Below are 54,208 nucleotides of genomic sequence, written 5' to 3' on the forward strand. Positions count from 1 at the left end.
TATTCTATTAATCTTTACTGGAGTTATGACGTGTTCAATTCCGACAGGCCCGTTACCCCGGCCGGGGTAACGGGCCCCACGTCGTTCGTTCACACCCTCGCGGGGGTTCCTGGCCCCGGCGGCGCGGGGCTCACGGCGGTCAGTCGATGGTGGGCTTCTCGAGGCGGTCGCTGCCGTTGCCCGCCGGCTTGGGCACGGAGCCGGGAGGATTGCCGTTCTGCGGGGCGAAGTTGCCGAAGGCGCCGCCGAGGCCCTTGAGGGCGTCGCCGATCTCGCTGGGGACGATCCAGAGCTTGTTGGCGTCGCCCTGGGCGATCTCCGGGAGCATCTTCAGGTACTGGTAGGCGAGGAGCTTCTGGTCCGCGTCTCCGGCGTGGATGGACTCGAAGACCGTGCGGATCGCCTGGGCCTCGCCCTCCGCGCGCAGGGCGGCGGCCTTGGCCTCACCTTCGGCGCGCAGGATCTGCGACTGCTTCTCGCCTTCCGCTCGCAGGATCTCGGACTGCCGGACACCCTCGGCCTGGAGGATCGCGGCGCGCTTGTCGCGGTCGGCGCGCATCTGCTTCTCCATCGAGTCCTGGATGGAGGTGGGCGGTTCGATCGCCTTGAGCTCGACGCGGTTGACGCGGATGCCCCACTTGCCGGTTGCCTCGTCGAGGACGCCTCGCAGGGCGGCGTTGATCTCCTCGCGGGAGGTGAGGGTGCGCTCGAGGTCCATGCCGCCGATGATGTTGCGCAGCGTGGTGACGGTGAGCTGCTCGATGGCCTGGATGTAGCTGGCCACCTCGTAGGTCGCGGCGCGGGCGTCGGTGACCTGGTAGTAGATCACCGTGTCGATGTTCACGACCAGGTTGTCCTGGGTGATGACCGGCTGCGGCGGGAAGGGCACGACCTGTTCGCGCAGGTCGATGCGGTTGCGGATGGTGTCGATGAACGGCACCACGATGTTGAGGCCCGCGTTGAGGGTGCGGGTGTAGCGGCCGAAGCGCTCGACGATCGCGGCGCTTGCCTGCGGAATGACCTGGATGGTCTTGATCAGGGCGATGAAGACCAACACCACCAGAATGACCAGGACGATGATGACCGGTTCCATCGTGGCTCCCCGAACCCCTCTCGGCCGCGTCGTGCGCGGCGGATGCCGTGACTGTCGATGATCTTCTGGCTCGAGTCTCCCAGACCCCGGTGACCTTCGGGGCGGGTTCCGGCCACTTGTCCGGACCTGCTGGGACGGACGGCCGGTGCGGCCCGCGAACTCCCGCGCTGTTCAGGGCGGTTGCGGGCCGCGGGTCGGGTCGTCACATGACGACGGCGGTGGCTCCGTCGATGTCGACGACGTCCACCTCCTCCCCCGTCTCGAAGGTGCGGCCGGGTTCCAGGGCGCGCGCCGACCAGACCTCGCCGGCGAGTTTGACGCGTCCGCCCCGGGAGTCGACCCGTTCGAGCACGACGGCCTGGCGGCCGCGCAAGGCGTCGATCCCGGTGGAGAGTTGGGGTCGTTCCTTGTTCCGGGCGGCGATGGGGCGCACCACCGCGATCAGGGCGACGGAGACGACCACGAAGGCGCCCACCTGAAGCACGATGCCGCCGCCGAGGCTCCAGGCGACCGCCGCGGCGACCGCGCCGAGGGCGAGCATCCCGAGTTCGGGCATCGCTGTGATCACCAGGGCGATGCCGAGCACCGCCGCCGCCACCAGCCACCAGACCCACGCGTCGATGTCCACAGGTGCATGGTAGGACCGCGCCCCCGTCGCGGACAGGGCGCGAACGGGGGCGTGGGAAAGGGCCTGTTGGGCGGGGCCGGCCGGAGCCCGGGCCGAGCGGCCCGGGCGGGGGTGCTAGGCGAGGGGCAGGCCGTGGGCGGTCCAGCGGTCGCCGACCTGCTCGACGACCAGGGGGAGGCCGAAGCAGTGGGAGAGGTTGCGGGAGGTGAGCTCGAGCTCGATGGGGCCGGCGGTCAGGACCTCGCCCTGGCGGATCATCAGGACGTGGGTGAAGCCGGGGGCGATCTCCTCGACGTGGTGGGTCACCATGATCATGGAGGGCGCGATCGGGTCGCGGGCCAGGCGGCCGAGGCGGCGCACCAGGTCCTCGCGGCCGCCGAGGTCGAGGCCGGCGGCGGGCTCGTCGAGGAGGAGCAGCTCGGGGTCGGTCATCAGGGCGCGGGCGATCAGGGTGCGCTTGCGCTCGCCCTCGGAGAGGGTGCCGAACTTGCGGTCGGCGTAGTCGCTCATGCCGAGGCGGTCGAGGAAGGCGACGGCGCGCTCCTTGTCGACGTCCTCGTACTCCTCCTGCCAGGCGGCGGTCATGCCGTAGGCGGCGGTGAGGACGGTCTGCAGGACCGTCTGGCGCTTGGGGAGCTTCTCCGCCATGCCGATGCCGGCCACGCCGATGCGGGGGCGCAGCTCGAAGACGTCCGTGCCGGGCCGGCCGAGGGTCTCGCCGAGGATCGTGGCGGTTCCCTTGCTCGGGTAGAGGTAGCTGGACGCGATGTTGAGCAGGGTGGTCTTGCCCGCGCCGTTGGGGCCGAGGATGACCCAGCGCTCGCCCTCCTTCACCGACCAGGAGACCCGGTCCACCAGAGCCCGGCCCTCGCGGACCACGGATACGTCCTCCAGCTCCAGAACATCGCTCATCAGCGCGCTGTCTCCCATTGCGTTCTCGGCCCGCCCCGTGGTGGCGGCGTCGGCCGGTGTGGCTGTCGTGTGCGCCGGCGGGCGCAGCCCTTTCGGAAAAATCTACGCCACCCGGTGTCCTGGGGAATCCAGTGGGACGGTCCTTAGGCTGGGCGCATGCTCACGGAACCACGTGCCGGGCGCCTGGCCGCCTGGGGAAACGCCCTTCTTGCCCATCTTGTCCCGCCTGATGACGCGGTGGCCGCGATTGTCGGGGACGACGCGCTGCACCGGGTGCGCGGGCTGCCCGGGGAGGACGGGGCGGTAGGTCTGTCGCTCGCCCTCGGGCGGCTGCGCGCGCTGGGGGCCACCGGTCTGCGGGTGGCGTTGCCCGCGCCGGGGCATCCGCTGGGGCTGAGCGGGCCGGCGGAGTTCAACGCGGCGGCGCTGGAGGCGGAGGAGGCGGTCGTCTGCCACGGGGTGGCGCTGGGGCTGGTGCCGGAGGTGCACGAGGCCGGGCCTGCGGGCGGTGCGGGGGGCGCCGAGGACGTGCACGTGGAGGTGGTCTGGCACTGCCTGCCGGTGCGGGAGGCGCCGCCGGCCGACGTTCCCTCGCTCGGCGAGGCGGAGCGGGAGCTGGCGGAGGCGCTGCGGGAGGCGACGGAGGTGCTGACGCGGCTGGACGTGGCGGCGTCGGGGCCGGTGGCCGAGGCGGCGCTGGACGCGTACCGGGCGCGGGCGGAGCGGTCGCAGGGGCAGGACGCGCTGGCGCCGGGCTATCCGCCGCGGGCGGCGCGGGTGCTGCGGCTGGCCGAGCGGGTGGGGCTGCTGGTCTCACTGGCGTACGAGAGGGGGCACGGGGGTGCGGTGAGCGCCGGAGAGATGGCGGCGCGGCGGGAGGCGCTGCGGCCGGTGGAGCGGACGGCCCGGCGGGCGATGGTCGCCGCGTACAACGCGGCGGTGGAGGAACGCCACCGGGGGTGACGTCTCGCGCCGCGGTGCGCCCGGCGGCGGGGGCGTGAGGGACACCCGCGGGCCGGGGCGCGGGCAGGACCCCCGGGTGCGTGGAGCGCCGACCCCTCACGGAACCGAGGGCAGGCGCGGCCCCGATGCCTCGTGCACCCCGTGCACCGGTCACGTCACCGCGTCCCGGCAAGCGGGCGGCCCTCTGACACGTCACATCACGAGCTCCGCCGAGGCCCATGGCCCCGTGTGGGTGGGGTGGCCGTGCGCCGCGGCGTGGGCTCGTCTCGGGAGGGCGTCGGCGCCTCTCCCCCGGTCGGCCGGTGGAGGCCGGGGTCGGCATGGCCGTGGGGTGGGCGGCTCGGAGCCGTTCCCGCCCCACGTCCGTCGCGGTGCCCGTGCCGCGGGTCGCCCGAAGGTCCGGCGGCGTCGGCGGGTGCCGGGTCAGGTGGTGTCGTGGCGGACGGCCCAGAGGGCGGCCTGGGTGCGGTCGGAGACGTCGAGTTTCATCAGGATGTTGGAGACGTGGGTCTTCACCGTCTTCTCGCTCAGATAGAGGGAGCGGGCGATCTCCCGGTTGGAGCGGCCGTCGGCGATCAGGCCGAGGACGTCCCGCTCGCGGTCGGTGAGGGTGCCGCCGCGGCCCTCACCGGAGCCGTTCTCCTGGGAGAGGAGCACCTCGGCGACCTCCGGCTGGAGGACGGTGTGGCCGGCGTGGACGGAGCGGATGGCCGCGGCGAGGGCGTCGGGGTCCACGTCCTTGTAGAGGTATCCGGTCGCGCCCGCCCGCAGCGCGGGGACCACGGTGCGGCGCTCGGTGAAGCTGGTGACCACCAGGACGCGGGCCGGGTTGCCCAGCGAGCGCAGGCGGCGCAGGGCCTCGATGCCGTCGGAGCCGGGCATCCGGATGTCCATCAGGACGACGTCGGGCCGCAGCTCCTCCGCGCGGGCGACGCCCTCCTCGCCGTCGCCGGCCTCGCCGACGACCTCGATGTCGTCCTGCACCTCGAGGAAGGTGCGCAGCCCCCGGCGGACCACCTGGTGGTCGTCGACGAGCAGGACCTTGACCGGCTCAGCCACCGGGAACCTCCATCTCGACGACGGCGCCCTTCCCGGGCGCCGAGCTGACCGTGAGCGTGCCGCCCACGCCGGTGGCGCGGTCGCGCATGGACACCAGGCCCAGGTGGCGGCCGGCCCTCAGGACGCCTTCCGGCTCGAAGCCGCGGCCGTCGTCGCTGATCCGGAGTACGGCGCGGGGGCCCTCGCGTTCCAGGACGACGTCGACGTGGCGCGGGTCGCCGTGGCGCAGCGCGTTGTGCAGGGCCTCCTGGGCGACGCGCAGCAGTGCGGCCTCCTGCGGGGCGGGGAGGGCACGCACGTCGTGGCTGGTGAAGGTGACGCGGGCGCTGTGGGCGCGGTCGAGGACCTGGACCTGGCTGCGCAGGGTGGCGACGAGTCCGTCCTCGTCGAGGGCGGCGGGGCGGAGCTCGATCACGGCGGCGCGCAGTTCCTCGGCGGCCTCGGCGGCCAGCGCCGCGACCTCCCCCATGGCGTCCCTGGCGCGGGAGGGGGCCCGGTCGACCAGGGTGGCGGCGGCCTGGGCGGTGAGGCGGAGGGAGAAGAGCTTCTGGCTGACGGCGTCGTGCAGCTCGTGGGCGAGCCGGGAGCGTTCCTCGGCGATGGTCAGCTCGCGGCTGCGTTCGTAGAGGCGTGCGTTGGTGAGGGCGATGGCCGCGTGCTGGGCGAAGAGGGAGAGGAGTTCCTCGTCCTCCTCGGTGAAGCCGCACCGGGAGGCCGGGGCGGGCGGGCCGCCGCTCTGCTGCCCCGCGCTCTCCTTGTTCGCGAGGTAGAGGGCGCCGAGGATCTCGTCGCCGTCGCGGATCGGCATGCCGAGGAAGTCGGTCATCTCCGGGTGGGCGTCGGGCCAGCCCTCGAAGCGGGGGTCGGCGCGGACGTCGTCGAGGCGCTGCGGGCCCTCGTGGAGCATGGCGGCGAGGATGCCGTGCTGGCGCGGGAGCGGGCCGATGGCCTTCCAGGTCTGCTCGTCGACGCCGTCGACCACGAAGCGGGCGAAGCCTCCGCAGTGGTCGGGCACGCCGAGGGCCGCGTAGCGGGCGCCGAGCAGTTCCCTGGCGCGGGACACGATCGTCTTGAGGACGTCCCCCACCTCCAGGCGCCGGCTCATGGCCAGCAGTGCGTCGCTGACGGCGGCCAGGCCGGCGGGTGAGCGGGGGGCGGTCCCTTGGTCCATGGCGGTCACGCTACCGGCGGGCGGGAGGGGCGGGGATCGGTCCCGGGGACCGGTTCCGGGTCGGTCGCGGGTCCCGGGCCGCCCCGCTTTTCGCTGACACAACGCATTGCGCGAGCAACTCTGCGTGAGTCGGCACGGGGTGCCGTGTGAGGCCGTCCACGAGACCCCCGTCACTTACGAAGGACGATAGGAGACAAGTGGGACATTCCTCTGCCCACTGAGCAGGCCTTACATCACCGTCTGTACCGTTTTGCCGGATACGTTCTCCTATCCGGGATCGTAGATCACATGATTGCCAGGCCATTTTGCGATCGCTAAGAATTGCTCATGTCGCTCACCGCGGCGGATTCGTCCGCAGCGAAGAGACGCCCCTCGGGTGCACTTCCGTCCGGCCAGTCCGGACAGTCCGAACCCCCGGACGCCGAGCGACCTCCGCGCAACGAATGAGGTTCCATGCCGAAGTTCAACCTTTCCGCTTATCGCACCGCCGTCACCAAGAAGCAGATGCAGAAGATCGGCATCGCCGGTGCCGGCGCCCTGAGCGCCGCGGCTCTCGCCTTCACCGTCGTTCCGGCCGACGCCGAGACGACCACCAACGAGGCCGGCCAGGCCACCTCCGTGGTCTACAGCGCCGACCAGATCAAGAACGTGAAGGCCAACGTCGCCGACCAGGCCGCGGGTGCGAGCGTGAAGGCCGAGGCCGTCGCCGCCAAGCAGGCGGAGCAGAAGGCCGAGGAGAAGAAGGCCGCCGACGAGGCCGCTGCCAAGAAGGCCGCTGCCGACCAGGCTGCCAAGGAGCGCGAGGCCAAGGAGGCCGCCAGCCGTTCCGCCGCCCGTCCGGTCGCCAAGCCGGTCGAGGCGAAGAAGGTCTACGCGAACAACCTGGACGGTTGGATCCGTGAGGCCCTCGACATCATGGACAAGAACGACATCCCGGGTTCGTACCACGGGCTGTACAAGAACATCATCCGTGAGTCCTCGGGCAACCCGAAGGCGATCAACCTCTGGGACATCAACGCCCAGAACGGCATCCCGTCCAAGGGCCTGCTGCAGGTCATCCCGCCGACCTTCGAGACGTACCACGTCAAGGGCACGCCCGACGACATCTACCACCCGGTGGCCAACATCGTGGCCGCGGCCAACTACGCCGCCGACCGCTACGGCACCATCGACAACGTCAACAGCGCGTACTGAGGCAGGCGCGGACCTCTGAGCGAGCATCGCTGACACGTTGAAAGGGCGGCACCCCCACGGGGGTGCCGCCCTTGCGTCATGTCCGGGCCCGCCTCCGCGGCGGCTCCGGCCGGGTCACTTGCGCATGACCTCCGGCTCGTGGCGGCGCAGGAAGCGCGCCACGAAGAAGCCGCAGATCACGCCGAGACCGATCAGCGCGATCATGTCCAGCGACCAGGTGCCGAGGGTGTTCTCCCACAGCGGGTCGTTGTCCGCGCCGGCCTCCGGCGGGGCGATCCGGTTGAAGTCCAGCGTGGCGCCCGCGGCCGCGACCGCCCAGCGGGACGGCATCAGGTACGAGAACTCGTTGACGCCGAGCGTGCCGTGCAGGGCGAAGAGGCAGCCCGTGAACACGACCTGGATGATCGCGAACATCACCAGCAGCGGCATGGTCTTCTCGGCGGTCTTCACCAGCGCCGAGATGATCAGGCCGAACATCATCGAGGTGAAGCCCAGACCCATGATCGGCAGCGAGAGCTCGATCAGCGTCGAGTCGCCGAGCAGCAGGCCCTCGGCGGGGATGTCGCGGCTCGCGAAGCCGATCACGCCGACCAGCAGGCCCTGGAACACGGTGATCATGCCGAGCACGAAGACCTTGGACATCAGGTACGCCGACCGGGACAGGCCGGTGGCCCGTTCCCGCTCGTAGATCACCCGCTCCTTGATCAGCTCGCGCACCGAGTTGGCGGCGCCCGCGAAGCAGGCGCCGACCGCCAGGATCAGCAGGACCGTGGTGGCGGTGCCGTTGGGCACGATCCGCCCGGTCTGCGGGTGCAGCGGGTTGGGCAGCAGGCCGCGGTCCGGGTTGATGAGCAGGCTCACCGCGCCGATGACGGCCGGCAGCAGCACCATCAGCGCCAGGAAGCCGCGGTCCGAGACGATCACCGAGGTGTAGCGGCGCACCAGGGTCACGAACTGGGAGAACCAGCTCTGCGGCTTGGGCGGCCGGATCGCCTGCGGCGGCGGCATGTGCACCGGCTGCGGGGCGACGGCGTCGATGTCCGCGGCGTACGTCTGGTAGTGCTGCGAGCCCTTCCAGCGGCCCGCCCAGTCGTAGTCGCGGTAGTTCTCGAACGCGGAGAAGACGTCGGCCCAGGTCGTGTAGCCGAAGAAGTTGAGCGCCTCGTCCGGCGGCCCGAAGTAGGCCACCGCGCCGCCGGGCGCCATCACCAGGAGCTTGTCGCAGATGGCCAGCTCGGCCACCGAGTGGGTGACCACCAGCACGGTGCGGCCGTCGTCGGCGAGGCCGCGCAGCAGCTGCATCACGTCGCGGTCCATGCCCGGGTCGAGGCCGGAGGTCGGCTCGTCCAGGAAGATCAGCGACGGCTTGGTCAGCAGCTCCAGCGCCACCGACACGCGCTTGCGCTGGCCGCCGGAGAGCGAGGTGACCTTCTTGTCCTTGTGGATGTCGAGCTTCAGCTCGCGCAGCACCTCGTCGATCCGGGCGGCGCGCTCGGCGGACGTGGTGTCCGCGGGGAAGCGCAGCTTGGCCGCGTAGCCGAGGGCCTTCTTGACGGTGAGCTCCTTGTGCAGGATGTCGTCCTGCGGCACCAGACCGATGCGCTGGCGGAGCTCGGCGAACTGCTTGTACAGGTTCCGGTTGTCGTAGAGCACGTCGCCCTGGTCGGCGGGCCGGTAGCCGGTCAGCGCCTTGAGCAGGGTGGACTTTCCGGAGCCGGAGGGGCCGATCACGGCGATCAGCGACTTCTCCGGGACGGCGAACGAGACGTCCTTGAGGATCTGCTTGCCGCCGTCGACGGTGACGGTCAGGTGGCGGGCCGAGAAGCTGACCTCGCCGGTGTCGACGAACTCCTCCAGCCGGTCGCCGACCAGGCGGAACGTCGAGTGGCCGACGCCGACGACGTCCATCGGGCCGAGCAGCCGGTTGCCGCCCTTGGGTATGGGCTGGCCGTTGACGTAGGTGCCGTTGTGCGAGCCGAGGTCGCGGATCTCGAAGCGGCCGTCGGGGGTGGCGTGGAACTCGGCGTGGTGCCGGGAGACCTGAAGGTCGGAGACGACCAGTTCGTTCTCCAGGGCGCGGCCGATGCGCATCACCCGGCCGAGGGAGAACTCGTGGAACGTGGTCGGGCTGCGCTCCGCGTAGATCGGCTGGGCGCCGCCGGGGCCGGCCTGGGGCACGGCCTGCGGGGGCACGGCGGGGCCCCCGCCCTGCTGGGGGAACGGCGCGGGCGCCTGGTGGGGCACGGGGGGCTGCTGGGGACCCCAGCCTCCGCCCTGCGCGGGCTGGGCCTGCGGGGCCTGGCCCGGGAAGAGCTGGGCGTGCGGCGCGGCCTGCGGTGCGTGGGCCTGCGGGGCCTGTGCGTGCGGCGCGTGCGCCTGGGCCTGATGGGCCGCGGGGGCGGGCGCGGCGGACGGGGTCAGCCGCGGGCCGTCGGTCGCGTTGCCGAGGTGCACCGGGGCGCCGGGTTCCAGACGTGTCTGCTGGACGCGCTGCCCCTGCACCCAGGTGCCGTTGGTGGACCCGTGGTCCTCCAGCACCCAGCCGCCGTCGGCGTGACGGACCGTCGCGTGGCGCCAGGAGACCCTGGCGTCCTCGAGCACCACGTCCCCCTGCGGGTCCCGGCCGATCGTGTAGGACCTGGACGAATCGAGCGTCCAGGTCCGTCCGTTGATTTCGAGTACGAGTTCTGGCACTCCATGCCCCACTGAGTTGTCCCCCGATTTGGCCCCCGACGCAGGGAGTCCAGGGATGTCTGACGTCCGGGGGCACTATCCCAGGCCGTGCGGGGCTATCGGAAGCCGGACCCCTGGACAGGTACGGAATCGGCACGGTTCCGGGGCGGGCCGACGGTGCGAAACCGGGTCCAACCACGCGCACGGGACGCTTCGCCCCCTCCCGCCCCCGCGGGCGGCCGGGGCTTCCCGTCCTCTCCCGGGGCGTCCGGGTGGCGGACCGGTGGGGCGGCGGGGGCGGAGGGGCGGATACGGTGGGAGGACCATGAGCGCTGCGCAGAACTCCGACGCCCCCACTCTCCTCGTCAAGATCTTCGGCAAGGACCGCCCCGGGACCACCGCCGGTCTGTTCGAGACCCTCACCGCCTACCGGGTCGACGTCGTCGACATCGAGCAGGTCGTCATCCGCGGCCGGATGGTGCTCTGCGCCCTGGTCACCCAGCCGCCCGCCGGGCAGGAGGGCGACCTGCGGGCCGCCGTCCACAGCTGGGCGGGGGCGGTGAAGATGGAGGCCGAGATCCTCTCCGGCACCGGCGACAACCGCCCCCGCGGCAGCGGCCGCTCCATCGTCACCGTGCTGGGCAACCCGCTGACCGCCGAGCAGACCGCCGCCATCGCCTCCCGGACCACCGCCGCGGGCGGCAACATCGACCGCATCTTCCGCCTGGCCAAGTACCCGGTCACCGCTGTCGAGTTCGCGGTCTCCGGCGTCGCGACGGAATTCCTGCGCACCGCGCTGGCGACCGAGGCCGCCGCGCTCGGCGTGGACATCGCCGTGGTCTCCGCGGGCCTGCACCGCCGCGCGCAGCGGCTGGTGGTGATGGACGTGGACTCCACGCTCATCCAGGACGAGGTGATCGAGCTGTTCGCGGCCCACGCCGGCTGCGAGGAGAAGGTCGCCGAGGTGACGGCGGCCGCGATGCGCGGCGAGCTGGACTTCGAGCAGTCGCTGCACGCCCGGGTCGCCCTGCTGGAGGGCCTGGACGCCTCGGTGGTGGACAAGGTACGCAGCGAGGTGCGGCTGACGCCGGGCGCGCGCACCCTGGTGCGCACCCTGAAGCGGCTGGGCTACCAGGTGGGCGTGGTGTCGGGCGGCTTCACCCAGGTCACCGACGACCTGAAGGAGCGCCTGGGCCTGGACTTCGCGCAGGCCAACACGCTGGAGATCGTTGACGGGCGGCTGACCGGCCGGGTGATCGGCGAGGTCGTCGACCGGGCGGGCAAGGCGCGGCTGCTGCGCCGGTTCGCGGCCGAGGCGGGCGTGCCGTTGGCCCAGACGGTCGCGATCGGCGACGGGGCGAACGACCTGGACATGCTGAACACGGCGGGTCTGGGCGTCGCCTTCAACGCCAAGCCGGTGGTCCGCGAGGCCGCCCACACGGCGGTGAACGTGCCCTTCCTCGACACGGTGCTGTACCTGCTGGGGATCAGCCGCGAGGAGGTCGAGGCGGCCGACGGCGGCGGCCTCGTCGAGCACTGAGGGCCGCGGCCCTCGGGAGACGTAGCGGCGCGCCGCGCCGGGCAGGTGCCCCGCGCGGCGCGCCGTCGCTCACTCGGAGGGCGCCCAGTAGTCGCTGAGCGTGCACACGCCGGGCTCCAGGGTCTTCCAGGAGCCGTTGAAGGTGAGGACCGCGTAGGCGGCCGTGGGGAAGCCGCGCCGGACCATGCGCTCCCGGGCGTCGCCCTCGGCGGAGCCGGCGAGCACCTCGGCGAGCCCGTGCATGCCCGGGTTGTGGCCGATCATGAGGACGTTGCGCACGTCGTCGGGCGTCTCGTTCAGCACCGCGACGAGCTGGCCGGGCGTCGCCTCGTAGATCCGCTCCTCGTAGACCGTGCGGGGCCGCCGGGGGAACTCGTGGACGGCGAGCTTCCACGTCTCACGGGTGCGGGCGGCGGTGGAGCACAGGGCCAGGTCGAGGGGGACGCCGGAGTCGGCGAGCTTGCGCCCGGCGACCGGGGCGTCCATGCGCCCCCGCTCGGCGAGCGGCCGTTCGTGGTCGGCGACCTCGGGCCAGTCGGCCTTGGCATGCCGGAAGAGGACGATCGTGCGGGGTTCTGCGACGCTCATGGATCCCAGCTTGGCATGAAAAAGGCGGCACGTCGCAGGGAGTTGGCAGGCGTCACCGCACCGGGTCGGAGGAGGGCCTCAGCGGCCCGCGAATTGCGCCAGCCGGGTGAACAGCTCGGCGGGGCCCGGACCCGCGGCCGGGTCGGAGACCAGCAGGAGCAGCGACACGAAGGCGAGGACCGGCAGGACCACACCCCACCAGGGCAGCCTCGTGGCCGCGCCGTCGCCCGGCGCCGGAGCGGGGCAGGAGGTCGTCGTTCGGACCGGCATGATGCCTCCGGATGCTGTAGGGCGCGTCCCGGCCCTCGTCGGGCCGTTGGCCTTCCCAGGGCCACGTCCTCGACGCTACGCACCGGGGGCCCCGCGTCACATCCGGTGATCCACCCATTCGACCCTGAGGACCGTCCCCTAGGGGAGGGTGGGGACAGCCCCACCCCCGGCCGCGCGAGGGCGACGGCGGGACCGGTCGGGGCAGGTCACGGCCACACGGGCGGCCCGGAGGCCGTGGTCGCCCGGGCAGCCCGGTCGGGGCAGCTCGGTCAGGGCGGTCCGGTCAGGGGGCGGCGATCGTGGCGATGACGCCGATGATCACCATGATGAGCAGGAACGAGCCGAGGACGAGCAGCAGCTTCTTCTGGCCGTTCTGGGGGTTCGGGTCGAGCACCATGGCCCCAGTCTCCCATCTGGGCGGAGCCCGCCTCCGACCGGGGCGTCAGCGGCTCGCGGCGGGCGCGGCGGGCGAGGGCTCCTCGCGGGGGGCGAGTTCGTCCTCGATCGTGCTGTTCCGGCCGGCCAGGACGCCGAAGAGCATCTGCGGGATCATCAGCGCGGCCATCAGCGAGAGCGGCAGGCCCCAGCCGCCGCTGTGCTGGTAGAGGACGCCGACCAGCACCGGGCCGGGGATGGAGATCAGGTAGCCCGTGCTCTGCGCGAACGCGGAGAGGCGGCCCACGCCCTCGCCGGTCCGGGCGCGCATGCCGACCATGGTGAGGGCGAGTGGGAAAGCGCAGTTGGCGATGCCCAGCAGGAGCGCCCAGAGCCAGGCTCCGGCCGCCGGGGCGATGATCAGACCGGCGTAGCCGGCGAGCCCGCTGATGCCCAGGGCGACGACCATCGGGCCCTGGTGGGGCAGCCGGGCGGCCAGCCGGGGGATGACGAAGGACAACGGGACGCCCATCACCATGCTGACGGCGAGCAGCACCCCGGCCGTCCCGGCGGAGACGCCGGCGTCGCGGAAGATCTGGGCGAGCCAGCCCATCGTGACGTAGGCGCAGGTGCCCTGGAGGCCGAAGAAGACGGCGAGGGCCCAGGCGGTGCGGCTGCGGGTGATGCTGCGCATCGGCGGGCGGGCCGCGGCGGGCGTCGCCGCACCGGCGTGGCCCCGCGCCGCGGGAACACCGCGGGTTCCGCCCGAACGACCGCGGAGGCCGGGACGGCCGGTGCCGGGACGGCCGGTGCCGGGACGGCCGGTGCCGGGACGGCCGGTGCCGGCGGCCCGGTCGCGCACCAGCGGGAGCCAGGCGAGGACGGCGGCCACGGCGAGCAGCGACCAGGCGGCCAGGCCCAGGCGCCAGTCGCCGCCGAGGGCGCCGGTCAGCGGCACGGTGAACGCGGCGGCCGAGGAGGTGCCGAGGGCCAGTGCCATCGAGTAGAGGCCGGTCATGGGCCCGACGCGGTCGGGGAACCGTTCCTTGACGATGACCGGCATCAGGATGTTGCCGACCGCGATGCCCATCAACGCCAGCGCGGTGGCGGCGAGCAGCCCGGCGGTGGAGCCCGCCCAGGGGCGGATCAGCAGTCCGGCCGCGACGGCGGCCATGCCGGCGCAGACCACCGCGGCGGCGCCGAAACGGCGGGCCAGGCGGGGCGCGGCGACACCGAAGACGGCGAAGCAGAGGGAGGGCACGGAGGTGAGCAGTCCGGCCACCGAGCCGCTCATGCCGAAGCCGTCGCGGACCTCCTCGAGCAGGGCGCCGAGGCTGGTGACGGCGGGCCGCAGGTTGAGCGCCGCCAGCACGACGGCGGCCACCAGCAGCTGGGTGCGCCAGGCCGGGACCGCGGCGGGAGCGTCGCCGCTCGGGGTGACCGGCCGCCGGGCCGGGATCTCGGTCGCCTCGCGTGAGGCAGTGCGCCCATCAGACATACGACCATCATAGAATCATGGGATGATTGGCTGTCCAGTCCGTCCGGCTCCCGGCCGGCCCGCCTCGTGCGAAGGTGTGCCATGCCTTTGACCCATCCCCGTCGCTCGGCGCTGTCCGAACAGGTCATCGCGGCCCTGCGGACGCAGATCACCTCCGGCGAGTGGCCCGTCGGCTCACGGATCCCCACCGAGCCCGAGCTGGTCGAGCAGCTGGGCGTGGCCCGCAACACCGTCCGCGAGGCGGTGCGGGCGCTCGCGCACAACGGTCTGCTGGACATCCGGCAGGGGTCGGGCACCTACGTGGTGGCCACCAGCGAGCTGGCGGGCGTGATGCACCGCCGTTTCGCTGACGCCGATCCACGGCACGTCGCCGAGCTGCGTTCCTCCCTGGAGGCGAGCGCCGCGTCGCTGGCCGCCGAGCGCCGCACCGAGCGGGACCTGCGCCAGCTGGAGGCGCTGCTGGCGCGCCGGGAGGAGGCGTGGCGGTCCGGGGAGATCGAGGCGTTCGTGACGGCCGACACGGGCTTCCACATGGCGGTGGTGGCGGCCTCCCACAACGACGTGATGACCGCGCTGTACGCGGACCTCGGCGAGGTGCTGCGGGAGTGGCTGCGCGGGGACGTCGGGGCCGCCCTCACGCCGGAGACGTACATGGACCACGCCCCGCTGGTGGAGGCGATCCGGGACGGCGACGCGCAGACGGCGGCGCGGGAGGCGGCGAGCTATCCGCTGTCCTGCCGTCCGGGGCGCGCGGACTGACCGACCGACCTGGCTGCGGAAGCGGCCGAGCGCCGAGCGGCAGGGGCGGCGGGGGCGGCCGGCGGGTTCTACGGTCGAGGCATGGCACTTTCCAAGGACGAACGTGAGGCGTTCCTGTCGGAGCCGTTGACGGCGACGCTGGGTGTGGCGGCGGGACCGGGGAGGGGGCCGCTGCTGGTGCCGCTCTGGTACGGGTACGAGCCGGGCGGACTGCCGTGGATCCTGACCGGGCGCGACTCGCGCAAGGCGGCGCTGATCGCCGAGACGGGGCGGTTCTCGCTGCTGGTGCAGCGGCTGACGCCGACGGTGCGGTACGTGTCGGTGGAGGGCCCGGTCGTCGAGTCGCTCACCGCGACGGCGGAGCACGTGCGGGAGATCGCGGGGCGGTATCTGTCCGGGGCGGCGCTAGAGGGGTACCTGGCGTCGCCGGCGGCGGTGGAGGAGTCGGTGGTGCTGCGGATCCGCCCGCAGCGGTGGACGTCGTCGGACCTCGGCTCCTGGTAGCGAGCGGTACAGTCCTGCCGGCAGGGCCGGGTCGACGTTCGACGTTCGCCGTCAGAGCGCGCGGTGGCTCACCCAGGCCGAGGTGACCTCCTTCCAGCAGCGGCCCGTGAGGTCGGCGGAGCGGGCCGGAGTGACGTCGGCGGGGGCGCCGTCGGTGTCGACGTCCCACCAGCGGGCGCACTCGACGTGGAGGCGGACGCGGTCCGTGCGGGAGTTGGGGTTGTGGCAGTGGGCGGCCACCGTCGAGCCGGTGACCTTCACGGTGCAGTCGGCGCCCGCCTCCGCGGAGGCGGGGGTCGGGGCGGCGGGGGCGAGCACGGCGAGGGCGGCGGCGGTCAGGGCCGCGGGGGTGGTGCGGCGGGGGGTCATCGCGCCTCCCGGGGGTGGAGTACGTCCCCAGGCTGCCGCGTGCGGGAGTGCGCGGCCCTTCCGGTTCCGCCGCACGGGTGACGGTTCGCCCGGGGGCCGGGGCCGGACCTTGCGGGACGCACCGTGCCGGGCGTGCGGGCGGCCTGGACCTCTCCCCGGTTCGGCGGCACGCAGGTGCGTGCGGCCCGTGGATGCCCTGCCGACCCCCTGCGGAGCGAGCCGCCCCGTCCGTACGCACCGCCCTGCGCCCGCCCTCCCCCAAGCTCTCGGCTTCGCTCGAGCAGGGGGCGCCCCCATCGCCCCCTGGGCGGCCCAGCCGCCCGCAGGGGGAACAGGCACGGCCGCCCGCCGGGGCGGGAAGCCCGGGCACCCGCGGTAGGGGCCGGCACGGCCGCCCCCCGGGTAAGGCAGACCCGGGCACCCCCGGGAGGGCGCAACCCCGGGAACGCCGCTGCCCCGCGTGGGAGGCGCGGGGCAGCGGCGGTCAGGGCACGGGGCGGTTACGCGCCGATGGCGTGGAGGCCGCCGTCGACGTGGACGATCTCGCCCGTCGTCTTCGGGAACCAGTCGCTCAGCAGCGCGACGACGCCCTTCGCGGCCGGCTCCGGGTCCGTCAGGTCCCACTCCAGCGGCGCGCGCGTGTCCCACACGGCCGCGAGGTCGCTGAAGCCGGGGATGGACTTCGCGGCCATGGAGCCGAGCGGGCCCGCGGAGACCAGGTTGGACCGCACGTTCTGCTTGCCCAGGTCACGCGCCAGGTACCGGCTCGTGGCCTCCAGCGCGGCCTTCGCCGGGCCCATCCAGTCGTACTGCGGCCAGGCGTACTGGGCGTCGAAGGTGAGGCCGACCACCGAGCCGCCGTTCTGCATCAGCGGCAGGCAGGCCATGGTCAGCGACTTCAGCGAGAACGCCGAGACGTGCATGGCCGTGGCCACCGACTCGAACGGCGTGTTGAGGAAGTTGCCGCCCAGCGCGTCCTGCGGGGCGAAGCCGATGGAGTGGACCACGCCGTCCAGCGTGCCGAGCTCCTCGGCGACCACGTCGGCCAGGCGGCCGAGGTGCTCGTCGTTGGTGACGTCCAGCTCGAGCACCTTGGTCGGCTTCGGCAGCTTCTTGGCGATCCGCTCGGTGAGCGTCGGCCGGGGGAAGGCGGTGAGGATGATCTCCGCGCCCTGCTCCTGGGCCAGCTTCGCCACGTGGAAGGCGATGGAGGACTCCAGCAGCACGCCGGTGATCAGGATCCGCTTGCCCTCGAGAATTCCGCTCATGTCGATCAGTGACCCATGCCCAATCCGCCGTCAACGGGGATGACGGCTCCAGTGATGTACGACGCCTCGTCCGAGGAGAGGAAGCGCACGACGCCGGCGATCTCCTCGACCTCCGCGTACCTCCCCAGCGGGACCCGGGTGAGGAACTCCTTGCGCGTCTCCTCGGGGAGTTCGCGCGTCATGTCGGTGTCCACGAAGCCGGGGGCGACGACGTTGAAGGTGATGTTGCGCGAGCCCAGCTCGCGGGCGAGGGAGCGCGCGAAGCCGACCAGCGCGGCCTTGGAGGCCGCGTAGTTGGCCTGGCCCGCCTGGCCCATCAGCCCGACCACGGAGGAGATCAGGACGACGCGGCCCTTGCGGGCCCGCAGCATGCCCTTGTTGGCGCGCTTGACCACGCGGAAGGTGCCGGTGAGGTTGGTGTCGATGACGGAGGTGAAGTCCTCCTCCGACATGCGCATCAGCAGCCGGTCCTTGGTGACGCCGGCGTTGGCCACCAGCACCTCGACCGGACCGTGCCGCTCCTCGACCTCCTTGTAGGCCTGCTCGACCTGCTCGGAGTCGGTGATGTCGCAGCGGACGGCGAGGCAGCCGAGGTCGGCGAGCTCGGCCGGCGGCTCGCCGGAGCGGTAGGTGTACGCGACCTTGTCGCCGGCCTGGGCGAACGCGCGGGCGATGGCGAGGCCGATGCCCCTGTTGCCTCCGGTGACGAGAACCGAGCGGCTCATCCGTCCCCCTTCGTGCTTCCTTAGGTCTCCCCGCCCGGCCGCGCTCGCGCGCCGACCGGCGGCTTCCCCGAAAACCTATCGGTCCGCCCGCCGTCCGGGGCCTTCGGGCACGAACAGCAGCGCACCCCCGCCCGCTGTGGGATCCCTACAGTCGGCCGCCACGGCCCACCGCCGTCCCGGGCCCGGAACGTGCGCCGGGGCCGACGCCGCGCGGACCCCCGTTGTGGCGGCCCGCCAGCCACGGCCCCGTCGCCTCAGTGCCCCGGCGCGGGCAGGCAGCCGCCGTCGAGGATCATGCCGGTGACCTCCGACGTCACCTCGCCGGCCTGATCCACCGTGGCCTTGGTGCAGACCGGCCCCCGGGCCACGGACACCACGGTGTTCCGCAGGGGGCGAAGGCGCCCCACCCGCATGTCGACCGCACCGGCTTCGACGTCGAGCTCCTCGGCCACGGCCTCCCGGAGGGCGGCCTCGTCGGTCGCGGGCCCGTCGCCCGCGATCCGGGCCAGCAGCCGGGCGAGGGCCTGGGCCCCCGGCTCCCCTGCGGCCCGTTGCTCGGCGGTGATCTCCCTCTCCTCGCGGTAGCGGTGGTTCTCGGCGAGCCGCCGGTTCCATTCCTCCCCCATGTCACCGGGTTCCGGCGCGTCCTGCGCCACGCAGCCGGCCAGCGGCGGCACCGAGGCGCCCGTCGGGTCGTCGACGGCGGGCGAGCAGGTGCTCGCGGCGTCGGCAGCCCTCTCCCTCGGATCGGTGAGCACCGAACCGCAGGCGGCCAGAAGGGGGATGAGCACCAGCAGCGGAAGCCTGTTCCTCAACATGCCCCGGATGATGTCCCCTTGGCGGGTGACCGGGCGAACCGGCCCGTGTTCGCCCCGGACAAACACGCGCGCACGGGCCCTCCCGCCGTGGTTCACTGCCCTGTTGTCAGCGCAGTGACCGCCTGAAGGGATGCCCTCCGTGCCCCATGAAATCGATCCGTCGTTCCTGGCACTGCCGTTGAGGGCCCTGGCCGACGCCGCGCTGGCGCGGGCCAGGGCGCTGGGTTCGGAGCACGCCGACTTCCGGTTCGAGCGCGTGCGCAGCGCGTCCTGGCGGCTGCGGGACGCCCGGCCGGCCGGGTCCTCGGACACCACCGACCTGGGGTACGCGGTCCGCGTGGTGCACGGCGGCGCGTGGGGCTTCGCCTCCGGCGTGGACCTCACCATGGACGCCGCCGCCAAGGTCGCCTCGCAGGCGGTGGCGATGGCGAAGCTCACCGCGAAGGTGATCGCGGCGGCCGGGTCGGACGAGCGGGTGGAGCTGGCGGACGAGCCGGTGCACGCCGAGCGGACCTGGGTCTCCGCGTACGAGATCGACCCGTTCGAGGTTCCGGACGAGGAGAAGTCGGGGCTGCTGGCCGACTGGAGCGCGCGGTTGCTCGCCGCGGACGGCGTCGACCATGTGGACGCCTCGCTGCGCACCGTCCACGAGAACAAGTTCTACGCCGACACCGCCGGCACGGTCACCACCCAGCAGCGCGTCCGCCTCCAGTCGCAGTTCAACGCGGTCTCGGTGGACGAGTCGACCGGGGAGTTCGACTCGATGCGCACCCTCGCCCCGCCGGTGGGGCGCGGCTGGGAGTACCTGACCGGCACCGGCTGGGACTGGGACCGGGAGCTCGACGAGATCCCGGAGCTGCTGCGGGAGAAGATGCGCGCCCCCAGCGTGAAGGCCGGGGTGTACGACCTGGTGGTCGACCCGTCGAACCTGTGGCTGACCATCCACGAGTCGGTCGGCCACGCCACCGAGCTGGACCGCGCGCTGGGCTACGAGGCCGCGTACGCGGGCACCTCCTTCGCCACCTTCGACCAGCTCGGCAAGCTGCGGTACGGCTCCGAGAAGATGAACGTGACCGGCGACCGCACCGCCGAGCACGGCCTGGCGACCATCGGCTACGACGACGAGGGCGTGGCCGGCCAGTCCTGGGACCTGGTGAAGGACGGCGTGCTCACCGGCTACCAGCTGGACCGCCGGATGGCGCGGCTGACCGGGTTCCAGCGGTCCAACGGCTGCGCGTTCGCCGACTCCCCGTCGCGGGTGCCGGTCCAGCGGATGGCCAACGTGTCGCTGCTGCCCGACCCGGCGGGGATGTCCACCGAGGACCTGATCGGCAGCGTCGACAACGGCGTCTACGTGGTGGGCGACCGGTCGTGGTCCATCGACATGCAGCGCTACAACTTCCAGTTCACCGGGCAGCGCGCCTACCGGATCAAGGACGGGCGGCTCGACGGGCAGGTGCGGGACTTCGCCTACCAGGGCATCACCCCGCAGTTCTGGGGCTCCATGGAGGCGGTCGGCGGCCCGCAGACCTACGTGCTGGGCGGCGCGTTCAACTGCGGCAAGGCCCAGCCGGGGCAGATCGCCGCCGTCTCGCACGGCTGCCCGTCCGCCCTGTTCCGCGGCGTCAACATCCTCAACACCACGCAGGAGGCCGGTCGATGAGCCCGCGTACCAACAAGCCGCACGAGATCGTCGAGCGCGCCCTGGAGCTGTCGCAGGCCGACGGCTGCGTCGTGATCGCGGCGGAGACCTCGAGCGCCAACCTCCGCTGGGCGGGGAACGCGCTCACCACCAACGGCGTCACCCGGGGCCGGCACCTCACCGTGATCGCCACGGTGGACGGCAAGGAGGGGACCGCGGCGGGCGTGGTGAGCCGCGGCGCGGTCACCGCCGACGACCTGGAGCCGCTGGTGCGGGCCGCCGAGGCCGCCGCCCGCGGGGCCGCCCCCGCGGAGGACGCGACCGAGCTGGTCCGCGACATGCCGCACTCCCCCGGCTTCACCGAGGCGCCCACCGAGACCTCCTCGGCGGTGTTCGACGCCTTCGCCCCCGCGCTGGGCGAGGCGTTCGCGCGCGCCCGGGACGGCGGGCGCGAGCTGTACGGCTTCGCCAACCACGAGATGGTCACCAGCTACCTCGGCACGTCCACCGGGCTGCGGCTGCGCCACGACCAGCCCAACGGGACGCTGGAGGTCAACGCCAAGTCCCCCGACCGGCTCCGCTCGGCCTGGGCGGGCCGCTCCACCCGGGACTTCACCGACGTGGACCCCGCGGCGCTGGACGCGGAGCTGGCCCAGCGGCTGGTGTGGGCCGAGCGGCAGGTCGACCTGCCCGCCGGGCGTTACGAGACGCTGCTGCCGCCCTCCGCGGTGGCGGACCTGCTGGTCTACCAGCTGTGGTCGTCCTCGGCGCGGGACGCCGCCGAGGGGCGGACGGTGTTCAGCAAGCCGGGCGGCGGGACCCGGGTCGGCGAGAAGCTGACGAACCTGCCGCTGACCCTGCGCAGCGACCCGCGGGAGCCGGGCCTGGAGTGCGCCCCGTTCGTCCTGGCGCACTCCTCGGGGGACGACGCCTCGGTCTTCGACAACGGGCTGCCGGTGTCGGCGACGGAGTGGGTCTCCGACGGCGAGCTGCGCCACCTCACGTCCACCCGGCACAGCGCGGCGCTCACCGGCATGCCGGTGACGCCGTCCATCGGCAACCTGGTGCTCGAGGGCGGCGAGGACCGCTCGCTGGAGGAGATGGTGGCGTCCACGCAGCGAGGGCTGCTGCTGACCTGCCTCTGGTACATCCGGGAGGTCGACCCGGCGACGCTGCTGCTGACCGGGCTCACCCGTGACGGCGTCTACCTGGTGGAGAACGGGGAGGTCACCGGGGCGGTGAACAACTTCCGGTTCAACGAGTCGCCGGTGGACGTGCTGGGGCGGGCGGTCGAGGCGGGGCGGACGGAGCGCACGCTGCCGCGCGAGTGGAGCGACTGGTTCACGCGGGCCGCGATGCCGGCGCTGCGGGTGCCGGACTTCAACATGAGCTCGGTGAGCCAGGGCGTCTGAGCGGAGCCGGGCGGTGGGGGCCGGGCCGCGGGGCCGCCCGGAAAGGGGCTGCGTCCCCCACCGCCCGGGGCGTATAACCTCGTAGAGACTGCCGGGACGGCGGTCGAAGATCGTTTCGAGGAGACACGAGAACCGTGACGGACATCGTCGACGACCTGAAGTGGCGCGGGCTGTTCGCCCAGTCCACCGACGAGGACGCCCTGCGCAAGGCTCTGGCGAACGGTCCTGTCACCTTCTATTGCGGCTTCGACCCGACGGCCCCCTCGCTCCACGTCGGCCACCTGGTGCAGGTGCTCACGATGCGCCGGCTCCAGCAGGCCGGCCACCGCCCGCTCGCCCTGGTGGGCGGCGCGACGGGGCAGATCGGCGACCCCCGGCCGACGGCCGAGCGCACGCTGAACCCGCCGGAGACGGTCGCCGCCTGGGTGGACCGGCTGCGGGGGCAGATCGAGCCGTTCCTCTCCTTCGAGGGCGACAACGCGGCCACCATGGTCAACAACCTGGACTGGACCGCCGGCCTGTCGGCGATCGAGTTCCTGCGGGACGTCGGCAAGCACTTCCGCGTCAACAAGATGCTGACCAAGGACTCGGTGGCCCGTCGCCTGGAGTCGCAGGAGGGCATCAGCTACACCGAGTTCAGCTACCAGCTGCTCCAGGGCATGGACTTCCTCGAGCTGTACCGCCGCCACGGCTGCACGCTGCAGCAGGGCGGCAGCGACCAGTGGGGCAACCTCACGGCGGGTATGGACCTGATCCACCGCCTGGAGCCCGAGGCCCACGTCCACTGCCTGGCGACGCCGCTGATGGTGAAGGCGGACGGCACCAAGTTCGGCAAGACCGAGGGCGGCGCCGTCTGGCTGGACCCGGAGATGACCACGCCGTACGCGTTCTACCAGTTCTGGCTGAACACGGACGACCGGGACGTCACCCGGTACCTGCGCATCCTGTCCTTCCGCTCCCGCGTGGAGCTGGAGGAGCTGGAGCGGCAGACCGAGGAGCGCCCGCAGGCCCGTGCCGCCCAGCGTGCGCTGGCCGAGGAGCTGACCACCCTGGTGCACGGCGCGGACCAGACCGCCGCCGTGATGAACGCCTCCCGGGCGCTGTTCGGCCAGGGCGAGCTGGCGGAGCTGGACGAGCGGACGCTGACCGCGGCGCTGTCCGAGGTCCCGCACGTGCGGGTGGCCGAGCTCGGCCCGGTGGTGGACCTGTTCGCCGAGGTCGGCCTGGTGGCCAGCAAGTCGGCGGCGCGGCGGACGGTGAAGGAGGGCGGCGCCTACGTGAACAACGTCAAGGTGACCGCCGAGGATGCCGTGCCGGCCTCCGGGGACCTGCTGCACGGCCGCTGGCTGGTGCTGCGCCGGGGCAAGAAGAACCTGGCGGCGGTCGAGGTCACCGGGGCCTGAGGTCCCGGGGCCTGGCGGGCCGCCGCACGCGACCGGCGGGCCGGGAAGGGCGCAGAGCCCTTCCCGGCCCGCCGTCGTGCGTGGTCGGGCGTGTGCGGTCGGGTGTGCGCGGGAGCCGCATGAGGCGGGGCCTCAGGCGACGGTGCGGGTCGAGGTCGTCCCGTGCCTCTTGGACATGATCGCCCTCCACACCGCGGCTCCGGCCGCCACCAGGACGATCGCCGCCACCAGCTGCAGGATGTGGCGGCCCCAGTCGATGCCCGGCGTCGCGGCGATGCCGAGACCGCGCGCGATCGCGTTGCCGGCGATCGCGCCGCCGATACCGAGCAGGGTCGTCAGCCACAACGGAATGTTCTGCTTGCCCGGCAGGATCGCCTTGGCCAGCAGGCCGAGCACGAAACCGATGATGATCGCCCACAACCAGCCCATGGATGCCTCCTCGTACGGATCGACGTGAGCATTACGCCCAGTCTCCGCCTGTCCCCCGTACGGCGCATGTCGGACAAGTCCGTACCCACCACGGCGCAGCTCGGCCCCCTCCCCGGACGGCCCCGGTCTCCACGGCCGGGGCCCCTGGGCGTACCGTGGTGGATGCCGGTTCGGACCGATGCTGGTGGATGGTGGAATGTGATGCGGAAGCGGCGGAGCGACTCGACGGGCCAGGTCTTCCGGATCACCGGCGCCCGGCAGAGCCTCGCGGACGACGTACGCGGACGGCAGCGGCGCTATGTGATCTCCATGCTGGTCCGCACCCTCTCGGTGATCCTGGCCGCCACCCTGTGGAACGTCTCGCGCCCGGTGGCCGTGGTGGCGCTGGTGCTCGGCGCCCTGCTCCCCTATGTGGCGGTGGTGATCGCCAACGCGGGGCGGGAGAACACCCCCTCGCTGCCCTCGACCTTCCTCGCCGCCCCGGTCCGCCCCATGATCGCGCCGCCCCGTGCGGACGCGGTCGCGGAGCCGCGGGAGGACCCGGCCCACCGGGCCCCGCAAGGGGTCGGCGACCGCGAGTGACCGGCCGGCGCGGGCCGTCCGCCCGGCGCGGGTAGCGCCGAACAGGTCCCGCCGGAGAGGGCTCGCGTGACATACTTCTCACACGCTCCGCATCCCCCGTCGGAGTGATGGACCGACGCCGGGCAGCTCCCCCCGTGGCTGCCCGGCGTCTTCCTTTTCCCCGCTTCCCCGCACCTTCTTGTGAGACCAACCGTGAGTGACGAGACCGCCGTCTGTTCCGCCAAGGGCTGCCGCGAGGCCGCCGTGTGGGTACTGGCCTGGAACAACCCCAAGGTGCACACCCCCGAGCGCCGCAAGACCTGGGTGGCCTGCGAGGAGCACCGCGAGCACCTGTCGCAGTTCCTGGGCGTCCGCGGCTTCCTGAAGGACGTGGTCCCGCTGTCGGAGTGGGTGTCCTAGCCGCCGATCGCGGACATGGGGCGGGCCGGCTGGGCGAAGGTCGGGTCGTCGAGGCCGGAGCCGGCCTTCTTGCCCCACATCGCGGTCCGCCAGGCGCGGGCGATGTCCTCGTCGGGCGCTCCGGAGCGCAGGGCCGCGCGCAGGTCGGTCTCCTCGGTGGCGAAGAGGCAGGTGCGGACCTGTCCGTCGGCGGTGAGCCGGGTGCGGTCGCAGGCGGAGCAGAAGGGCCGGGTGACCGAGGCGATGACGCCGACCCGGTGCGGGCCGCCGTCGACCAGCCAGCGTTCGGCCGGGGCGGAGCCGCGGGCGGTGTCGCCCTCGGGGGTCAGGTCGAAGCGGGTGCGCAGCGAGGTGAGGATGTCGCCCGCGGTGACCATGCCCTCGCGCTTCCAGCCGTGCTGGGCGTCGAGCGGCATCTGCTCGATGAACCGGAGCTCGTAGTCGTTCTCCACGGCCCAGGCGAGCAGGTCGGGGGCCTCGTCCGCGTTGAGGCCGGGCATGAGGACGGCGTTGACCTTGACCGGCGTGAGGCCGGCCTCGCGGGCGGCGGCGAGTCCGGCGAGGACGTCGTGGTGCCGGTCGCGGCGGGTGAGGGTCTTGAACACCTCGGGGCGCAGCGTGTCCAGGGAGACGTTGACCCGGTCGAGCCCGGCGGCCCGCAGCGCGGGGGCGATGCGGCCGAGGCCGATGCCGTTGGTGGTGAGGGACATCTCGGGGCGCGGGTCGAGTGCGGCGACGCGCTCCACGATGCCGGGCAGGCCGGGGCGCAGCAGCGGTTCGCCGCCGGTGAAGCGGACCTCGTCGACGCCGAGGTGGGTGACCGCGATGCGGATCAGCCGGACGATCTCGTCGTCGGTGAGCAGGTCCGGCTTGGCCAGCCACTGCAGGCCTTCCTCCGGCATGCAGTAGGTGCAGCGCAGGTTGCACCGGTCGGTCAGCGAGACCCGTAGATCGGTGGCCACCCGGCCGAAGGTGTCGATGAGCTTCTCCACCAGGGCCCCTCCCTCGCAGTCGAGATCCGCGGTCGGTGTTCGCGGTCGAGATCCGCAGCCGGGTTCCCGCAGCCGGGTCCCCGCAGTCCTGAGCCTACGTGACGCGGCCGCGCCGCCCCGGCGATGGCTCGGGGCGGCGCGGCCGCGCGTGACGTCCTGCGGAGGCCGGCGGGCGCCGGCGGTGGTCAGTGCGCTCCGGTGCCGGTGAGCGAACGGACCTCCAGCTCGGCGAACTTGGCCTTGTCCGGCTCCTCCTTGGACAGGAGGGTGCCCAGCCAGCCGAGCAGGAAGCCGACCGGGATGGAGACGATGCCGGGGTTGGACAGCGGGAACCAGTGGAAGTCGACGTCCGGGAACATCGAGGTGGCCGCGCCGGAGACGACCGGCGAGAACAGCACCAGGCCGACGGCGGTGACCAGGCCGCCGTAGATCGACCACAGGGCGCCCTGGGTGGTGAACCGCTTCCAGAACAGGCTGTAGAGGATCGTCGGCAGGTTGGCGGAGGCGGCGACGGCGAAGGCCAGCGCGACCAGGCCGGCGACGTTGAGGTCGCGGGCGAGGGCGCCGAGGCCGATGGCGACGATGCCGATGAACACGGTCGACCAGCGGGCCGCCTTCATCTCCTGCTTCTCGCTGGCCTGGCCCCGCTTGATGACGTTCGCGTAGATGTCGTGGGCGAACGAGGAGGACGAGGCCAGGGTGAGGCCGGCGACCACCGCGAGGATGGTGGCGAAGGCGACCGCGGAGATCGAGGCCAGCAGGATCGCGCCCCAGGTGGAGTCGACGCCGCCCAGGTGGAGCGCGAGCAGGGGGGCCGCGGTGTTGCCCGCCGGGTTGGAGTCGGTGATCTCCTTGGGACTCATCAGCGCGGCCGCGCCGAAGCCGAGGGCCAGGGTCATCAGGTAGAAGGCGCCGATGAGCCCGATCGCCCAGAGCACGGACTTGCGGGCCGCCTGGGCGGTGGGAACCGTGTAGAAGCGGATCAGGATGTGCGGCAGGCCGGCGGTGCCGAGGACCAGCGCGATGCCGAGCGAGACGAAGTCGAGCTTGGTCATCGAGTCGATGCCGTACTTCAGGCCCGGCTCGAGGAAGGCGTCGCCCTTGCCGCTGTTCTCGGCGGCGGTGCCCAGCAGGTCGGAGATGTTGAAGTTGAACTTCAGCAGCACCAGGAAGGTCAGCAGCAGCGCGCCGAACATCAGCAGCACGGCCTTGACCATCTGCACCCAGGTGGTGCCCTTCATGCCGCCGATGGACACGTACATGATCATCAGCACGCCGACCAGGGCGACGATGCCGATCTTGCCGGCCTCGCTGGTGATGCCCAGGAGCAGCGAGACCAGCACGCCGGCGCCTGCCATCTGCGCGAGCAGGTAGAAGATCGAGACGACGATGGTCGAGACGCCCGCCGCGGTGCGGACCGGGCGCTGGCGCATCCGGTAGGCCAGCACGTCGCCCATGGTGTAGCGGCCGGAGTTGCGCAGTGGTTCGGCGACCAGGAGCAGGGCGATGAGCCAGGCGACCAGGAAGCCGATGGAGTAGAGGAAACCGTCGTAACCGGAAAGGGCGATGGCGCCGGCGATGCCCAGGAAGGACGCGGCCGACATGTAGTCGCCGGAGATGGCGAGGCCGTTCTGGAAGCCGGAGAACTGGCGGCCGCCGGCGTAGAAGTCGGCGGCGTCCTTGGTCTGGCGGCCGGCCCACACGGTGATGCCCAGGGTGGCGAGGACGAAGGCGGTGAAGAGGCTGATGATCAGTGTGCGGTGCTCGCTGGCCTCGTTGGCCGCGAGGATCACGTACTCGGTGCTCACGCGCCGCCCTCCATCCGCGTCTTGATGGCCTCGGCCTTGGGGTCGAGCTTGGCCGCGGCGGTCCGCGCGTACCACCAGGCGATGAGGAAGGTGCTGACGAACTGCAGGACGCCCAGGACGAGGGCGACGTTGATGTTGCCGATCACCTTGGTGCCCATGAAGCCGCCCGCGTAGTTCGACAGCAGGACGTACAGCAGGTACCAGGTTATGAAGGCGAGGGTGAGCGGGAAGGCGAACGACCGGTAGGACTTGCGCAGTTCGGTGAACTCGGCGCTCTGCTGGACCTCGGTGTACTCCTCGATGGACGGCTGCCGTGGTTGCGGCGTCTGGAGGGGCGGGGCGTCTGCCACGGAGTCTCCTCGTGTGCGGGTTGTGGTCATCGGATCAACAGACCGCTTGTGACGTGGATCACTGGCCAAGGTCGAGATGCTAGGGCCCCGGATCGTGATCCGACAGGGGGTCGCGGCTCTTCACCCCTTGTCCGCCACCACGGAACGGGGCGGCGCGCGGTTCAAACGGGTCGCGGATCGTCACATGGCGGCCCTGACCTGCCCGGGCGGAGCCGCCCCAACACGCGCCCTCCACCCTCGCGGGGCTCCGCATCCCGGCCGCCGAGGCCCGCTCCGGTGCGCTGTTTCACGCCATACCTCTCAGCGCAACGCGCGTCCACCAGGACGTTCGTGCCCCCTTGGCCGATTGCGCACCCACCGGAACGCCGAAAAGTCAAAGCATTTCTGACGTCCCCTTATTTGTGAATGTCACGTGAAGAAATGGTTTGCACACAGTTCTCCAACGACCCGAACACGGGCGAAAGAGGCACGACCCTTCCCGGCCATCCGCACCCGAAGATCGCTTGACGTGGTCATGTGATCACGGGTTGTCTCTGCGCCGCGAGCCGATCACTCACGGACCGTCGCTCCACGGTGACGCTCTGCAGGACTCGCGTCGACGCCCGCCGGGCTTCGAGGAAGTCTTCCTTCCACTTGTCCAGGAAAAGGAGCTCTGCACTCGTGCGGACCAAGCACAGGATCGTCGGCGTCTTCACCGCGGTCGCGGCCACCGCCGCCCTCGCGATCCCCTCGGCCGAGGCGGCCGTGACGGACAACATGTACCCCACGTCCAACTTCGCTCCGAGCTGCTACGACGGCAGCATGTCGAACGGCACGTTCTGCCAGACCGACAACGCCACCCTGACGGTCTACCGCCAGGGCACCCTCACCTCCGGCGAGAAGTCGGCGATCAGCTCGGCGCTCACCGGCTACTACGGCCCCACCGACCTGGCCGTCTCGATCAAGAGCTCGGGTGTCTACTCCGGAGACTCGGAGACCGACATCGTCTACCAGGCCGGCAGCCTTCCGGCCACCACCATCGGGCGCACGTGGTGCAACGACGCGGTCACCTCGCGCAAGTGCGACCAGCACTACGTCCGGTTCAACGACAACACCTCGTCGATCGGCGCGATCAACAAGTCCGACACCTGCCACGAGAGCGGCCACGCCGTGGGGCTGACGCACGGTCCGCAGGCCGCTCCGAAGCTCGGGCTCTACGACAACCGACTCGGCTGCATGTCCTACAACGACGTGTACGGGCTGGGCTCCAACAACGTGCAGAACATCAACGCCACCTACTAGGAAGGGCCCTTCCCTCCACCATGAGCACCCGCGTCAAACTCATCAGCGCCCTCGCCGGCGTGGCCGCCCTGGGCGCCGCCGCCTTCATCTCCCCGCTCGCCGCCGACGACAGGCCCGAGCGTCCGGACGTGATCCTGGCCCAGGGCAAGGACGGGCTGCCCAACAGCTCCCCCGTCGACTGGGTCTCCTACGGCGACCAGGTGGCGGTCGTCGACGTCACCAGCGAGGCCGAGATACCCGCCAGCGCCGAAGAGGTGACCGCAGGCGAGGGCTACATCGGCAGACGCATCACCCTGGACGTCGGCGAGACGGTCTGGTCGCGCCCCGGCGCCCCCACTCTCCCCAGCACGCTGAGCCTGGTCGTGGACGGCTGGTCCTTCCAGGGCGCGACCCGCACACCCATCGCGCTGGAGCAGAGCTCGCGTCTCGAGCCGGGACACACCTACGTGCTGTCGCTGGCCAAGCTCTCCGACGGAACCTGGTCGGCGCTCGGCTCCCAGTCCGCGCTGCCGTACGACGGTGACACCATCGGGGCCGGCGAGTACCAGGGCCAGACGGTGACCACGGCCCAGTTCGACGCGGCGGTGAAGTCCCACGACAAGCACGCCGCGAAGGACGGCGGCTACGTCGCACAGGGCGCCGAAGTGATCATGGAGTCCGTCGCCTACCTCACCGTCGGCAAGCCGGTGGACTACGTCGAGACGTTGTTGACGACCACCGATCCCAACCCGGTGGCCGAGGCCAACTTCGACCTCGACCCCATCGCGCGGTTCGAGGCCGTCGCCGGCACCGACGAGCCCGTCGAGACCTTCTGCTCGATCGCCGCTCCCCTCGCGGTCGCCTCTGCCAGCCAGTTCACCTCGAGCGAACTCGGCGGCGTCCTCGATCAGCTCGTCGCCAAGGAGAGCGGGACGGACGCCACCGACCTCGGCGTGCTGGCCGCCTTCCATTCGGGTGACGACAGCCTGGCGTCGCAGGCGGGCACCGTGCGCCCGCGGGTCGTCGCCAACATCGAGGCCCAGTGCGGAATCGAGGTCGGCGACCTGCTGCCCACCTCCACCGCTCCGGCGGAGTAGTCGCGCCGGATTCCCGCCGCTCCCGGCCCGGTCCTCCGGGCCGGGAGCGGTCGTTCCGTCTCCCGAAGCGCCGCGTGCGCAACCTCAGGAGGTCGCGTCCGACGTCGGGAGCCGCGCTCCCTCGACCGCGACCAACAGGGCGTCCTCCGGTGTCCCGCCCGCCGCCACGGCGACCTCGGGGTCCACACCCTCGACCTCGTAGACGGTCACCTTCTCCGGCTCCTCCGTCCCGTCGGCCCCGCCCGACTCGTCGCACCCGGGCAACACACCGGTGCCCAGTTCGCCGCCGACCGTGAACGCCTCGCCGTCCGCACCGGCGGAGGGCCTGTCCCTCACATCGAGGTAGGTCCGGCCCTCGTACTCCACTACGTAGGCGCACTTCCCCTCCGGAGCGCCTGCCGTGTCGGTGCCTCCGTCCTTCCCCTCCTCCGCAGCGCAGCCCGCTCCCCCGGCTACCAGGACAGCCGCGACTGCCAGACTCCTCATCCATCCGGTCCGCGCCCACGACATGGCTTCCATCGCCGCCCTCTTTCCTTCCGGTCCCGCCCGAGGCACGTCGCCTCTCCTACGGTGACGGAGCGGGTCCGGCTTTCGTTCGCACCCCCGGTCGACGCCCGTGGGACGAACTCCGCGGCGTGGGTCACGTGGTGACAGGGCGTCGCCGCGGCGAGTCGACGGCTCACGACTCATTGATGACCAGCGACGTCGGACGATAGCGTCCTTCTGCACTCCGTCATGTACCTGTCCTGGGACTCAACCGCCCGGGCGGGCCTCGATCCAAGGATGATGTGGAGACCCCATGGCGCATCTGAGCTCAAGACGCCGACTGGCCCTCGCGGTGCCGGTCGCGCTGTCGCTGACCGCGTCGCTCGGCTTCCTGCCGACCGCGGCCGTCGCCGCCCCGGCCCCCGACGCCGCCGTCACGGCCACCACGGCCGGGGAGACGCTGTCGTACGTCGTCAACACCCGGACGGAGGGCCGCACCCTGGCGTCCGTGAAGAACGCGATAGGCAAGGCCGGTGGCTCGATCGTCACGTCGTACGACAAGATCGGCGTGATCGTCGTCCACTCGGCCGACCCCTCCTTCGGCACGACCATCCGCGCCGTGCGCGGCGTGGAGAGCGCGGGCGCGACCCGCACCAAACCCTTCGTGCCCGCCGCGACCACCGACGTCGGCCAGGTCGAGCGCGCCACCGAGACGGACAAGGCCGAGCTCGCCAAGGCCTCCGCCGAGGCCGGCATGACCGAGCCGTTCGAGTCCGCCCAATGGGACCTCCCGGCGATCGGCGCCGACAAGGCCGCCAAGATCAACCCGGGCAGCCGGAACGTCACCGTGGCCGTGATCGACACCGGCGTCGACGACCTCCACCCGGACCTGGCGCCCAACTTCTCGGCCTCCCAGTCCGCGGACTGCTCCTCCGGTGTGGCCGACACCTCGCCCGGCGCCTGGCGTCCGGCGGACTCCGACCACTACCACGGCACCCACGTGGCCGGCGAGATCGCCGCCGCCCGCAACGGGATCGGCGTGGCCGGAGTCGCGCCCGGCGTGAAGGTCTCCGGCATCACCGTGGCCCAGCCGGACGAGACGCAGCTGTTCTTCACCGAGGCGATCGTCTGCGCGTTCGTCTTCGCCGCCGACACCGGCGTGGAGATCACCAACAACAGCTACTACGTCGACCCGTGGGAGTACAACTGCCCCGACGACGCCGACCAGAAGGCTCTTCTGGACGCGGTGAACCGGGCCAAGAGGTACGCCACGTCCAAGGGCACCCTGCACATCGCCTCGGCGGGCAACTCCTACAACGACCTCGACGGTGACGCCATCCTCGACGAGGGCAGCCCGGACGACGGCACCCCGGTCACGCGGACCATCGACCCGCACGTGTGCCTGGACATGCCGGCCCAGCTGGACGGCGTGGTGACCGTCTCCGCCACCGGCTACCTCGACAAGAAGTCGTACTACTCGAACTACGGCAAGGGCGTCATCGACGTCGCGGCGCCGGGCGGCGACAGCCGCTACCAGCTCCCCCCGGGCACCGACCCGAAGCGGGGCGCCATCTACTCCACGCTTCCGGGCGGCGGCTACGGCTGGGCCCAGGGCACCTCGATGGCCGCCCCGCACGCCGCGGGCGTGGCCGCGCTCATCAAGTCGACGCACCCGCGCGCCACTCCGGGCGCGCTGGCCGCGATGCTGAAGGCGCAGGCGACCAAGTTCGACTGCCCGACGTCGTACGACTACGACAGCAACGGCACCGTGGACGCGGTCTGCGTCGGCGGGCCGCGGGAGAACGGCTTCTACGGCGCGGGCATCGTCGACGCGCTGAAGGCCGTCACGAAGTAGCACCGCGGCAGCACCCTTCACCACCTCGCGTCCGCCCGGCCACCGTGCCGGGCGGACGTCTTCGTGCGGCGGGGTCCACCGCCGCCTCGGTCGCCTCGTGCCGTTCGGCGGGGGCACCGGCGTTCCGGGGTACCCGCCGTGCCGTTCGCGGCGGCGGGAGGCGGAAAGGGGTCCGCCACTTGCCGTGGTGCGCTTGCCCGGGTTCCTCCCGCCCGGTGAGGATCGTCCCGTGACGCTGACGACCCGAACCTCCGGCCCCGCCGCAGCCGGTGACGGTCCGGCACCGGGGCGCGCCGACGCCCGGCGGTCCGTCGCGCTGCTCGTCCTGGTGGCCGCGGGGGCCCTGGTCCCGCTGCTGGGCCCGTCCGCCGCGCTGCACGGCAGCGGAGAGGCCCCCGCGCCCGGCACCCCCGGGGTCGGGCTGCTGCGCGCGGTGCTGTTCGCGGCGCTGTGCGTGCCGCTGGGCGAGGTGTTCACCGGCCGCTCCGCACGACGGCTGCGGCCGGAGGGCGCGCTGCCGCGGCCCTGGTCGCCCGCCGCGGCGGCGGCCGGGTTCCTGGCCTCGCTCGGCCTGGCCTTCGTGGTCGCCGCCGGCAACCGGGTGCCGCGCGGCTGGGGGGACGTGGACCTGGGCGGGTTGCAGGGGCACCGGGAAGGGCTGCTGGCCCTGGTGGAGGTCAACGGCTTCCTGGTGGCCGGGCTGCTCGCCCTCTCCCGGCGTCCCGCCGCCCAGCTGTGGCCGCTGGGCGCGGTGGTGGTGGCGGAGGCGCTGCGGGCCCATCCCGCCTGGGACTACCACGACCCGGCGACGGGTGCCGCGCTGACGGCCGTCCACCTGGCCTGCGGCGCGCTGTGGGCGGGCGGGCTGCTGCACGTGCTGCGCGTGCTGCGGCTGTGGCGCGGCGAGACGCCCGCCGAGGCCGCCGCGCTGCTCGGCCGCTACGCCCGGGCCGCCGCCGTGCTGCTGGCCGCGGTCACCGCCACCGGCGTGACCAGCGCGCTGCGCCGGATGCCGCCGGGGACGGTGCTGGAGCAGCTGGCGACCACCGCCTACGGGCGGACGCTGCTGGCCAAGGTGGTGCTGGTGGCCGCGGTGGCCGCGCTCGCGCTGTGGGCCCGGCTGCGGCTGCGCCGGGCCCCCGACCCGCTGACGGCCTGCGTCCCGGCGCGCACCGAGGTGGCGCTGCTGGGGCTGGTGGTGGCCGCCTCGGGCCTGCTCACGGCGTTGCCGGTGCCGATCCGCTGGCAGTGACGGCCGCGGCCCCCGGCTCCACGGACTCGCGCGGCGCGCGCTGCCGCGTCAGGCCGCAGACGCCGGCGGCGAGCAGCGCCTGGGCGGCGAGGTAGGTCGCCATCACCCACAGGCCGTGCAGCGGCAGCGGACCCCAGCCGGCGATCTCGGCGGCGATCAGCGAGTCGGAGAGCAGGAACAGCGCGCCGCCCGCCGCCGCGAGGCGGCCCGCCCGCCCCGCCGACCAGGCCATCGCGGTCAGCAGGCAGCTGTAGGCGGCGACCGGGATCCGCAGGTCGGCCGGCAGCCCCGGGAGCAGCAGCACCATCAGTGCGGCCAGTCCGGCCGCGTACGCCACGGCCGTGCCGACGCTCTCCGGGCGGCTCCGGTCCGCGCCGTGGCGGCGGAAGAGGACCATGTAGACGACGTGGCCGAGGGCGAAGAAGCCCATGCCGACCAGGAAGGCGTCCCCGCCGAAGGAGAGCATCACGTCGCCGCCCCAGCCGAAGGCGAGCGCCACCAGCAGGATCCGCGGCGCGCCGGACAACGCGGCGGTGGCCGCCAGCAGCGGCATCAGCAGGGCCTTCGAGACCGTCTCGACCGTGCCGTGGCCGGTGGAGACGGTGACCAGGTTGACGGCGGAGGCGAGGAGGAAGGCAGCGGGCACGGCCTTGCGCAGCCAGGGCGCGGGGCGCCCCGTGCCGGTGGTGCTGGTCACGCGGACTCCTTCACGGCGGTGGCGGTACCGGCGGACGCGGCTCCGGCGTCCCCGGCGGCGGCGGACGCGGGCGCGGTCTCCGCAGGGGCGGCCGTCGCGGGGGCGGCCGTCGCGGGGGCGGCCGTCGCGGCCTCGACCCCGCCGGGGGCGGCGGCCGCGGTGGGCTGCGGCTGCCAGCCGGGTCCGCGGAACAGCCGTCCCGCCCGTTCGCTCCAACTACGCGCCGCTTTCAGATCTTTGGCGATGGCGACGTACTCGTGGGTGGCGACCTTGAACGGGTTGTAGGTCTCGATGTTCTTGGTCAGCCCGTACACGGGCCGCTCGGTCTCCGCCGCGAAGCTGCCGAACATCCGGTCCCAGACGATCAGGATGCCGCCGAAGTTGCGGTCGAGGTAGCCGCCCTGGGAGGCGTGGTGGACCCGGTGGTGGGACGGCGTGTTGAAGAGGAACTCGACCGGGCGGGGCAGCTTCCCGATCCGCTCGGTGTGGATCCAGAACTGGTAGACGAGGCTGACGGAGTTGAGGAAGGCCAGCGCCGCCGGGTGCACGCCGAGCGCGATCAGCGGCAGGTAGAACGGCCAGCCGGTGAGCGAGGTCCAGGGCTGCCGCAGCGCGGTGGTGAGGTTGAACTTCCGGCTGGAGTGGTGCACCACGTGGCAGGCCCACAGCAGGCGGATCACGTGGTGACCGCGGTGCGACCAGTAGTAGAAGAAGTCCTGGGCGACCAGCATCAGCAGGACCGTCCACCACAGCACGGGGATCCGCAGCGGGGTCAGCTCGTAGACCACCGTGTAGAGGGCGACGATCGGGATCTTCCACAGGAAGTCCCAGAAGAGACTGCCCAGACCCATGCCGATGCTGGTGGCGGCGTCCTTGGTCTCGTACCCCTCGGTGTCCTCGTCCGGGTGGACGCGATAGCTGACCACCTCGATCAGTGTGAGCAACAGGAAGGCCGGGATCGACCAGAGCACGACATCGGGCAGGTTCGGCATACCTGCACGGTAGGGGCGGTTCCGGACGGCGACCAGGGGTCCGGATCGACAACACTTACCGGCGGTAGGAGCCCATTTCCTGTGGGTCTCCACCAACGACGCGCCAACCACCCGCAACCACGTGCGAACGGCACTCCGCCGGCGGCCCGCGGCCTCAGACGCCCGCCGCCCCCAGCAGGGCGCCCGCGGCATAGGTGACCGCCATGGCGAGCGCCCCTCCGCCGACGTTGCGCACCATCGCGCGCCGGGGGTCCGCGGCGCCGAGGCGGGCGCTGCTGAAGCCGGTGAGCAACAGGGCGGCCAGGACGGAGGCGACGGTGACCGGCAGCCGCGCCCCGGCCGGCGGGAGCACGATGGCGAGCAGCGGGAGCAACGCGCCCACCGTGAAGGCGGCGAAGCTGGCCCAGGCCGCGTGCCAGGGGTTGGTGAGGTCGTCGGGGTCGATGCCGAGTTCGACGGCGGCGTGGGCGCGCACCGCGTCGCGCGCGGTGAGCTGGCGGGCCGCGTCCCCGGCGGTCTCCCGGCGCAGTCCGCGCTCCTCCAGCAGGCCGGTGAGCTTCTCGAGCTTGGCCTGCGGTCTCTCGCGGAGCCTTCGGCGCACCACGGCGAGCGCCGCCCGTTCGGAGTCGCGCTGGGTGGAGACCGAGACGTACTCCCCCGCCGCCATCGACATCGATCCGGCGAGCAGCCCGGCCAGGCCCGCGGTCAGCAGGGCGTCCCGGCTCTCCGTCGCGCCCGCGACCCCGACCACGAGCCCGGCGGTGGAGACGATGCCGTCGTTGGCGCCGAGGACGGCGGCGCGCAGCCAGTTGAGCCGACCGGTGAGCGCCCTCCGGCTCTGACCCTTTTCCGCCCGTTCGAGCCTTTCACCGCTTTCGCTCGCTTGGGGCTTTTCGCCGGGTTCCTGTCGTTCCGTCACATCGGGAGGATCGCACCGGACATCCGTCCGGTGGGGTATCGACGCTCCCCGGGGGACGGAGGTGTCGGCCCCGGCGCTTATCCTCGTTGACCATGCTCGAAGACCGCACGCCCGAAGCGTCCACCGCTCCATGGCCGGCCGCGTATCCACAGGGGTACGCGGTCGTCGACGTGGAGACCACCGGGCTGGCCCGTGACGACCGCATCATCTCCGCGGCCGTGTACCGGCTGGACGCCCGCGGCGAGGTGGAGGACCACTGGTACACGCTGGTCGATCCGGAGCGCGACCCCGGTCCGGTGTGGATCCACGGGCTGACCGCTGACGCCCTGGAGGGCGCGCCGCTCTTCACGGAGGTGGCCGAGGAGTTCGCCTCCCGGCTGGCCGGCCGGGTGCTGGTCGCCCACAACGCCGTCTTCGACTGGCAGATGATCTCCCGCGAGTACGCCCGGGCGGGGCGCGAGGCCCCGGTGCGGCAGCGGCTGTGCACCATCGCGCTCTCCAAGGCGCTGGCGCTGCCGCTGGCCAACCACAAACTGGAGTCGCTGGCCGCGCACTTCGGCGTGGTCCAGCGGCGTGCCCACCACGCGCTGGACGACGCGCGGGTGCTGGCCGAGGCCTTCCGCCCGAGCCTGCGGGCCGCGGCGGCCGCGGGTCTGCGGCTGCCGCTCCTGGAGTGCCGGCCGCTCACCGAGTGGAGCGACGGCCCGTCCCCGCGGATCGGCCGGCAGCCGGGCGGGCGCGGCGGCTACGGGGCCGGTCCGGGCGGCGGGGCGGGCGTCGGCGGCTACCGGCCCACGGCGTGGAACCGTACGAAGAAGCGTCCGCCGTGCCCCCACCCCAACCCCGGGCGGTACCTGCCGGGCGGGCGGCTCAAGCAGGGCATGCGGGTGGCGTTCTCCGGCGACACCTCGGTGGAGCGCGAACTGCTGGAGGACCGGGCCACCGAGGCCGGGCTCCACGTGGCGGGCAGCATCTCGCGGCTGACCAGCCTGCTGGTGACCAACGACCCCGACTCGGGCACCTCCAAGACGGTCAAGGCCCGCCAGTTCGGCACGCCCGTGGTGGACGAGGCCGCCTTCGGCCAGCTGCTGGGGGATGTCGAACCGGCGGACGGGTGATTCCCCGGACGGCACGCGGTCCGGCTGCCGGACCCGGCGGCCCGCACGGCTCACGCTGTGGCGCATGGCACGTTGTGAGGTCTGCGGAAACGAATACGGCATGACGTTCGAGGTGCACGCACAGGGCGCCGTCCACGTCTTCGACTGCTTCGCCTGTGCGATCCACCGGATGGCCCCGATCTGCGAGCACTGCCGGGTGCAGGTCATCGGCCAGGGCGTGGAGGCCGACGGCAAGTGGTACTGCGGCGCCCACTGCGCCAGGGCGGACGGCAAGGTGGGCATCATCGACCGGGTGTGAGCGGGGCGGGGCGGCCGGGCGGGGTCCTCCGGGCGCCGGGGCCGGGGGCGGGCCGGGACGCGGCAATTGTTACCGTCGTCCTGTGTACCGCTTCCTGTTGACCCGGCAGTGGGTGATCGTCACCCTGGTCGCCCTCGCGCTCATCCCCACGATGATCGAGCTGGGCTTCTGGCAGTGGCACCGTCACTTCGACCGGGTCGCCTCCAACCAGCGCATCGCGCAGGCGCTGGACGCCGATCCGGTGCCGGTCGCGTCGCTGACGCGGCCCGGCGCGCAGGTCGACCGCGACCTCTACTACCGGCGCGTGAGCGCCCGCGGGGTCTTCGAGACGGACCGCGAGGTGGTGGTGCGCCGCCGCACCAACGCGGACGACCGGGTCGGCTACCACGTGCTGACCCCGCTGCGGATGGACGACGGACGCTACCTGCTGGTCAACCGCGGCTGGGTGCCGGCCGACGGCCGGCAGACGGAGTTCCCCGAGATTCCCGCCCCGCCGCGCGGCGAGGTGACGGTCACCGGTCGGCTGATGGCCGACCAGACCACCGCCGAGAGCGGCATCAAGAACCTCGCCGACCTGCCCGACCGGCAGGTCATGCTGATCAACAGCGAGCAGGAGGCCGAGCGGCTGGGCGCCGAGGTCCTCGGCGGGTACGTCGAGCTGGTCTCCCCCGCCCCCGCCGACGGCAGCCCCGAGCCGGTCTCCGGTCCCGACCACGACTCCATCGGCAACCACATGGCCTACGCGATCCAGTGGTGGCTGTTCACCGCCGGCGTGCCGGTCGGCTGGGTGGTGCTGGTCCGGCGCGAGCTGCGGGAGCGCCGCGAGGAGGAGGCCGGGAAGGGGTCCGGCGGGGACGTCGACGGGAACGGCGGGGACGGCGACGGGTCCGGCGGCGAGGACGCCACGGAGGGGACGCCGACCCCGGCCACCGCCTGACGGCGGCGCCGGGTGCAGGATGGTGGGCATGGATCTTGGACTGAAGGATCGTGTCTACGTCGTCACCGGCGGCTCCCGCGGCCTGGGCAACGCCACCGCGCGGGAACTGGTCGCCGACGGCGCGAAGGTGGTCGTCTCCGGCCGTGACGAGGCCTCCGTCGCCGCGGCCGTCGCGGAGCTGGGCGCGAACGCCGTGGGCGTGGCTGCCGACAACGGCGACCCCGCCACCCCCGAGCGGCTGATCGCGGCGGCGCGTGAGCGCTTCGGCCGGTTCGACGGCGTGCTGATCAGTGTGGGCGGGCCGCCGGCCGGGATGGCCGCGGACAACACCGACGAGCAGTGGCTGGGCGCGTTCGAGACGGTGTTCCTGGGCGCGGTGCGGATGGCCAGGGCCGCCGCGGCGGAGCTCGGCGCGGGCGGCGTGATCGGCTTCGTGCTGTCCGCCTCGGTGCACGAGCCGATCGGTGGGCTGACCATCTCCAACGGGCTGCGGCCGGGCCTGGCCGGCTTCGCCAAGTCCCTCGCCGACGAGCTCGGTCCGCGCGGTGTCCGCGTGGTGGGCGTGCTGCCGTCGCGGATCGACACGGACCGGGTGCGGGAGCTGGACGCGCTGTCCGCCGATCCGGCGGCGACGCGGGCGGCCAACGAGTCGCGCATCCCGCTGGGCCGGTACGGGACCCCGGAGGAGTTCGGCCGGGTGGCCGCCTTCCTCCTCTCGCCGGCCGCGTCCTACCTGACCGGGATCATGCTCCCGGTGGACGGCGGCGTCCGCCGCGGCTTCTGACCACCCGAAGGGGCCCCGGGCATGCCGCCCGGGGCCCCTTCGCCGCGTCCGCCCCGTTCCCACGCTGCCGGGCGGCCGCACTCCCGCGGCGTACGGTCCGACGGTCCGACGGCCGGCCGGCCGAGCGATCGGCGGGCGGCGGCAGGCGGGCAGCCGGGCAGCCGGACGGTAGCGGTCGGCATTCGGTACGGCGGCGGTGGTCAGGAGACGCGTTCGGCGCGGTGGGCGTGGGCGCGCATGCGGATCTCGGAGGGCAGCGAGGTCGTGCCCACCGCGGCGCGGGCGTGGGCCAGCGTCTCGTGGGTGAGGCGGTCCAGCGTCAGGCCCGGGTCCGCGTCCGGCTCCAGCCGGACCCGCATCCGCACCCGCGGCGTCCGCCGCCGTCCGGTGAGCCGTACCCGCACCCGCTCGACGCCGTCCAGGTCGGCCGCCTCGGAGGCGACCGAGCCCTCCAGCGCCCGCGCCCGCAGCGCCGCGCCCTCGTCGTCGCCCGTGTCGACGTTCACCACCGACAGCCGGTGCCGCTGCACGGAGCGGGTCAGCCACCACAGGGCCAGCACGACCAGCACCGCGAGCACCGCGAAGACCACCGGCCACCACCAGCCCTGGTCCCGCCACTTGGTCCGCTCCGCCGTGGTGAGCAGGACGTCGTGCCGGTCGCGGTGGATCCACCAGCTCGGCGACGGCGCGCCCAGTCCGATCGCCAGGACCGAGCCGCCCAGCACCAGCAGCACCAGGCCGATCAGTCCCAGCAGCACCCGGTTGACGCTACGCAGCACCCCGTTCACCCCTTCTTCCGTTCGGGTCGGCGTACCCGCACCGCGAGGGACGGCGGCCGCGACAGGCCGAGCCCGCGCACCGCCTCCTCCAGCCGCGCACGGAGGTCGGCGCCCACCTCTTCGAGCTCCCTGAAGTGCGCTACCGCGCGCACGTCGGCCTTCCTGCGGCCGACCTTGACCCGGGCCGACTGCACCCCGGGCACCTCCATGGCCCGGTCCCTGAGGACCATGGAGGCGGCCTTGCGGTCCAGGCCGGCGCGGATCTCCGGGTTGGTGCGCCGCATGGGCAGGATGCCCCTCACGCCGGGGGTGAGGGCCAGGATCAGCAGCCAGAGCCCGAGGGCGGCCGCCACCCCGGCCCCGACCAGCACCCACACGTCGTCCAGCGGCCGCTGGGACAGCTCCCGGGCCAGGCTGCGGCGGGCCGCCGTCGCGGAGCGTCCGGCGCGGACCGCCGCCAGGTCGGACAGGAGCAGGACCGAGGCGGCCAGCAGCACCAGCGCGGCCACGGCGGAGGGCCGGCGCCGCGTGGACCAGAACCGTCCGGTGGCGCCCGGTTCGACCACCGTGGCCCCGGTGTCCGGGGCCTGCGGCGGCTGCTGGGGCGGCTGTTCGTCCGTAGTCGTGTCGCTCATCGCAGTTCTCCCCGGACGGCGTGCAGGCGTTCCACGTGCACCACGACCTCCAGGACCTTCAGTCCGGCCAGCTCCGCCACCCGCTCGGTGACGCGGCGGCGCACGGCGCGGCACTGACCGGCGATGTCGGAGGGGTAGGCGAGTTCGAGGCTGACGTTGACCCGCACCGTTCCGGCGTCCTGGTGCAGGTTGACGGTGGCGTAGGGCGGCACCGCGTCGGCGGGCAGGAAGTCCAGCGCCTCACGGGCGCCCTGGGCGGAGATCCGCGCCACCACGCGGTCGGCGAGTCGGGTCTCGCCCCGCTCGCCGGCGGGTACGGAGGCCGGGCCGCCGCCCGGAGCGTTCTCCGGGCGGCGGGCGGCCGTGGTCGTCGCGGGCACCGTCACCCCCGCCGGTCGCCGCGGGGACGGAACAGGTCGCCGACGTCCAGGTCTCCCTCCAGGAACCTGCCCACCAGGAAGCCGACGGCGCCCAGCGCCGCCACCAGCAGGAAGGCCCCGAAGCCGCCGAAGTACCCGGCGAAGCCCAGCGCCATCCCGGCGATCATGCCGATCACGGCCATGTTCATCGTGCGCTCCTCATCGTGCGCCTCACGTGCGCCTCACGATCCTGTGCCTCGTCGCGTCGGGAGTGGTCCCGGCGGGCCGGGCCCCGGTGGACCCGGTCACTGGATCCTGGGCTCCGGCGCGGATTCGTCCTCCTCGTCGGGGAGCTTCACGTCGCTCACCGCGATGTTGACCTCGACCACCTGAAGGCCGGTCATCCGCTCGACGGCGGCGACCACGTTCTCCCGGACGTCGCGGGCGACGTCGGAGATGGAGACGCCGTAGTCCACGACGATCTCCAGGTCGAGCGCGGTCTGCACCTCGCCGACCTCGGCCTTCACGCCGCGGGAGACGGACTTCTGGCTGCCTCCGCCGGGAACGCGCTCGCGCATCGCGCCGAAGGCCCGGGAAGTGCCGCTGCCCATCGCGTGCACGCCCATCACGTCGCGGGCCGCCAGACCGGCGATCTTCTCGACCACTCCGTCGGCGATCGTGGTGCGGCCACGGGTGCCCGCGGCGCCGGTGGCGTTCGTCGTCTCGCTCATAGCCGTACGTCCTTTCGGTCGTCCTCCTGCGACCACGCTAAGTGGCGTTGGCGTGACTCGCCGTGTGGATACGGCAAGGTGGAGGAATGACCTCCCATGCGAGAAGGACCTCTCAGGAGCTGGCCGGGACGCTCCGGCGCCGGACCGGGCTCGGCAGGCCGCTGCCGCTGGGCGGGCCTCACGACGGCCTGTGGATCGCCGCGCGCCCGGCCGGGGCCGCACTGCGGCAGGCGGCGCGCCAGGTGCCGGGGATCCGCCTGCGGAACCTGCGGATCGACCCTGCCGACGGCGCGGCGCAGCGCCCGGCCCCGCCCGCGCCCGAGGCCGCGGCGGCGCCCGGTCCGCTGCGGGTGGCGGCGGCCTTCGCCGCGGAGGGCGGCGAGCCGGTGACCGAGGCCGCGCGGCGGCTGCGGGAGGCGGTCTCGGCGGCCGCCGAGGAGCTGGGGCTGCTGGTCGGGACGGTCGACGTGGAGGTGACGGATCTTCTCGTCGACGGGGAGGGCCGTTCGGGTGACGCGGAGTTCGAGGAGGACGAGGACGAGCTCTCCTACCCGCCCGGCCCGGCCCGTCCGGCCGGGGACCACCACGCGCCGATCGGCGGCGACGAGGCGCTCGTCGACGCGGCGGTGCGGGCGGTGCCGGGCGTGCTGGAGCCGCGTGGGATGCCGGTGGTGCCCGGCGGCCCGGTGCGGCGCGGCCTGCACCTGTCCGAGGAGGCGGGGACCGGGCGGCGCCTGGTCCGGGTGGACGTGGCGGTGAGCCGGGCGCGGCGGCCGCTGGACGTGGCGCTGGACGTGCGCGGGGCGGTGACGAGCGTGCTGCCGCAGGCCGCGGTCGCGGTGCTGGTCACCGCGGTGGAGTAAGCAGGCGGGGGCGGCCGGGGGCAGGCGGCAGGCGGCAGGCGGCAGGCGGCAGGCGGCAGGCGGCAGGCGGCAGGCGGCAGGGGAACGCCCGAGGGCCCGGCGGAGAGCGTGTCTCCGCCGGGCCCTCGGGCGATTTGCCGTGCGCCGCCGTGCCCGACCGGGAAGGTCAGGCGACGATCAGGTAGATGCCGAACGCCACCGCCGCCGCGCAGCCGGCGAAGCTGAGGTAGGCGCCGGTGACCGCGAGGGGGGCCGTGCCCCCGGTGCGGGCCGCCTTCTCCTTCTGGGAGAGGCCGGCGATGCCGAGGGTGAACAGGCCCACCAGGACCACGGTGGCCACGAGGCTGACCCCGAAGACGGAGCCGAGAGCCGCCCAGTCGATGTTCATGCTGCTTCTCTTCCTGGTTCGCTGGGGAGTGCGCCGGAGGTCGTCAGACCTTGGCGGGCGAGGTCGCGTGCTTCTCGTCGAGGCCGAGGGCGGGGCCGGTGGCCTGGACGGGCATCACACGGCCGAGTTCCTCCTCGACCGCGAGGGTCGGGGGCACGCCGACCGCGGCGACGGCGTCGGCGACGACCCCGTCCTCCTCGACCTGGTTCACGTTGGTGTGGTCGACGACCTCGCGGCGGGAGAGCAGCCAGATGCCGAGGCTGGAGCCGACCAGGAAGACGGCCACCACGACGGTGCCCCAGGTGCCCTGCTGGGTGACGTACTCGGCGCCCGCGGCGACCAGCGCGGCGGCCGGCAGGGTGAGCAGCCAGGCGACCAGCATCCGGCCGGCGGTGGACCAGCGGACCACGCCGCCCTTGCGGCCGAGTCCGGCGCCCATCACGGCGCCCGAGACGGAGTGCGTGGTGGAGAGCGAGAAGCCCAGGTGGGAGGAGGCCAGGATGACCGTGGCGGCGGAGGTCTGGGCCGCGAAGCCCTGCTGCGGCTGGAGGTCCGTCAGGCCCTTGCCCATCGTGCGGATGATGCGCCAGCCGCCGAGGTAGGTGCCGAGCGCGATGGCCATGCCCGCGGAGGCGATGACCCACACCGGCGGGTCGGAGTCCGGGACGAGCACGCCGCCGGTGACCAGGGCCAGGGTGATGACACCCATGGTCTTCTGGGCGTCGTTGGTGCCGTGGGCGAGGGAGACCAGGGCCGCGGAGGCGATCTGGCCGGCGCGGTAGCCCTTCTTGGCGGTCCGCTCCTCGGTCTTCGAGCCGAGCTTGTAGGTCATCCGCGTGCCGACGGTGGCGGCGATGCCGGCCACCACCGGGGCGGCGAGAGCCGGGATCAGCACGTTGGTGACCAGCGTGCCGCCGTTGACCGCGCCGAAGCCGGCGGAGGCGACGGTGGCGCCCAGCAGACCGCCCATGAGGGCGTGCGAGGAGCTGGACGGCAGACCGACCAGCCAGGTCACCAGGTTCCAGAGGATGGCGCCCACCAGGGCCGCGAAGATCACCTCGGGCTGGATCCCCGACTCGTCGACGAGTCCCTTGGAGATCGTGTTGGCGACCTCCACGGAGAGGAAAGCACCCACAAGGTTCAGCGCGGCGGACATCGCCACGGCGATCTTCGGCTTCATCGCGCCGGTGGAGATCGTGGTGGCCATGGCGTTGGCGGTGTCGTGGAAACCGTTCGTGAAATCGAACGCGAGAGCGGTGATCACCACAATCGCGAGGATCAGCGAGAAGCTTTCCATTTACCCAGGCAATCGTTCGACGTCGTTGGCGATTCGAACGTAGGTAACCAGGGTGAACGGAAGGTGAACTGACGCCCTACGCGCGGTTTACGCTCACCCATGCGGGCCCCACGGGGGTCCCGGACCGCCTGCCCGCGAGGTCGGCCGAAGGTGTCGACGTGTCGATACGGCCCAACGGCCGCAAGGCTTCCGCCTCTCCCGGGCACCCCGCGCGGGCCGGCTGCGGCACGGCGGCTCCGGCGGCGCCGGGGAGATCCTTGTCACGGCCCCGGCGAGGCCGCCGGAGGTGGCAGGATCCCCGCCATGCGCGACACCGAGCGGACGAGCGTACCGGACGAAACGGCACAGGCCTGGCGGCGGCTGGTGGCCGCCGCCCGCCGCACCGCCGAGGAGGGCCTGGTGGTCGGCACCTCGGGCAACCTCTCGGTGCGCGTCGGCGACACGGTGCTGGTCACCCCCTCCGGGGTGCCCTACGACCGCCTGGGGCCCGGCGACGTGCTCGGCGTGGACCTCGACGGGCGCCGGGTGCTGGGGCGTGCCGAGCCGACCAGCGAGCTGCCGCTGCACCTCGCCGTGTACCGCGCCACCGGCGCCGGGGCCGTGGTGCACACCCACGCGGTGCACGCCACGGCCGTCTCCACGCTGGTCGACGAACTGCCGCCGGTCCACTACATGACGGCCGCGCTCGGCGGCCCGGTCCAGGTCGCCCGCTACGCGACCTACGGCACCGAGGAGCTCGCCGCGGCCGCCGTGGACGCGCTGCGGGACCGCACGGCCTGCCTGCTGCGCAATCACGGCACGGTGGCCTGCGGCGACGACCTCGACCAGGCGTACGACCGCACCGCCCAGCTGGAGTGGATGTGCCGCCTGTGGCTGCTCGCCTCCTCCGTCCCGGGCCGCTCCCCCTCCCTCCTGACACCCGCACAGCTCACGGAGACAGCGGAGCGTCTGCGCCACTACGGGCGGCCCGCCGAGGGCTGACAGCGCCGGAACGGGGCACACGTGCGTGCGAGGAAGCCCGACGCGGCTTGCGGTGGCGAGGTCTGGGGAGCTCCGTGAAACTGGTCAGGTGCGCACTGTGAACATCAAGGCCGCTACAGCTGTCACGGCGGTCGCCGGAGCGGCGGCGGCCGTGGCCGCCGGACGGCTGGCGGGAGACGCCGCGCTCAAGACGCCACCGGACCGCCCGCTGCCCACGGAGCCCCATCTCACCGTGCACGCCGTCGGCGAGGACTGGATCAGCCTCACCCGCGACCTGGCGGCCCTGCGCCCGGGGTACTACGGGCTCATCGGCAAGGACGGCGGGGCCGGCGGTGCGCACGCCGTGGTCGGCCCGGTCCGCGAGGACGTCGCGCACGCGGCGGACGCGGTCGTCCGCGGCCTGCGGAGCGTGCAGCGGGGCTCCTTCCGCGCCGGCGACCGCGTGTGGCTCACGCCGTCGCTGCGCGTCGGCAACCCGGTGACCGCCCTGGATCTGACCTACGCGGACGTGGAGGTCCCCGGCGAGCTGGGCATGCTGCCCGCCTGGTTCATGCCGGGGCAGCGCTCCACCTGGGTGATCGCCGCCCACGGCCTGGGCTCCACCCGTGAACAGGTGCTCAACCTGCTCCCCTTCTTCCACGACCAGTCCTTCGCGGTGCTCGCCCTGGCCCACCGCGGCGACCCGGACGCCCCGCGCTCCCCCGACCGCCGGTTCCACTTCGGCGAGACCGAATGGCGCGACCTGGACGCCGCGATCCGCTACGCCGTCCGTTTCGGCGCGCGCCGGGTGGTCCTGCTGGGCTGGTCCGCCGGCGCGACCATGGCGCTGCGCGCGGCCCAGCGCTCACCTCTGCGGAGCCGGATCGCCGGGCTGGTGCTGGACTCGCCGGTGCTGGACTGGGAGGCGACGGCGCGCACCCTGGCCTCCGCCCGCGGGGTGCCCCGCGCCCTGCTGCCGCTGGCGGTGCGCGCGGCCCGCGGCAGGCTGCAGGCCCACGAGGACCCCGCCTGGGACGCCCCCGAACCGCTGCGGACGCCCACGCTGATCCTGCACGGGCCCGGCGACGAGGTGGCCGACTGGGAGCTGTCCCGCACCCTCGCCGACCGCCTGCCGCAGCTGGTGACGCTGCGGACCTTCCGCGACGCGCCGCACGCGGCGATGTGGAACAGCGATCCGAACCGGTACGAAGAGGCCGTGCGCCGCTTCCTCACGCCCTTCATGTGACGCCCCGGTCGGCCTTCGGAGGCACCCTTCCGAAGGCCGACCGGACGTTCCGTTTGGGTTTTCGGTCCCCCAACCGAGAGACTGCCCCCGTGACGTCCCGTAACCCGCGCGACTCCAGGCTTCGACTCGTCCGTACCCGACCCCTGGCCGCCGCCCCCCGAGTGACGGACCAGCGGCGTGCCCCGAGGCCGGCGCCCCGGCCACCCGAGGGGACGCCGCCCCGCTCCGCGCTGGCCGCCATGGCGCGCGCCCGGCTGACCGGCCCGGTCCGTGTGGCCCGCTGGGCCGACGCGGCGCTGGGCCCCGGCACCGAGGGCGGCACCCCCGACGGCAAGGGCACGCTCTCCGACCCGACCGCCGCCCGCGCCGCCCGGGAGCTCGGGCTGAGCGTCGAGCGGGTCCGTTCCGACTGGGACATCGCCCGGCTGGCCGGACTGGTCGAGGTGCACGGCGCCGACGCCCGCCCCGGGTGGCGGCTGCGCGCCTGGGACCGTGACGACAGCGCCGTGCTGCGCGGCTGGGTCGCCCTCTTCGACGCCTGGTCGCTGGCCTGCCCCGAGCCCGACGACCTGGAGCACTCCGCGGTGTCCGACACCGTCTCGGCGATGCCGCAGGTGCTCTCCTTCCTCCAGCTGTCGGCCGGACCGGTGCCGGTGGAGCAGCTCCTGGACCTGCTCGGGCAGCGGGTCACCGAGCTGCGCACCGAGCGCTGCGAGGTCCCCTACACGGCGACAGCGGACGCCCATCCCTCCGAGCCGCCCACCGAGCCGACGGCCTCGCCGCCGCTGCCCGGGGAGCGGACGGTCCCCCGGCCGGTGACGGCGGGCGAGTTCGCCCCGCTGCTGGACTGGGCGCTGGGCGCGCTGGCCGGCGTGGGCGCCCTGGAGCTGGAGGACGAGGGTCCGGCCCGGCAGGCCACGCTGACCCCGCTGGGCAGCTGGGCGGTCTGGGTCAAGCTCGAGCAGATCTGCGTGGCCGCCCAGAGCCCGGCGGGCAACATCGAGCAGGCCGCCGAGGACATGCTGCGCGGCTGCGCCCGGCTGCGGCCCAACGCCGCCCGCGCCGAGTACCAGGCGTGGCTGGCGGCCCGTCCGGTGGGCAGCGCGGTCGCCGAGCTGCTGACCGCCGCCCGCGGCGAGGACGCCCTGCTGCGCGGCCTGGCCTTCGACGCGCTGCGGGTCGTCGGCGCCCCCGCCGAGGCGGAGGTCCGCGCCGCGGCCGCCGAGGCGGTGCTGCGGCCCTACGCGCTGCTGTGGCTCGCCGTGCACGAGGGCGCCGACGCCGAGGACGCCCACGAGGTGCTCACCCGGGAGGAGGCCACCTGGCTGTGGGTCGACACCGCGGCGGCGGTGGCCGACCACGGCGAGGGCCCGATGCTGGTGCGCCACCTGGAGTCGGCGATGCAGCCGACCGTGCCGCAGCTGCTGGAGGAGGTCCGCGCCGTCGGCCACCCGCGCACCGTGCAGGTGCTGGTGGCTCTGGCCGCGGCCCACCCGGACCCGGCGCTGGCCAGGGCCGTGCGCCGGGCGGCCTTCCAGGTGCACACCGGGGGCGGCTGACCGCCGTCCGCCGCGGCCCCGGGCAGCCGGGCGGGAAGCCACGCGCGGTCGGCTCAGGCGGGCGTCGGCTCAGGCGGGCGTCCCGGGGGCGTACGTGCCGAAGCTCCACACGTTGCCCTCGAGGTCCCTGGCCATGTAGTCCCGTGAGCCGTAGTCCTGGTCGGCCGGCGCCGTGAGGATCTCCACGCCGTGCTCCACGGCGCGGGCGTGGTGGGCGTCGACGTCCTCGACGACCACGTAGACCCCGGCCGGACCGGCGTCCCGCATGGCCCGGGCGAAGACTCCGCCGTTGTCCTTGGAGCCGAGCATCACCACCCCGCCGCCCTGGGCGAGCTCGGCGTGCGCCACCGTGCCGCCCTCGCCCTCGTACAGGGCGAGCTGCCGGAAGCCCAGGGCCTCGGTCAGCTGCCGGACCGCCGCCCTGGCGTCCGCGTAGAGCAGCGTCGGGCACAGACCGGACGGCCCGCCTCGTGAGTCGGCCATCGCCACCACCTGCCTCGGATGTCGGTTTTGTGTGACCTGTTGCACAGTCTGGCACCCGGGTCCGACAACGCACGCCGGGAAATCTGCTTGCATCCGCCCGTTAGACTTTTCGGCATGGCCTTTCTCCTCGCGCATTAGACGGCGGTACGCCTCCGCGAAGACCGTCCGCCCTTTCTCACGCCCTGGAGTCTGTCCGTGATCACCGCCACCGGTATCGAACTGCGTGCCGGAGCCCGCGTTCTCATCGAGTCCGCCAGCTTCCGCGTCGCCAAGGGCGACCGCATCGGCCTGGTCGGCCGCAACGGCGCCGGCAAGACCACCCTCACCAAGGTCCTGGCCGGCGAGGGCATCCCCGCCGCCGGCAGCGTGACCCGCTCCGGCGAGGTCGGCTACCTCCCGCAGGACCCCCGTACCGGTGACCTCGACGTGCTCGCCCGCGACCGTGTCCTGTCCGCCCGCGGGCTCGACGTGCTGCTGCGCAAGATGCGCGAGAACGAGGAGCGCATCGCCAGCGGCAAGGGCTCCACGCGCGAGAAGGCGATGAAGCAGTACGAGCGCCAGGAGACCGAGTTCCTCACCAAGGGCGGCTACGCCGCCGAGGCCGAGGCCGCCACCATCGCCGCCGCCCTCAATCTGCCCGACCGGGTGCTCGGCCAGCCGCTGCACACCCTGTCCGGCGGTCAGCGCCGTCGTATCGAGCTGGCCCGCATCCTCTTCTCGGACGCCGACACCCTGCTGCTCGACGAGCCGACCAACCACCTCGACGCGGACTCGATCGTCTGGCTGCGCGACTACCTGAAGAGCTACCGCGGCGGCTTCGTCGTGATCTCCCACGACGTCGAGCTGGTCGAGACGGTCGTCAACAAGGTCTTCTACCTGGACGCCAACCGGGCCGCCATCGACGTCTACAACATGGGCTGGAAGCTCTACCAGCAGCAGCGCGAGGCGGACGAGAAGCGCCGCAGGCGCGAGCGCCAGAACGCCGAGAAGAAGGCCGCGGCGCTCAACGCCCAGGCCGACAAGATGCGCGCCAAGGCCACCAAGACGGTCGCCGCGCAGAACATGGCCCGTCGTGCCGAGCGGCTGCTCTCCGGCCTCGAGGACGCCCGCCAGTCCGACAAGGTCGCCAAGCTGCGCTTCCCGGAGCCGGCGCCCTGCGGCAGGACTCCGCTGATGGCCGAGGAGCTGTCCAAGTCCTACGGCTCGCTGGAGATCTTCACCGACGTCGACCTGGCCATCGACAAGGGCTCACGCGTCGTCATCCTGGGCCTCAACGGCGCGGGCAAGACCACCCTGCTGCGCATGCTGGCCGGGGTGGAGCAGCCCGACACCGGCCGGATCGTCCCCGGGCACGGCCTGAAGGTCGGCTACTACGCCCAGGAGCACGAGACGCTGGACCCGGAGCGCTCGGTGCTGGAGAACATGCGCTCGGCGGCGCCCGACCTGGACCTGGTCGAGGTCCGCAAGGTGCTCGGCTCGTTCCTGTTCTCCGGCGACGACGTCGACAAGCCGGCCGGCGTCCTCTCCGGCGGCGAGAAGACCCGTCTCGCCCTGGCGACGCTGGTCGTCTCCTCGGCCAACGTGCTGCTGCTGGACGAGCCCACCAACAACCTCGACCCGGCCAGCCGCGAGGAGATCCTCGGGGCGCTGCGCACCTACAAGGGCGCGGTGGTCCTGGTGACCCACGACGAGGGCGCGGTGGAGGCGCTCCAGCCGGAGCGGATCATCCTGCTCCCGGACGGCATCGAGGACCTCTGGGGCGCCTCGTACGCCGACCTGGTGGCGCTCGCCTGACCCGTATTGGATCATTCGGACGATCCCCGCTCCATCATCTGTGTGAGAACTCCTGGTACCCAGGTGTGTCATGCATGGATTTTCGGCCGGGCTCCCCTCTTCGGGGAGCCCGGCCGCTTTGCGCCCATGACCTGCTGATTCGTCCGGAATACCGCTCAGCTGTGCGGGTACCGGTCGACAGAATGACGCATTCCGATTGTGCGCACACGCTCCTGTCGTCAAAAGCCGGTCGCACGGACCTTGCCGAATGGGTGGCCAGGACGGCGGGGAGGGGTGATCATGAGAGGACCAGAGCGCACTTCCCATGAGGAGGCACGGGTGGCCGAGACTCTGAAGAAGGGCAGCCGGGTTACCGGCGCCGCGCGCGACAAGCTCGCGGCAGACCTGAAGAAGAAGTACGACTCCGGTGCGAGCATCCGGGCGCTGGCCGAAGAGACCGGCCGCTCGTATGGCTTCGTGCACCGGATGCTCAGCGAGTCGGGTGTCACGCTCCGTGGGCGTGGCGGGGCGACGCGTGGCAAGAAGGCGCAGTCGGCCTGAGGCCGGGCAGCCGTCGGCTCCGATGAACGGCGGCCACCCGGTCGGTCCACCGACCGACCGGGTGGTTACTGTGCAGTCACTTACCGGCGCGTCCCACGGGGACGCGTCGGCCGACCGCACCCATTCGGAGGCGTCATGACTTCGCTCGACCCTGTCCTCGACAAGGACGGAGTCCGGCTCGTCGTCGACGGTGAGACCGCGACGGTGACCTTGACCAACCCGGCCCGGCGCAACGCGCAGAGCCCTGCCCTGTGGCGGGCCCTCGCGGAGGCCGGCCGTGCGCTCCCGGGCGACGTCCGGGTGGTCGTGCTGCGCGGTGAGGGCAAGTCCTTCTCCGCGGGGCTCGACCGCCAGGCGTTCACGCCCGAGGGCTTCCCCGGCGAGCCGTCCTTCCTGGACATGGCCCGCGGCGGCGACGCCGAGATGGACGCGATCATCGCCGGGTACCAGGAGGCGTTCACCTGGTGGCGCCGCAGTGACATCGTCACCGTCGCGGCCGTGCAGGGGCACGCCATCGGCGCCGGCTTCCAGCTCGCTCTCGCCTGCGACCTGCGGGTCGTCGCGGACGACGTGCAGTTCGCCATGCGCGAGACCAGCCTGGGCCTGGTGCCCGACCTCACCGGCACGCAGCCGTTGGTGGCGCTCGTGGGATACGCCCGTGCGCTGGAGATCTGCGCCACCGGACGGTTCGTGACGGCCCAGGAGGCGGTCTCCAGCGGTCTGGCCAACCTCGCGGTCGACCGCGAGCAGCTGGACGACACGGTGCGTGATCTCGTGGCCGCGCTGCTGGCCGCGCCGCGGGACGCGGTGATCGAGACGAAGGCGCTGCTGCAGGGGGCGGCGGGCCGCACCTTCGACGAGCAGCGGGCGGCGGAGCGGGCCGCGCAGGGCCGGCGTCTGCGGGACCTCGCGGGGGTCGGGGAGTAACTCCCCCTCCCCGGCACCGCCTTCGGCCGGGGCTCCGTGCACGGGGCCCCGGCCTTCACGCTCGGCTCACGCCACCACGTGGCCGTCGAGGACGACACGCCGGGGTGCGGCGAGGGCGGCGACGTCCTGGCGGGGGTCGGCGTCGTAGACGACCAGGTCGGCGGGGGCGCCCTCCTCGATGCCGGGCCGGCCGAGCCAGGACCGCGCGGTCCACGAGGCGGCCCCGACCGCGTCGGCGGCCGGGATGCCCGCCCGCACCAGCTCGGCGACCTCCTGTGCGACCAGCCCGTGCGGCAGCGATCCTCCGGCGTCGGTGCCCACGAACACCGGCACGCCGGCGTCCCACGCGGAGCGCACCGTCTCGTACCGCCGCTCGTGCAGCCGCCGCATGTGGGCGGACCAGCGCGGGAACTTCTCCTCCCCGCCCGCCGCCAGCTTCGGGAAGGTGGCGATGTTGACCAGGGTCGGGACGATGGCCACGCCCCGTTCCGCGAAGAGCGGGATGGTCTCCTCGGTGAGCCCGGTGGCGTGCTCGACGCAGTCGATGCCCGCCTCGACCAGGTCCCGCAGCGAGTTCTCGGCGAAGCAGTGCGCGGTGACCCGCGCGCCCAGCCGGTGGGCCTCGGCGATCGCGGCCTCGACGGCCCCGCGGGGCCAGCAGGGCGCGAGGTCGCCCTCGCCGCGGTCTATCCAGTCGCCGACCAGCTTCACCCAGCCGTCGCCGCGCCGCGCCTCCTGGGCGACGTACGCGACCAGGTCCTCCGGCTCGATCTCCCAGGCGAAGTCACGGATGTAGCGTCGGGTGCGGGCGATGTGCCGCCCGGCCCGGATGATCTTCGGCAAGTCCTCGCGCTCGTCGGTCCACCGGGTGTCGGCGGGCGATCCGGCGTCCCGCAGCAGCAGCGCACCGGCCTCCCGTTCGGTCAGCGCCTGCTTCTCCGCGACGTCGTCCGGCACCGCGCCGTGGGCACCGAGTCCGACGTGGCAGTGGGCGTCGACCAGCCCGGGCAGGACCCAGCCCTCGACCGTGCGGACGTCCCGGGCCCCGGCCGGGCGGTCGAGGCTGATCCGCCCGCCGACCACCCAGATCTCGTCGCGGACCTCCTCGGGCCCGACCAGCACCCTCCCCTTCACCCGCAGCACCGCGTGATCGCTCATGCACCGCACCCTAGATCCCCCGGTCCCGCTCCGTCATGAGGGGCGGCACAGGCGCGGGTTGGCGAGGTCCGCGCAGGGGCGCTGACCGTACTCGCGGATCACGTCCTGGCCGACCTCCTGGGTGATGTACCGCAGGAACCCGGCGGTCAGGGAGTCGGCCGCCGGCTGCCCGTAGGTGTACGCGTACTCCGTCGCCCAGAACGGGTAGACGCCGCGGTCGGCGGCGTCCAGCTCGGCCGGGTGGCCGCCGATGCGGACCAGGTGGAGGCGGTCCGCCTCGGCGGCGGCCGCGTGGGCCTCCGCGTAGCCGAGGGCGCCCGGGACGGCGGCGACGGTGTCCAGGACCTCCGAGGTGGAGCCGCGTTCGCAGCGCAGCGTGGGGTTGTCGGGGCGGGCGACCCGCCGGCGGCAGTCCTGGGAGGTGACGTTGGGCTCGGTGGCGCCGTCGAGGAGACGTTCCTCCAGGGCACGCCGGCTGCCGGAGCTGGAGTAGCGGCCGACCAGGGCGATCGGCAGGTCGTTGCCGCCGACGTCCTTCCAGTTGCGGTACCGGCCCGCGTAGACGCGCCGGATCTGCGCCGGCGTCAGGTCCTGGACCCCGGCGTCCTCGCTGACGACCAGGGTGAGGAGGGAGAACGACACGGGGCGGGGCAGCAGCTGCGGGTGCCCCTCGCTCTTCGGCCCGTCGGAGAAGGCGAGCATCGCCGGGCCCTCCTCGCCGGCGCGGCGTCCCGCCTCGTCGAGGGCGCGGACGCCCTCCTGGCTGCCGGTCGCCCGGACGTCGATCTCCACCTCGCCGGGGACGCCGGCGCAGGCCCGCAGGTAGCTCTCGGCGGCCTTCTCCACCACGGGACGGAACGCGGTGGAGCCGACCACGGTGAGCTTGCCGGAGGCGCAGTCCACGGCGGCGGAGTCCTCGCCGGACACGTAGTACAGCGCGACGATCAGCGAGGCCATCACGGTGATCAGCGCGACCACGCCCCGGGACACGCCCGAGCGGTACCGGGTGCGGATGACCCGGCCGCCCTTGATCCGGCTCTCCATCACCGCGTCGGACGCGTCGCCGTCCCGGTCGGGCGCGGCGTCCGGGTCGAGTTCGTCGAGTAGGACGAGCACCTTGTAGTGCTCGTTGCGGTTGAGCGGCACCCGGGGCAGCCGCAGCACGTCGGGCTCGGCCCGCTCCGGGTCCCGGTTGAGCTCGGGTACGGCGTTGGTGGGCGAGCTGGGGCCGCGCCGCGCGGGGTCGAAGGCGCGCACGACCCGGCGGCGCGGGAAGCGGACGGACAGCCCCACCGGGTCGGTCTCCATGTAGTCGTCGACGTCGACGGGGACCGAGCCGTTGTTCTCGATCCGGATCAGGACCAGGGAGG

Annotated in this window: 57 protein-coding genes (1 of these 57 cut by a window edge); 25 read left to right on the forward strand and 32 right to left on the reverse strand. The window is 73.1% G+C overall.

What is annotated here, in order from left to right; translation table 11 throughout:
• Positions 1-139: 139 nt before the first annotated feature.
• The 3 genes from ABT026_RS28890 to ABT026_RS28900 form a co-directional block, all read right to left on the reverse strand.
• Complete coding sequence (locus tag ABT026_RS28890; RefSeq protein ID WP_351118125.1) at positions 140-1,093, reverse strand: SPFH domain-containing protein; 954 nt, start codon at positions 1,091-1,093, stop codon at positions 140-142.
• Between the two features lie 202 nt (positions 1,094-1,295).
• Positions 1,296-1,721 carry an NfeD family protein gene (locus ABT026_RS28895; protein ID WP_351118126.1) on the reverse strand — a complete coding sequence of 142 codons (426 nt, stop codon included), beginning with the start codon at positions 1,719-1,721 and terminating at the stop codon, positions 1,296-1,298.
• 114 nt (positions 1,722-1,835) lie between these two features.
• Complete coding sequence (locus tag ABT026_RS28900; protein WP_351118127.1) at positions 1,836-2,633, reverse strand: ABC transporter ATP-binding protein; 798 nt, start codon at positions 2,631-2,633, stop codon at positions 1,836-1,838.
• A gap of 156 nt (positions 2,634-2,789) precedes the next feature.
• On the opposite strand from ABT026_RS28900, the gene ABT026_RS28905 reads away from it, so the two are divergent.
• Entirely contained in the window at positions 2,790-3,596 is an 807-nt protein-coding gene (locus ABT026_RS28905; RefSeq protein WP_351118128.1) for an Rv1486c family protein, read from the forward strand.
• Positions 3,597-4,019: 423 nt separating this feature from the next.
• On the opposite strand, the gene ABT026_RS28910 is transcribed toward ABT026_RS28905, so the two are convergent.
• Together ABT026_RS28910 and ABT026_RS28915 are read right to left on the reverse strand one after the other, a co-directional pair.
• Positions 4,020-4,655, reverse strand: coding sequence for a response regulator (locus ABT026_RS28910; RefSeq protein WP_351118129.1), 636 nt, complete (start codon positions 4,653-4,655; stop codon positions 4,020-4,022).
• On the reverse strand, positions 4,648-5,826 hold the full coding sequence (locus ABT026_RS28915) for a GAF domain-containing sensor histidine kinase (RefSeq protein WP_351118130.1): 1,179 nt from the start codon (positions 5,824-5,826) through the stop codon (positions 4,648-4,650). The genes ABT026_RS28910 and ABT026_RS28915 overlap by 8 nt, the downstream gene beginning before the upstream one ends.
• A 453-nt stretch (positions 5,827-6,279) precedes the next feature.
• On the opposite strand from ABT026_RS28915, the gene ABT026_RS28920 reads away from it, so the two are divergent.
• On the forward strand, positions 6,280-7,020 hold the full coding sequence (locus ABT026_RS28920) for a transglycosylase SLT domain-containing protein (RefSeq protein ID WP_351118131.1): 741 nt from the start codon (positions 6,280-6,282) through the stop codon (positions 7,018-7,020).
• A gap of 114 nt (positions 7,021-7,134) precedes the next feature.
• Here the strand turns inward: ABT026_RS28920 and ABT026_RS28925 are convergent, their stop codons facing one another.
• Positions 7,135-9,714: an FHA domain-containing protein gene (locus tag ABT026_RS28925; protein ID WP_351118132.1), complete on the reverse strand. Its 2,580-nt coding sequence runs from the start codon at positions 9,712-9,714 to the stop codon at positions 7,135-7,137.
• A gap of 304 nt (positions 9,715-10,018) precedes the next feature.
• Between ABT026_RS28925 and serB the strand changes: the two genes are divergently transcribed.
• Complete coding sequence (serB, locus tag ABT026_RS28930; protein ID WP_351118133.1) at positions 10,019-11,233, forward strand: phosphoserine phosphatase SerB; 1,215 nt, start codon at positions 10,019-10,021, stop codon at positions 11,231-11,233.
• A gap of 69 nt (positions 11,234-11,302) precedes the next feature.
• Here serB and ABT026_RS28935 read toward each other — a convergent pair whose 3' ends face one another.
• The 4 genes from ABT026_RS28935 to ABT026_RS28950 form a co-directional block, all read right to left on the reverse strand.
• Entirely contained in the window at positions 11,303-11,821 is a 519-nt protein-coding gene (locus tag ABT026_RS28935) for a SixA phosphatase family protein (protein ID WP_351118134.1), read from the reverse strand.
• 78 nt (positions 11,822-11,899) lie between these two features.
• Positions 11,900-12,091: a hypothetical protein gene (locus ABT026_RS28940; RefSeq protein ID WP_351118135.1), complete on the reverse strand. Its 192-nt coding sequence runs from the start codon at positions 12,089-12,091 to the stop codon at positions 11,900-11,902.
• Positions 12,092-12,374: 283 nt separating this feature from the next.
• Positions 12,375-12,488: an SGM_5486 family transporter-associated protein gene (locus tag ABT026_RS28945; protein ID WP_290429745.1), complete on the reverse strand. Its 114-nt coding sequence runs from the start codon at positions 12,486-12,488 to the stop codon at positions 12,375-12,377.
• 45 nt (positions 12,489-12,533) lie between these two features.
• Positions 12,534-13,964, reverse strand: coding sequence for a CynX/NimT family MFS transporter (locus ABT026_RS28950; RefSeq protein ID WP_351118136.1), 1,431 nt, complete (start codon positions 13,962-13,964; stop codon positions 12,534-12,536).
• 81 nt (positions 13,965-14,045) lie between these two features.
• Between ABT026_RS28950 and ABT026_RS28955 the strand changes: the two genes are divergently transcribed.
• Positions 14,046-14,723 (forward strand): FadR/GntR family transcriptional regulator, encoded by a 678-nt coding sequence (locus ABT026_RS28955; protein ID WP_351118137.1) that lies wholly within the window; start codon positions 14,046-14,048, stop codon positions 14,721-14,723.
• An 81-nt stretch (positions 14,724-14,804) separates the two neighbouring features.
• Entirely contained in the window at positions 14,805-15,227 is a 423-nt protein-coding gene (locus tag ABT026_RS28960) for a pyridoxamine 5'-phosphate oxidase family protein (RefSeq protein ID WP_351118138.1), read from the forward strand.
• 51 nt (positions 15,228-15,278) lie between these two features.
• Here ABT026_RS28960 and ABT026_RS28965 read toward each other — a convergent pair whose 3' ends face one another.
• From ABT026_RS28965 to ABT026_RS28980, 4 genes are all read right to left on the reverse strand, one after another.
• Positions 15,279-15,596: a hypothetical protein gene (locus tag ABT026_RS28965; RefSeq protein WP_351118139.1), complete on the reverse strand. Its 318-nt coding sequence runs from the start codon at positions 15,594-15,596 to the stop codon at positions 15,279-15,281.
• Between the two features lie 500 nt (positions 15,597-16,096).
• Positions 16,097-16,864 (reverse strand): enoyl-ACP reductase FabI, encoded by a 768-nt coding sequence (gene fabI, locus ABT026_RS28970; protein ID WP_351118140.1) that lies wholly within the window; start codon positions 16,862-16,864, stop codon positions 16,097-16,099.
• Between the two features lie 5 nt (positions 16,865-16,869).
• Complete coding sequence (gene fabG, locus ABT026_RS28975) at positions 16,870-17,589, reverse strand: 3-oxoacyl-[acyl-carrier-protein] reductase (protein WP_351118141.1); 720 nt, start codon at positions 17,587-17,589, stop codon at positions 16,870-16,872.
• Between the two features lie 254 nt (positions 17,590-17,843).
• Positions 17,844-18,407 (reverse strand): hypothetical protein, encoded by a 564-nt coding sequence (locus ABT026_RS28980; protein ID WP_351118142.1) that lies wholly within the window; start codon positions 18,405-18,407, stop codon positions 17,844-17,846.
• Positions 18,408-18,546: 139 nt separating this feature from the next.
• Between ABT026_RS28980 and ABT026_RS28985 the strand changes: the two genes are divergently transcribed.
• The 3 genes from ABT026_RS28985 (at position 18,547) to tyrS (ending at position 22,864) form a co-directional block, all read left to right on the forward strand.
• Positions 18,547-20,070: a TldD/PmbA family protein gene (locus tag ABT026_RS28985; protein WP_351118143.1), complete on the forward strand. Its 1,524-nt coding sequence runs from the start codon at positions 18,547-18,549 to the stop codon at positions 20,068-20,070.
• On the forward strand, positions 20,067-21,461 hold the full coding sequence (locus ABT026_RS28990) for a metallopeptidase TldD-related protein (protein WP_351118144.1): 1,395 nt from the start codon (positions 20,067-20,069) through the stop codon (positions 21,459-21,461). The genes ABT026_RS28985 and ABT026_RS28990 overlap by 4 nt, the downstream gene beginning before the upstream one ends.
• Before the next feature lie 134 nt (positions 21,462-21,595).
• Complete coding sequence (gene tyrS / locus ABT026_RS28995; protein ID WP_351118145.1) at positions 21,596-22,864, forward strand: tyrosine--tRNA ligase; 1,269 nt, start codon at positions 21,596-21,598, stop codon at positions 22,862-22,864.
• Positions 22,865-22,996: 132 nt separating this feature from the next.
• Here tyrS and ABT026_RS29000 read toward each other — a convergent pair whose 3' ends face one another.
• Positions 22,997-23,293 (reverse strand): GlsB/YeaQ/YmgE family stress response membrane protein, encoded by a 297-nt coding sequence (locus ABT026_RS29000; protein WP_351118146.1) that lies wholly within the window; start codon positions 23,291-23,293, stop codon positions 22,997-22,999.
• A 201-nt stretch (positions 23,294-23,494) separates the two neighbouring features.
• Here ABT026_RS29000 and ABT026_RS29005 point away from each other — a divergent pair, with 201 nt between their 5' ends.
• Positions 23,495-23,875 (forward strand): DUF3099 domain-containing protein, encoded by a 381-nt coding sequence (locus ABT026_RS29005; RefSeq protein ID WP_351118147.1) that lies wholly within the window; start codon positions 23,495-23,497, stop codon positions 23,873-23,875.
• 192 nt (positions 23,876-24,067) lie between these two features.
• Positions 24,068-24,274, forward strand: a complete 207-nt coding sequence (locus ABT026_RS29010) for a hypothetical protein (protein ID WP_351118148.1) — start codon at positions 24,068-24,070, stop codon at positions 24,272-24,274.
• Here the strand turns inward: ABT026_RS29010 and moaA are convergent.
• The 3 genes from moaA to ABT026_RS29025 form a co-directional block, all read right to left on the reverse strand.
• On the reverse strand, positions 24,271-25,266 hold the full coding sequence (gene moaA / locus ABT026_RS29015) for a GTP 3',8-cyclase MoaA (RefSeq protein WP_351118149.1): 996 nt from the start codon (positions 25,264-25,266) through the stop codon (positions 24,271-24,273). The genes ABT026_RS29010 and moaA overlap by 4 nt on opposite strands.
• Before the next feature lie 185 nt (positions 25,267-25,451).
• Positions 25,452-27,074: a monocarboxylic acid transporter gene (locus ABT026_RS29020; RefSeq protein ID WP_351118150.1), complete on the reverse strand. Its 1,623-nt coding sequence runs from the start codon at positions 27,072-27,074 to the stop codon at positions 25,452-25,454.
• The gene (locus tag ABT026_RS29025; RefSeq protein WP_351118151.1) at positions 27,071-27,454 is read right to left on the reverse strand and encodes a DUF485 domain-containing protein; all 384 of its coding nucleotides are present in this window, start codon (positions 27,452-27,454) and stop codon (positions 27,071-27,073) included. The genes ABT026_RS29020 and ABT026_RS29025 overlap by 4 nt, the downstream gene beginning before the upstream one ends.
• A 630-nt stretch (positions 27,455-28,084) precedes the next feature.
• On the opposite strand from ABT026_RS29025, the gene ABT026_RS29030 reads away from it, so the two are divergent.
• Positions 28,085-28,705, forward strand: a complete 621-nt coding sequence (locus ABT026_RS29030) for a hypothetical protein (protein ID WP_351118152.1) — start codon at positions 28,085-28,087, stop codon at positions 28,703-28,705.
• 20 nt (positions 28,706-28,725) lie between these two features.
• On the forward strand, positions 28,726-29,781 hold the full coding sequence (locus tag ABT026_RS29035) for a hypothetical protein (protein WP_351118153.1): 1,056 nt from the start codon (positions 28,726-28,728) through the stop codon (positions 29,779-29,781).
• 84 nt (positions 29,782-29,865) lie between these two features.
• On the opposite strand, the gene ABT026_RS29040 is transcribed toward ABT026_RS29035, so the two are convergent.
• A complete protein-coding gene (locus tag ABT026_RS29040; protein WP_351118154.1) occupies positions 29,866-30,300 on the reverse strand; it encodes a DUF6281 family protein in 435 nt (144 codons plus the stop codon).
• Positions 30,301-30,580: 280 nt separating this feature from the next.
• On the opposite strand from ABT026_RS29040, the gene ABT026_RS29045 reads away from it, so the two are divergent.
• Together ABT026_RS29045 and ABT026_RS29050 are read left to right on the forward strand one after the other, a co-directional pair.
• Positions 30,581-32,122, forward strand: coding sequence for a S8 family serine peptidase (locus ABT026_RS29045; protein ID WP_351118155.1), 1,542 nt, complete (start codon positions 30,581-30,583; stop codon positions 32,120-32,122).
• Positions 32,123-32,351: 229 nt separating this feature from the next.
• The gene (locus tag ABT026_RS29050) at positions 32,352-33,374 is read left to right on the forward strand and encodes a CopD family protein (RefSeq protein WP_502968075.1); all 1,023 of its coding nucleotides are present in this window, start codon (positions 32,352-32,354) and stop codon (positions 33,372-33,374) included.
• Here the strand turns inward: ABT026_RS29050 and ABT026_RS29055 are convergent.
• The 3 genes from ABT026_RS29055 to ABT026_RS29065 form a co-directional block, all read right to left on the reverse strand.
• A complete protein-coding gene (locus tag ABT026_RS29055) occupies positions 33,340-34,071 on the reverse strand; it encodes a lysoplasmalogenase (protein WP_351118156.1) in 732 nt (243 codons plus the stop codon). The genes ABT026_RS29050 and ABT026_RS29055 overlap by 35 nt on opposite strands.
• Positions 34,068-35,063, reverse strand: a complete 996-nt coding sequence (locus ABT026_RS29060; RefSeq protein ID WP_351118157.1) for a sterol desaturase family protein — start codon at positions 35,061-35,063, stop codon at positions 34,068-34,070. The genes ABT026_RS29055 and ABT026_RS29060 overlap by 4 nt, the downstream gene beginning before the upstream one ends.
• 154 nt (positions 35,064-35,217) lie before the next feature.
• On the reverse strand, positions 35,218-35,868 hold the full coding sequence (locus tag ABT026_RS29065; protein ID WP_351118180.1) for a VIT1/CCC1 transporter family protein: 651 nt from the start codon (positions 35,866-35,868) through the stop codon (positions 35,218-35,220).
• Positions 35,869-36,074: 206 nt separating this feature from the next.
• On the opposite strand from ABT026_RS29065, the gene ABT026_RS29070 reads away from it, so the two are divergent.
• The 4 genes from ABT026_RS29070 (at position 36,075) to ABT026_RS29085 (ending at position 39,119) form a co-directional block, all read left to right on the forward strand.
• Positions 36,075-37,100 carry a DEDDh family exonuclease gene (locus tag ABT026_RS29070; RefSeq protein WP_351118158.1) on the forward strand — a complete coding sequence of 342 codons (1,026 nt, stop codon included), beginning with the start codon at positions 36,075-36,077 and terminating at the stop codon, positions 37,098-37,100.
• A gap of 64 nt (positions 37,101-37,164) precedes the next feature.
• Entirely contained in the window at positions 37,165-37,398 is a 234-nt protein-coding gene (locus tag ABT026_RS29075) for a metallothionein (protein ID WP_351118159.1), read from the forward strand.
• Between the two features lie 82 nt (positions 37,399-37,480).
• Positions 37,481-38,335 carry an SURF1 family cytochrome oxidase biogenesis protein gene (locus tag ABT026_RS29080; RefSeq protein WP_351118160.1) on the forward strand — a complete coding sequence of 285 codons (855 nt, stop codon included), beginning with the start codon at positions 37,481-37,483 and terminating at the stop codon, positions 38,333-38,335.
• 28 nt (positions 38,336-38,363) lie between these two features.
• Complete coding sequence (locus tag ABT026_RS29085; RefSeq protein WP_351118161.1) at positions 38,364-39,119, forward strand: SDR family oxidoreductase; 756 nt, start codon at positions 38,364-38,366, stop codon at positions 39,117-39,119.
• Between the two features lie 200 nt (positions 39,120-39,319).
• On the opposite strand, the gene amaP is transcribed toward ABT026_RS29085, so the two are convergent.
• From amaP to ABT026_RS29110, 5 genes are all read right to left on the reverse strand, one after another.
• Positions 39,320-39,907, reverse strand: coding sequence for an alkaline shock response membrane anchor protein AmaP (gene amaP, locus ABT026_RS29090; protein ID WP_351118162.1), 588 nt, complete (start codon positions 39,905-39,907; stop codon positions 39,320-39,322).
• Positions 39,904-40,533: a DUF6286 domain-containing protein gene (locus tag ABT026_RS29095; protein WP_351118163.1), complete on the reverse strand. Its 630-nt coding sequence runs from the start codon at positions 40,531-40,533 to the stop codon at positions 39,904-39,906. Before ABT026_RS29095 ends, amaP begins: the two co-directional genes overlap by 4 nt.
• Positions 40,530-40,913 carry an Asp23/Gls24 family envelope stress response protein gene (locus ABT026_RS29100; protein ID WP_351118164.1) on the reverse strand — a complete coding sequence of 128 codons (384 nt, stop codon included), beginning with the start codon at positions 40,911-40,913 and terminating at the stop codon, positions 40,530-40,532. The genes ABT026_RS29095 and ABT026_RS29100 overlap by 4 nt, the downstream gene beginning before the upstream one ends.
• Before the next feature lie 2 nt (positions 40,914-40,915).
• Positions 40,916-41,101 (reverse strand): hypothetical protein, encoded by a 186-nt coding sequence (locus tag ABT026_RS29105; protein WP_108954004.1) that lies wholly within the window; start codon positions 41,099-41,101, stop codon positions 40,916-40,918.
• Positions 41,102-41,197: 96 nt separating this feature from the next.
• A complete protein-coding gene (locus ABT026_RS29110; RefSeq protein WP_351118165.1) occupies positions 41,198-41,623 on the reverse strand; it encodes an Asp23/Gls24 family envelope stress response protein in 426 nt (141 codons plus the stop codon).
• A gap of 86 nt (positions 41,624-41,709) precedes the next feature.
• On the opposite strand from ABT026_RS29110, the gene ABT026_RS29115 reads away from it, so the two are divergent.
• Positions 41,710-42,486, forward strand: a complete 777-nt coding sequence (locus ABT026_RS29115) for a nucleopolyhedrovirus P10 family protein (protein WP_351118166.1) — start codon at positions 41,710-41,712, stop codon at positions 42,484-42,486.
• 166 nt (positions 42,487-42,652) lie between these two features.
• On the opposite strand, the gene ABT026_RS29120 is transcribed toward ABT026_RS29115, so the two are convergent.
• Both ABT026_RS29120 and ABT026_RS29125 read right to left on the reverse strand, forming a co-directional pair.
• The gene (locus ABT026_RS29120; protein ID WP_351118167.1) at positions 42,653-42,874 is read right to left on the reverse strand and encodes a hypothetical protein; all 222 of its coding nucleotides are present in this window, start codon (positions 42,872-42,874) and stop codon (positions 42,653-42,655) included.
• A 43-nt stretch (positions 42,875-42,917) separates the two neighbouring features.
• A complete protein-coding gene (locus ABT026_RS29125) occupies positions 42,918-44,171 on the reverse strand; it encodes an inorganic phosphate transporter (protein WP_351118168.1) in 1,254 nt (417 codons plus the stop codon).
• A 303-nt stretch (positions 44,172-44,474) separates the two neighbouring features.
• Between ABT026_RS29125 and ABT026_RS29130 the strand changes: the two genes are divergently transcribed.
• From ABT026_RS29130 to ABT026_RS29140, 3 genes are all read left to right on the forward strand, one after another.
• Positions 44,475-45,152 (forward strand): class II aldolase/adducin family protein, encoded by a 678-nt coding sequence (locus ABT026_RS29130; RefSeq protein ID WP_351118169.1) that lies wholly within the window; start codon positions 44,475-44,477, stop codon positions 45,150-45,152.
• A gap of 88 nt (positions 45,153-45,240) precedes the next feature.
• Entirely contained in the window at positions 45,241-46,377 is a 1,137-nt protein-coding gene (locus tag ABT026_RS29135; protein WP_351118170.1) for an alpha/beta hydrolase, read from the forward strand.
• Positions 46,378-46,466: 89 nt separating this feature from the next.
• Positions 46,467-47,936, forward strand: a complete 1,470-nt coding sequence (locus tag ABT026_RS29140) for a hypothetical protein (protein ID WP_351118171.1) — start codon at positions 46,467-46,469, stop codon at positions 47,934-47,936.
• A gap of 69 nt (positions 47,937-48,005) precedes the next feature.
• On the opposite strand, the gene ABT026_RS29145 is transcribed toward ABT026_RS29140, so the two are convergent.
• Positions 48,006-48,419: a VOC family protein gene (locus ABT026_RS29145; protein WP_351118172.1), complete on the reverse strand. Its 414-nt coding sequence runs from the start codon at positions 48,417-48,419 to the stop codon at positions 48,006-48,008.
• A 195-nt stretch (positions 48,420-48,614) separates the two neighbouring features.
• Between ABT026_RS29145 and ABT026_RS29150 the strand changes: the two genes are divergently transcribed.
• The 3 genes from ABT026_RS29150 (at position 48,615) to ABT026_RS29160 (ending at position 51,680) form a co-directional block, all read left to right on the forward strand.
• Complete coding sequence (locus ABT026_RS29150) at positions 48,615-50,213, forward strand: ABC-F family ATP-binding cassette domain-containing protein (RefSeq protein WP_351118173.1); 1,599 nt, start codon at positions 48,615-48,617, stop codon at positions 50,211-50,213.
• Positions 50,214-50,531: 318 nt separating this feature from the next.
• Positions 50,532-50,753, forward strand: coding sequence for a helix-turn-helix domain-containing protein (locus ABT026_RS29155; protein WP_030578326.1), 222 nt, complete (start codon positions 50,532-50,534; stop codon positions 50,751-50,753).
• Between the two features lie 135 nt (positions 50,754-50,888).
• Positions 50,889-51,680 (forward strand): enoyl-CoA hydratase/isomerase family protein, encoded by a 792-nt coding sequence (locus ABT026_RS29160; protein WP_351118174.1) that lies wholly within the window; start codon positions 50,889-50,891, stop codon positions 51,678-51,680.
• Between the two features lie 66 nt (positions 51,681-51,746).
• On the opposite strand, the gene ABT026_RS29165 is transcribed toward ABT026_RS29160, so the two are convergent.
• Together ABT026_RS29165 and ABT026_RS29170 are read right to left on the reverse strand one after the other, a co-directional pair.
• Entirely contained in the window at positions 51,747-52,838 is a 1,092-nt protein-coding gene (locus ABT026_RS29165; RefSeq protein ID WP_351118175.1) for an amidohydrolase family protein, read from the reverse strand.
• 33 nt (positions 52,839-52,871) lie between these two features.
• Positions 52,872-54,208 carry the 3' portion of a PstS family phosphate ABC transporter substrate-binding protein gene (locus tag ABT026_RS29170; RefSeq protein ID WP_351118176.1) on the reverse strand. 163 nt of this gene lie beyond the right edge of the window, so 1,337 of the gene's 1,500 nt are visible here — the last part of the coding sequence; its start codon lies beyond the right edge, outside the window — the gene reads right to left on this strand; its stop codon occupies positions 52,872-52,874.

It is taken from the genome of Streptomyces sp. NPDC002734 (genome assembly GCF_040295685.1).
Lineage (GTDB): Bacteria > Actinomycetota > Actinomycetes > Streptomycetales > Streptomycetaceae > Streptomyces.

What these genes read in the sequence shown, in the direction of transcription:
- ABT026_RS29025 (WP_351118151.1), bottom strand. Translation starts at nt 27,454, where the DNA reads ATGACCACAACCCGCACACGAGGAGACTCCGTGGCAGACGCCCCGCCC.
- fabI (WP_351118140.1), bottom strand. Translation starts at nt 16,864, where the DNA reads ATGAGCGGAATTCTCGAGGGCAAGCGGATCCTGATCACCGGCGTGCTG.
- ABT026_RS28980 (WP_351118142.1), bottom strand. Translation starts at nt 18,407, where the DNA reads ATGTTGAGGAACAGGCTTCCGCTGCTGGTGCTCATCCCCCTTCTGGCC.
- ABT026_RS29005 (WP_351118147.1), top strand. Translation starts at nt 23,495, where the DNA reads ATGCGGAAGCGGCGGAGCGACTCGACGGGCCAGGTCTTCCGGATCACC.
- ABT026_RS29035 (WP_351118153.1), top strand. Translation starts at nt 28,726, where the DNA reads ATGAGCACCCGCGTCAAACTCATCAGCGCCCTCGCCGGCGTGGCCGCC.
- ABT026_RS29040 (WP_351118154.1), bottom strand. Translation starts at nt 30,300, where the DNA reads ATGGAAGCCATGTCGTGGGCGCGGACCGGATGGATGAGGAGTCTGGCA.
- ABT026_RS29095 (WP_351118163.1), bottom strand. Translation starts at nt 40,533, where the DNA reads ATGAGCGACACGACTACGGACGAACAGCCGCCCCAGCAGCCGCCGCAG.
- ABT026_RS28965 (WP_351118139.1), bottom strand. Translation starts at nt 15,596, where the DNA reads ATGACCCCCCGCCGCACCACCCCCGCGGCCCTGACCGCCGCCGCCCTC.
- ABT026_RS28955 (WP_351118137.1), top strand. Translation starts at nt 14,046, where the DNA reads ATGCCTTTGACCCATCCCCGTCGCTCGGCGCTGTCCGAACAGGTCATC.
- ABT026_RS29075 (WP_351118159.1), top strand. Translation starts at nt 37,165, where the DNA reads ATGGCACGTTGTGAGGTCTGCGGAAACGAATACGGCATGACGTTCGAG.
- ABT026_RS28935 (WP_351118134.1), bottom strand. Translation starts at nt 11,821, where the DNA reads ATGAGCGTCGCAGAACCCCGCACGATCGTCCTCTTCCGGCATGCCAAG.
- ABT026_RS29160 (WP_351118174.1), top strand. Translation starts at nt 50,889, where the DNA reads ATGACTTCGCTCGACCCTGTCCTCGACAAGGACGGAGTCCGGCTCGTC.
- ABT026_RS28905 (WP_351118128.1), top strand. Translation starts at nt 2,790, where the DNA reads ATGCTCACGGAACCACGTGCCGGGCGCCTGGCCGCCTGGGGAAACGCC.
- ABT026_RS29125 (WP_351118168.1), bottom strand. Translation starts at nt 44,171, where the DNA reads ATGGAAAGCTTCTCGCTGATCCTCGCGATTGTGGTGATCACCGCTCTC.
- ABT026_RS29165 (WP_351118175.1), bottom strand. Translation starts at nt 52,838, where the DNA reads ATGAGCGATCACGCGGTGCTGCGGGTGAAGGGGAGGGTGCTGGTCGGG.
- ABT026_RS29045 (WP_351118155.1), top strand. Translation starts at nt 30,581, where the DNA reads ATGGCGCATCTGAGCTCAAGACGCCGACTGGCCCTCGCGGTGCCGGTC.
- ABT026_RS28900 (WP_351118127.1), bottom strand. Translation starts at nt 2,633, where the DNA reads ATGAGCGATGTTCTGGAGCTGGAGGACGTATCCGTGGTCCGCGAGGGC.
- ABT026_RS28940 (WP_351118135.1), bottom strand. Translation starts at nt 12,091, where the DNA reads ATGCCGGTCCGAACGACGACCTCCTGCCCCGCTCCGGCGCCGGGCGAC.
- fabG (WP_351118141.1), bottom strand. Translation starts at nt 17,589, where the DNA reads ATGAGCCGCTCGGTTCTCGTCACCGGAGGCAACAGGGGCATCGGCCTC.
- ABT026_RS29000 (WP_351118146.1), bottom strand. Translation starts at nt 23,293, where the DNA reads ATGGGCTGGTTGTGGGCGATCATCATCGGTTTCGTGCTCGGCCTGCTG.
- ABT026_RS28915 (WP_351118130.1), bottom strand. Translation starts at nt 5,826, where the DNA reads ATGGACCAAGGGACCGCCCCCCGCTCACCCGCCGGCCTGGCCGCCGTC.
- ABT026_RS29115 (WP_351118166.1), top strand. Translation starts at nt 41,710, where the DNA reads ATGACCTCCCATGCGAGAAGGACCTCTCAGGAGCTGGCCGGGACGCTC.
- ABT026_RS28950 (WP_351118136.1), bottom strand. Translation starts at nt 13,964, where the DNA reads ATGTCTGATGGGCGCACTGCCTCACGCGAGGCGACCGAGATCCCGGCC.
- ABT026_RS29105 (WP_108954004.1), bottom strand. Translation starts at nt 41,101, where the DNA reads ATGAACATGGCCGTGATCGGCATGATCGCCGGGATGGCGCTGGGCTTC.
- ABT026_RS29145 (WP_351118172.1), bottom strand. Translation starts at nt 48,419, where the DNA reads ATGGCCGACTCACGAGGCGGGCCGTCCGGTCTGTGCCCGACGCTGCTC.
- ABT026_RS28945 (WP_290429745.1), bottom strand. Translation starts at nt 12,488, where the DNA reads ATGGTGCTCGACCCGAACCCCCAGAACGGCCAGAAGAAGCTGCTGCTC.
- ABT026_RS28890 (WP_351118125.1), bottom strand. Translation starts at nt 1,093, where the DNA reads ATGGAACCGGTCATCATCGTCCTGGTCATTCTGGTGGTGTTGGTCTTC.
- ABT026_RS29120 (WP_351118167.1), bottom strand. Translation starts at nt 42,874, where the DNA reads ATGAACATCGACTGGGCGGCTCTCGGCTCCGTCTTCGGGGTCAGCCTC.
- ABT026_RS28990 (WP_351118144.1), top strand. Translation starts at nt 20,067, where the DNA reads ATGAGCCCGCGTACCAACAAGCCGCACGAGATCGTCGAGCGCGCCCTG.
- ABT026_RS29110 (WP_351118165.1), bottom strand. Translation starts at nt 41,623, where the DNA reads ATGAGCGAGACGACGAACGCCACCGGCGCCGCGGGCACCCGTGGCCGC.
- ABT026_RS28920 (WP_351118131.1), top strand. Translation starts at nt 6,280, where the DNA reads ATGCCGAAGTTCAACCTTTCCGCTTATCGCACCGCCGTCACCAAGAAG.
- ABT026_RS28960 (WP_351118138.1), top strand. Translation starts at nt 14,805, where the DNA reads ATGGCACTTTCCAAGGACGAACGTGAGGCGTTCCTGTCGGAGCCGTTG.
- ABT026_RS29130 (WP_351118169.1), top strand. Translation starts at nt 44,475, where the DNA reads ATGCGCGACACCGAGCGGACGAGCGTACCGGACGAAACGGCACAGGCC.
- ABT026_RS29070 (WP_351118158.1), top strand. Translation starts at nt 36,075, where the DNA reads ATGCTCGAAGACCGCACGCCCGAAGCGTCCACCGCTCCATGGCCGGCC.
- ABT026_RS29060 (WP_351118157.1), bottom strand. Translation starts at nt 35,063, where the DNA reads ATGCCGAACCTGCCCGATGTCGTGCTCTGGTCGATCCCGGCCTTCCTG.
- ABT026_RS29085 (WP_351118161.1), top strand. Translation starts at nt 38,364, where the DNA reads ATGGATCTTGGACTGAAGGATCGTGTCTACGTCGTCACCGGCGGCTCC.
- serB (WP_351118133.1), top strand. Translation starts at nt 10,019, where the DNA reads ATGAGCGCTGCGCAGAACTCCGACGCCCCCACTCTCCTCGTCAAGATC.